The sequence below is a fragment of the Acidobacteriota bacterium genome, assembly GCA_004299485.1.
Classification (GTDB): domain Bacteria; phylum Acidobacteriota; class Terriglobia; order Terriglobales; family SCQP01; genus SCQP01.
The window spans coordinates 458,446-513,993 of sequence record SCQP01000001.1; the positions used below are offsets into that span (position 1 = coordinate 458,446).

The following is a 55,548-nucleotide window of genomic DNA, read 5'->3' on the forward strand; positions in this document are numbered from 1 at the left end:
CATGCGGCGCGAAGGCTACGAACTGATGGCGGGCAAGCCGGAAATCGTGATCAAGATCGAAAGCGGCCGGCGGCTGGAGCCGCAGGAGCTGGTGGTGGTGGACTGCCCGGAAGAATTCGTCGGGGTGGTGATCGAGAAGCTGGGCACGCGTAAGGGTGAAATGCAGCAAATGATCAACCACGGCAGCGGCCGGGTGCGGATGGAGTTTAAAATTCCCGCCCGCAGTCTGATCGGCCTGCGCAGCGCGCTGCTGACCGACACGCGCGGCACGGCGCTGCTGCACTCGCTGTTTGCCGGCTGGGTGCCCTGGCAGGGGGAAATGGCGGCGCGGCCCACCGGATCGCTGGTGGCCGACCGGGCGGGCGTGACCACCACGTATGCGCTGAATAATATTCAGGAACGGGGAACTTTGTTCCTGGGTCCGGGGACAGAAGTCTATGAAGGCATGATCGTGGGCGAAAACGCCCGCGAGGACGATATCGACGTGAACGCGACCAAAGAGAAGAAGCTGACGAATATGCGCGCCTCGGTGGCCGACGAGGCCATCCGGCTGGTGCCCTTCCGCGCGCCTACGCTGGAGCAGGCGCTGGAGTTCATCGCCGACGACGAGTGGGTGGAAGTTACGCCGAAATCGCTGCGGTTGCGGAAGAAGATTCTGGCGGCCAATCGCCGCCCCAAGCGCGTGCGCGAGGACGCGCCCGCGCACGTCTAGACCATGCCGGCAGGACGGAAGAAGCTGCGCGTAGGACTGATCTGCGGAGGCCGCAGCGGCGAACACGACGTTTCCCTGGTTTCGGCGCGCGCCGTGGCGGAAAACCTGGACCGGCACAAGTACCAGGTCACGCGCATGCGGATCACGCGCCAGGGCCAGTGGCGGCAGGACGGCAAGCCGCTGCGCGAAGTCTGGGCGACGCTCGGCCGCCTCGATGTAGTGCTGCCGATCCTGCACGGCCCGTACGGCGAAGATGGCACGATCCAGGGATTGCTGGAGATGGTGGGGGTGCCGTATGCGGGCGCAGGCGTATTGGGTTCAGCCGTCGCCATGGACAAGGAACTGACCAAGCGTGTCTGGCTGCAAGCCGGGCTTCCCGTGGGGCCTTATGTGCGCGTGGACAAAAGTGTGTGGCAGCACACCCCGCGGCACATCACCGCGGACATTGAGAAGCATCTGCGCTACCCGCTGTTCGTCAAGCCCGCGAATATGGGATCGTCCGTAGGCATCAGCAAGGTTAAACGCCGGAGCCAACTCAGCGCCGCGATTGATCTGGCTGCCGCGTACGATACCAAAATGGTCGTGGAACAGGGACTGGACGCACGTGAACTGGAGTGCTCGGTGCTGGGCAACCATGAGCCCACGGCGTCAGCGCCGGGAGAAGTGTTGCCGGGGCGGGAGTTTTACGACTATGCGGCCAAGTATGCCCAGGCCGGCTCGCGGACGCTCATCCCCGCGCCACTGCCGGCGAAGGTAACACGGCGGGTGAGCGACCTGGCGCTAGCCGCATTCCAGGCGGTGGAGTGCCAGGGACTGGCGCGGGTGGATTTCTTTCTGGAACGGCGCACCGGCCGCATTTATCTGAATGAAATCAATACGATGCCGGGGTTCACCTCGATCAGCATGTACCCCAAGCTGTGGGAAGCCGCAGGTTTGCCGTTCCCCAAGCTGCTCGACCGCATCATCGCGCTGGCGCTGGAGCGGGCGAACGAGCGCCGCGCACTGGGGCATCCTATAGGTGAAAAACGTGTTGCAATAAGCGTATGACGCTTCTCGACGCGCCCAAGTATAACGAGCGCCGCGCTCACCAACGGAAGACACTCGGCATTATTGTGGCCGTGATCGTCATTGTGGCGATTGTGGGCGTGCTCTATTGGCCGCGCTACCAGGCGCGCAAAACCGTGGATCAGTTCTTCCATGCCATCATGCAGAAGAACTTCCAGGAGGCTTACGCCATCTGGCAGCCTGATCCGCAGCACTATCCCATGGATGCGTTCATGAAAGACTGGGGGCCGAGCGGCCAATGGGGCGTCATCACCAGCTTCCACATCGATCAGCTTGGCCTGCCACCGGGCGGGCATGCCAACGGCTTAGTCGCCCTGGTGACGATCAATCACATCCAGTCCAATCAGGCGCGGATCTGGATTTCGGACAAGAACCACTCGCTGAGTTTTTATCAGTTCTGACGGTCTGTCGGTCTATCAGTCTAGCGGTCAGCCCGGGCAGGCGCCGTCGGCGGCCGCGTACGACCGACAGACCGAACGACCTGCTTTAGCGCTGACCGCCGGGATTGGTGGAACCCGAAGTGGCCGCCGTGGGGTTGGCCTTGTCGTAGATGCGGACGATGTCGCCGGTGATCACCGCGCCGGGATTGTAGTACAGCACCGGGCTCTGCGGCCACTGGAAGCTGACGTCGACAATCGCGGTATAGCCATGGGCCTTCGCGTAGGTTTCCACGATGGGCATCATCTTATTGCCCACCTCATTCAGGATTTGCGTCTGGGCGTCCTGGAAGTCGGATTGATCATTTTGCAGTAGCTGCTGATAGTCCCGTTGCTTTTGCTGGATCTGCTGATTGAGATCCTGCTTGGCGGTGGCGCTCATGGTGTTGCCGCCGTTTTTGAGCTGGTTCTCTAGCCTCTGAATGGCATCCTGCTGCGTTTTGAGATCGGTGCGGCGGGGAGCGAAACGGGCCTGCAGGTTGTCGATCAGCTTCTTGCCTTCGGCCGTATCCACGATCGCGGAACGCAGGTCGATGATGCCGATCTTACTGGGGCCGGTGACGGTGGGCGCGGGCGCGAGCTTCGGCGCGGCAGGCGCTTTGGCAGCAGGTTTCGGGGTCTGCGCGAGCCCCACCAGCGACACGGTAACGGCGCACAGGCATGTGGCAAGGAATTTGGACATGGGCTTCATGAATATTTCTCAGTGATTATAGTCAATGGCGGCGGTCGGGGCTAATGACCCGAACCGGTTGCGGGATGCTCCTGATCATAGAGCCGGACCACCACGCCGGTAATGTCGGTTCCCTGCTCCGCATAAACCACCGGCGACTGCGGCCAGCGCAGACCGCTATCCACCACCAGGGTATAGCCGTGCTGCCTGGCATAGCTGTCGATGATGGGCATGAGCTTGGTCCCCACCTGCTGCAGAACGCCTTCGACATCCTGCTGGTAATCGGATTGCGCGTCCTGAGCCGATTGCTGCAGATTACGCTGCTGATCCTGAATCTTCTGACTAAGCTGTCGCTTGGCGTCGGCGCTCATGGTGCTGGCGCCATCCGAGAGCTGCTTTTGCAGCGCCTGGATTTGGGCATTTTCCTGCGCAAACTGGGCCTGCTTGGGCTCGTATTTGGCCTTGAGCTGCCCGACCAGCTTGGCGCCCTCGTGGGTGTCAGAAATCGCCTGCTGAAAATTAATAAATGCCAGCTTACTGGGGCCGGTCACACTGGGCGCGGCTGGCAAGGCGGGAGGCGCCGCGTTTTTGTTGGGCGCCTGCGCCATAGCGGCCGCGCCTAACAGCTCCACGCTCAGGCATAGGCCGAGAACTGCTGCAAACAACCTGAATTTCATGATGTCCTCCGAAGTGGCCCGGTACAGCGCAACGTCTGCCCCATTGTATTAAAAAGTACGCCCAATGGTGAAGCGCAGAACATGCGGCGCTTCGCGGAAGGGCGTGCCCGGCCTATTCATCAACTGCCCCATAGTAAAGGCGATGGAGCGCTGGACATCAGCGTCGTTCAGGAAGGCGCCGGGGATGCCGCGCTCGAAATCGGCCTTGGTGAACAATTGTGGCGGCCGGATGAGGGTATCCACACGGCCGGGATTGACGGCGTAGTACAACCGCACCGGAGCATGAATAATGGGCAGGGTGACCTCAAGCTCGACGCCGGCAGACATGCGGATTTGGGAGTTGGTGCCCTTGGCGATGGGGATGGCGCGCGAGAAGGGCCGGCCGAAACTGGTCTGCAGCGTATTCAGCACCTGCGAGCTAACCTGGAGCTGCTGGTGCTGGGTGATCATGTCGACGCCCGCGTCGGTGAAGAAGGCAACGGATACCGGGATCTGGCCCTGGGTAATCGGAATGCGGTACTCCAGATTGCCAATCGCCATCGTGTCGCCGCCAGGGGTGGCGAATTGGTAGGTAGGAATCTTGACGGTGAAGGTTTCCGGAATGGTGCCGTTGGGATTACCGGGCGTGGGATTGGGAACGTTTTTGGTCAGCGGCTGTCCCGGATTGAAGGGGTCCTGCAGCGTCACCGCGGTCTCGGTGGGAATCAGCGCAATGGGCGTAACCGCCAGAATGTCGAAACCACGAACGGTGTCCTCACCGCCCGTGAAGAAGCGATCGAAGTTGGGCGGTTCCACGCCTCCGTAGCCGGTCACGAAGTTACCCAGGAAGCGCATGGCCAGAACGTTGTGCCAGCCGGCTGGGTGAAAATACTCCAATTGCAACTGCGGTTCGAGAATTTTGACGTTGCCGCCGAGACCGGAAACACCCAGCGAGAGAAAGATGTTCTTGCCGTGGGTGGGCCAGGTGGGATTATCCACGGTGTTGATGGTGAATGAGGGGATCACCTCGCTGGTGACAATGCCGTTAAGGCTGTTGGGGCCGGAAATGCCGTTGAAGGCAACCGAGTTGAAGAGCAGGCTGGCCGCTGGAGTGAAGGGCACCACGGTGGAGTTGTCCCAGCGGTAGGCAATGCCGTAGCGCGTGAACGAACGCGGCTTGGGATAGCTGGCGCTGAAGGTGAAGCCGTGCGAGTTCTGGGCATAGTTCAATAGGTTGCTGGCGCCGAGAGCGGCGAAATAGTTCGACAGGTTCTGCCCGGACAGAATCGAGGCCTCGCGCGCCTGGTCGTAATGGAAATCATTGATGTAGGCGCTGAAACCCAGCTGCAGCGGGCGATCTTTCACGTAGGGCTCGGTGAACGAGAAGGTGACGTTGCGCTGCAACGAGCCGTAGTCGGTCGTGACGCCGAGAGTCTCGCCCAACCCCAGGAAATTGTTGGTAGAGTAGCCCAGGCCCAGGAAGCTGCCGGCGATGCCGCTCACACCGCCGTTGAGGGAAATACTGTTTTTGCCCTTTTCCTTGACGTGCAGGTTGACATCGACCTCGCCGACCGGACCACTGGTGTCCTGGGTGATGGTGGCATCTTCGGGTTTGATGGCGTCGAAGTATCCCAACTGGTTCAACCGCAGGATGCTGTTCTGCCAGGCCACGCTATTGAAGCGGCTACCCTCATCAAGCAGCAACTCGCGCCGGATGACACGATCGCGCGTGGTGGTGTTGCCGCTGAATTCGATGTGGCGCACATAGAAGGGCTTGCCCTCCTGCATGTCCATCACGATGTTGACGCTGTGGCTCTTCTCATCGGGCGCAGGCTCGGGATTGGCCACAAAGTTGATGTAGCCGTACTGGCCGTACGCCTTGGTCAGGTTCTTCAGACCCTTGCGCAGCTTCGAGACGTCCATGACGTCGCCGGGCTTGAGACCCAGCAAGTTCATCAGGGTCGCATCATTGGTGATGAAGCGATTGTTGATGAAGCTGATCTTGCCCACCCGGTACTTGTTGCCCTCGACGACGGGGATGGTGAGGTCGACGCGGCGGCCTTCGGATGCGCCAAAAAACAGGAGCTTGTGGCCATGGGTGGTGCGCAGCTTGATGGTCGGATCTTCGACCAGGGCCTCGAAATAGCCGCGATCCTGATAGGCCTCGCGAATGCTCTCCATGTCGGCGGAGAGTTTGGCGGCATCGTAGGTGCGGCTGAACAGGTGCTCGAAGATCAGCGAGTGCGGAATTCCAATGGGATGCAGTTCCTTCATGGAACCGAGCAAGGTGCCGTGGCTTAGGACCTTATTGCCCTTGAAGGCAATCTTGCCGACCTTGACCTGGGGTCCTTCATCAATCTTGAAAATCAGATTCACGGAACTGGGCGGCAGGACGTTAAGCACCGGCGTAACGCTGGCAAACTGGCGGCCGTGTTCGGCCAGCAGTTCCTTGATCGCCACTACGGCATGCTTGACCGTGGTGGGATCGTAAGGAGCATCACGCTCCAGATGCACCCCCCGTGCCTGGTAGCGGTCGAGGATATCGGAGTCGGTGATCGACTTCAGACCTTCATACTTGATGTCGCGCACGAGCGGCTTCTCAGTCACGGTAACGTCGAGGATGATGCCCTTGGGTGTGCGCTGTATGGAGAAAGTGACATTGTCGAAGGCGCCCAGATTCCAAACCGAATTGAAGTCGCGGTTAATCTGGACGGGATCGTAAACCGAGCCCGGCTTGGTGCCCATGCGCGCCTGGATGGTTTGACAAGGGATGCGATGGTTGCCGTGGCATTCAATGGAAAAAATCGTATTCGGGTACTGCGCGGTGATCTGCACCTGGCTGGCGGCCGGAGCCGGAGCGCCGGCTTGGGCAGCAGCCCCCAGGCTGCCCATCCCCACGATCACCAGCAGAGCCGTAAGCACGCTTGGCCGCAGCCGCGCGGGGACAGGGCTGGAGCGAATGCGGGCGCGAAGCTGGGCCGAAAGTTTGAGCAGAGGGGTCTCGTCTCCCGCACCTGCGCGGGGCAGGCGAATTTGTTGAGGGACGACACCGTTGCCTGCGGGTGCGCCCGTTATTGTCTCCGCTATTATAGCTAGCCGCGCCCAAAATGGAGCCAGAAAACCGAATCGCCAGGCACAAGAGCGGACGGCGCAGGCCAGCCTGCGGCCCTCAAATGACATCCAATCCCAAGTATGGGTACGTTCCGACAGGCTCGCTATCACGTGAAATGCGGGCGCTGCGGCGTAGTGTTCGCCGTCCAGGACTGCTGGAAGCTGGAACATTTCAGCATCTACCGCGCCGTTTGTCCGCATTGCCACTGGCCTGGACGCTATTTAGCCTCGGAACTGCACGCGGGCGAATCCGCAAAAGACTCTAGCCGGACCCACCGCCCCGCCAACCCCGCCAAACTGAACACTTGAGGGCGTGGCCCTGGCCGCGGTGGACCGGCCGGACGCTGCCCTACGCCCGCTTGCGGTACTCTAGTTCCTGGACGTCGGGGCAGAGGCTCAGTCACGGTGCAACACATCATCCGGCAGTACAGTTTGGAATCCGGCAGTCTCGAAGTCGAGTACATGGAACAGTACTTCGAGGAATTCGCGGCCCGGAAAACCGCTCCCGAGCTGCAGCGCCGCCTGCAAGCGCGCGATCACCTGATCCTGATCTCCCTGGCGCCTTCCGAAGAAGACGAAAGCCACTGGGTTCCGGTTGCGTTTAAAGTGGGGCACGAATTGCGCGCCCCCGACCTGGAAACCGAACCCGACGTACAGGATTTGGCACAGCGATTGAGTGACTGCCTCCGCTTCGACCATCGGCGGGTGTTCTATAGCTGGCTGGGAGGCACACGCCGGCAGTGGCGGCACCAGGGCCACTACCGCGCCCTCACGGAGCAGCAGGAAGAGTGGGCGCACCGGCATGGGTATCGGCAGTTTGTTGTCAAGACCAAGAACCGGTTCTATGGCATGCGGGCGGCACTCGACCATCTGCAATTCGACGTGCTCACGTTTGAGGCCGATCCCGGCGACAGTGGCAACTCCAAGGTGTACCTGAGCAAGCAGCTATCCAGCGACCTGCTGCATAGCCACTCCACTTCGCGGCTGGTCACGCACGCACTCTAGCCGCGAAAGTTAAGGTTCGGGCAGGAAACGGTAGCCGACGCCGCGAACGGTGAGCAGATGGCGGGGCCGGGTGGGGTCGTCTTCGATGTATTTCCGCAGGCGGACCATAAAGTTATCGATGGCGCGGGTATCGGTGTCTTCGCTTAATCCCCAGACTTCCTCCAGCAGGGCCTTCCGTGAGACGGCGGCGCCCTGATGGCGGATCAGGAAGCGCAGCACATTGGCCTCCATTAAGGTCAAGGCCAGAACACGGCGGCCCACGCGCAGTTCCCGGCTGGAAAAATCCACGTGACGACCGGCAAAATCAAAGACATCGCTGGCGGCCGGGAGGGCGGCGTCCTGCCAGCCGCGGCGGCGGAGCAGGCCATGGAGGCGCGCCACCAGGATAGCCAACTCGAACGGCTTGGGGAGATAGTCATCGGCACCGGCAGCGAAACCTGCCAGCACATCCTCGGCCCGGCCACGCGCGGTCAGCATGAGAATCGGCAGATAGCGGTGCTCGCGCCGCAAGGCGCCGGCCACCGCAAAGCCATCCATGCCGGGTAGCATGACATCCAGCACCAGCAAGTCGATCGTGGGATCCGCGCGGCGGAGACGTTCCAAGCCGGCTTCCCCGCTGGACGCAAGTTCAACCGCGTACCCCTCCGCCTCGAGATTGAAGCGCAGACCCTGGGCCAGGTGGCTCTCGTCCTCGATGACGAGAATGCGGGTCATACGCGCGCGCGCCCGAAATCGCCCGCTTCCTGAGGCAGAGCGGCCGGAGCGGACGCCTGCGGCAGCGCCAGGACGAAGGTGCTGCCCCGGCCGGGACCGTCGCTTTCCGCATGCACCCGGCCGCCGTGCCGTCGCGCCACGGAGCGCACAATAAACAAACCGAGCCCGGTACCGCTGACTTGCGCCGCCGGATTGGATACGCGATAAAAGCGCTTGAAAATCGACTTCAGTTCCGCCCGCGGGATGCCGGCGCCGCGGTCGCTGACGCGCAAGGTCCAGAAGCCGGGGTCTTCCTGGCCCAGCGACCACGTCACCTGCGGCTTGCCGCCGGAGTATTTCACCGCGTTGTCAAACAGATTGGCGATGGCGGCGCGTAGCTCTTCCGCATCGCCCAGCGTAGTGGCAGTTTGGGAAGGAGGCCTTCCGCCCACCGCGCCTACCGGAAGGTCATAGCGGGCGCAGACCTGGGCAAGTGACTCCTGGACCAGCATGGCCAAATCGAGCTGCTGGCGTATAGGTTTGCGGAAGGTGTGGGTGGCGCGCCCGGCGCGCAGAATCTGTTCGACGGTGGCCAGCAGGCGATCGGTATCGGCCAGCATGGTGCGGTAGAACTCCTGGCGCTGCGCCGGCTCCACCTGGCGCGCCTGCAGCGTCTCCAGATAAAGCCGGATGGAGGCCACCGGCGTTTTCAGCTCGTGCGTGACGGCGTTGATGAAGGCGTTGTGCTGTTCGTTGCGGCGGATTTCGCGCACCAGAAAAATCGTGTTCAGAACCAGTCCGGCGACAATCAGCGGGAACAGCAGAATGCCGAGGATCAACAGCACACCTTCGCGGCTGTTGAGTACGATCCAGCCCACGTTGAAGGCGGCAGCCAGCGCTACCAGACACGTGCCCAGCACGATAAAACCGGCCACGCGGCGGCGGCGGCCATTGATCCGCATGCATTACAGTTTACAGGTTACAGGCTACTGGCGGCAGCTTGGAGGAGCCCTGAGCGCCAGCGGGCGGACCCTGCCGGGAATCGAAGCCCGCACTCCCAGCGACCAACGGGAGCGACCAGGGCAAATAGTGGCGAGCCACTGGCAGGCTCGGGTGCTTGCCGCGTCACGATTCCAGCGGGTTGGGAGGTTGAGAGACCTTGGCCAGCTTCACGTTACGGGCGACGTGGAGGCACTCGAGCAACCGGATCTGCCAGTAGGTCAAGTCGGCCTCGTACCAGGCAAGGCCATGGCGCGCCGAGGTGGGGTGGGCATGATGGTTGTTGTGCCAGCCTTCGCCAAACGTCAGCAGTGCGACCCACCAGTTGTTGCGGGAATCATCCCGCGTGGCAAAGCGGCGCGGGCCCCACATGTGCGTCGCCGAGTTGACGAGCCAGGTCGCGTGTAACCCCACCACCACCCGCACACACACCGCCCACAACACCATGCTCACGCCACCCCACCAGTACAGCAGGGGGACCGAAGCGGCCAGGAACACGTAATGGTAGCTGTTGAGCCAGAGGTAGAACTTATGCTTGCCGAGATCGGGGGCGTACTTGGCCATCTGGCGGGTGTCGTTATGGCAGCGGCGGCCAAGAATAATCCAGCCGACGTGCGCCCACCAGGCGCCATCGCGTGGCGAATGCGGATCGCCGTCCACGTCCGATTTCTGGTGATGCAGCCGGTGCGTGGCAACCCAGAAGATGGGCCCGCCCTGAAGCGTCAGCGCCCCGCACACCGCCAAGGCGTATTCGAGAAACAGAGGAACCTTGTAGGAACGATGCGTATGGAGACGGTGGTAGCCCATGCCAATGCCGCCCCCGATGGCGATCCAGTAGAAAACGCACGCCACCAGGAAAGCCTTCCAGGTAAAGAAAAACAGCGCGGCGACGGCGCCCACGTGGAGGACGACCAGGGCCAGAGCCGTGGGCCAATTCACTCCTTGCCGGCGGGCGACCCCGGCAAGATCGACTTCAAGTTCGGAAATAGCAGGCGAAGCAGCGGCAGCGGGCAATGATGGCATTCCTCCCATTCCCACCGTAACAGCCGCAGCCAGCCACCAATGTAAAAGTTTTGTAATCCTTTAGGCACGGCGCGGCTGGCGTTCCGCGCCGGTTCAGGGTACGTTATTACCAGAGCACCTTCGGAGGACGGCAGTTTATGCGGAGCCTTTTGATCCCAGCCATCGGGCTGGCCCTCACCCTTGGCACGATAGCGCAGGGACCACCTAAGAACGCGGTTGATATTACGAACTCGCCCGCAATTGGGACACAGGCTCAAGCCGCACCGCGGGCAACGGCCGACGCGTCCTCGGGAGTCATCCGCGTCTACATCGGGACACTGAACGGGGCCGATGCTACCGCGATTCAGGGGCTGCTGACGCAGGCACTGTTTGAATCGAAAAAGGTCGTCATCACCGAGAACCAGGGCAATGCCAGTGTGATCCTGCAAGGGCGGGTACTGCGGCGGGCAATCCCCGTCTCTCCCGTCGGCAAAGCCGGCAAGAAGCGGCGCTCGCACAAGGCCGCAGCGCCCGACACGACTGCCCCCTCCGTGATTCAGGATCTGCAGGCGCTCAATCAGGGCGGCAGCATTCGAAATTTAGATAACGGCACCCTGGGCGGCAGCAGCGCTCTGAATGCGCTCGGGATGCCCTCCCTCAACACGGATCTGAACGGTGGCGAAGAGGATCTGAGCCAGTATCAGTTCCGGCTCTATCTACAACTGGTCAATCCGGACGGCGATCTGGTATGGATGAGTGGCGAGGGTGGTCAGGCGCCGCCGTTCTCCTCGGCTGGCGAGGCGGTGAACGCGACCGTGCAGCCCATGCTCACGGCGATCGCCTCGCTGCCCAAGTCCAGCTTCAGCTCGCAGCCGTAGCCGGGCCGCCGCGCGGGCCGGGTCTCGCATAGAGCAGGTTGCACGCTGCTCATTTTATCCTGACCGAAGCGCTAGGCGGCTTGGGAGCCCGCTTGCGGGGCGGGAGCGGCGGCGACGGCGGCGAACTCGAGCGGCGCCGGGGCCGGGTCCAAGGCCCGTAGGACGTTCAGTATGGCGATGGGCAGCGAGCGCGAGGAGCTGATGCCCATTTTGCGGTAGGCGCTTTCGAGGTGACGCTTTACCGTGGAGATGCCGATGTGCAAGTCCTGCGCGATCTGGCGATTTTTCTTGCCCTGCAAACATTCGCCGACGATATCGATCTCGCGGGCGCTAAGGTGGAACTGGCGCGCCAAGGCCTGGCGGGTGTGCACATCAACCAGGTTCAGGCTATCGCCCACGGGCAGCTCGGTTTTCCGCTCCGAAGCCACCAGCAGCAGCAGGGGTGCCGACGGGGGTGGGGCAGTTTCGCTACGCTCCTCGGCGAGTGGCAACAGAATGCAGTTCACCAACGTGCTGGCGCCGCCGTTGCGATGAAACCGGACGGCATCAACATGCACGGCCAGACCTGAACTCAGGCACTGGCGGACCGCTTCCTGTAAGCCGCTGACGGCGATTTCCGGCAGACACTGCTCGAGCGGCGAGCCGAGCGTTTTCTTGGTCCGATACCGGCTATCCAACAAATCCAGAAAAGCGCCGTTGGCGTCCCGCAGCGTGCCCTGAGTGGGATCATAGACCGCCAAGCCCACCAACGTGCTTTTCCAAAGGGTTTCTAGAATGGCACTACGCAATTTGGAGTTCTCCCGCATGCTTCCTCCCGAAAGTTGCTCGGAGTGAGAAGGCCCCGGCACTTAGGATTGGACTCTGGGGGCGGGCAAAGTGCTGGAAGGCGATCGGATTCAAAATGCGATCGTCGGACCGAACTGGAACGAGCCCAGCCGGGCAGCGGCGACTCCGAAATGGGTTAAAGCAAAACCTGACCAGCGATGGTCCGGGAGCCCGGGTCGTGTGCAGCTTCGACATCAGGTGAAACTGCCTACACCAAGTCTGTTAGTGGCCGGCTTCAACCGCCTGCGCCAGCCAAAGTTCGAGCTGCTGCGGGGTTTTGGCTTCCGTTCCGTTGAACAGGATGGTCGGAGTGTGCTGCACGTTGTCGTGGCCGCCCCGGCGCTGATCGGCCTGCACCAAGGCGAACAGATCGGGGTTGGCGAAGGCATCCTCCAGTTGGGTGCGGGTGATGCCATAGGGGTGGGCAAAGCGCGCGGCGGTGTCCATCAGATTGGCGGGCGTGAGGTCGTTCTGGTGGGTGAAGCAGTAGTCGCGCCAGGCCATGCCGATCTTCAGGCTATGGATGTCAAAGAAACGCGCCAGCACGGAGGCATTGAAGGACCACTGATGCTGCGGCAGGGGGTAGTCACGAAACTCGAAGCCGACTTGCTTGCCAAAGCGGGGAATAATCTGGCTCTTGAAAATCTGGTGCCACTGCGCGCAGTCGGGGCATTCTAAATCCTGATAAATGATGACGCGCAGTTTGGAATGCGCATCGCCGAGGATGGGATCCGTGCTGGTGGTGGATTTTGGTGCGGCGGTGAACGCAGTGAGCGCCAGAAGCGCCGCGCCCAGGAGTATGGAAAGCAGCGCAGGTTTCATAGCTTCATTGTAGAGCAGGCGGCTCACGTGGAACTTTCGTGCGAAAATGACGGCTATGATCGAACCGCAGGACCGCGCTCCAAGTTCCCGCACGCAGGTAAGGCGGCTTGCGGAGCGCGGACGCTACCATCCGGCGGAGATACGCGCCATCCTGGACGAAGGATTTTTATGCCACGTCGGCTTCGTGGCGCCGGAAGGTCATCCGGTTGTGATCCCGACGGCCTATGGGCGGCGCGGGGATTTTCTTTACCTTCATGGCTCGGCCGCTAGCCACATGCTGCGCACGCTGCGCGAGGGCGTGGAGCTATGCTGCACTATTACGCACCTTGACGGGCTGGTACTGGCACGTTCAGTTTTCAATCACTCGATGAACTATCGCTCGGTAATGATATTTGGGCGGGGACGGGTCTTGACCAGTGGAGCCGAGAAGCTCGCGGCGCTGGAGGCCATCAGTAATCAGATTGCGCCGGGGCGCTGGGAAGCGGCGCGGCGGCCTTCCGGCCAGGAGTTGAAGGCGACGCTGGTGCTGGAGCTGCCGCTGGCCGAAGCCAGCGCCAAGGTTCGTAACGGCCCGCCGATTGATGACGCTGAGGATTACGCCTTGCCGGTTTGGGCAGGCGTTGTACCGATTACCCTGCAGTACGGCAAGCCCGAAGCCGATCCCAGGCTAGCCGAGGGCATCCGGCTGCCGGAGGAGATCCAGCGCGGCCGCGGGCGTTGTCCAGAAGACACTTGACGGGGGCCGCGAGGCCCGGCAAAATCAAGCCAAATGAGAACCGAAACGGCAGCCGCGGCTAAGGAAACGGTTCTCCTCGCGGAGGATGAAGAGATCGTGCGGCGGCTGGTGGTGGAGTTGCTGCTGCGCGCGGGCTTTCAAGTGCTCGCGGCGGCAAATGGCGAACTGGCGCTGGAAACGGCGCGCACCTATGCCGGCCCGATTCACTTGCTGATCAGCGATGTCGCCATGCCCGCCATGACCGGACTGGAGCTGGCGCGACGGATTGGAAATTTGTACCCCCAGATCAAGATTCTTCTGGTTTCCGGCTATAGCGATCCGGCTGCCATTGACGACCTGAAACAGCAGGCCGGCTTTGCCTATCTGCGCAAGCCGTTCACGCCGCAGATGTTGCTGGAGCAGGCGCGGGCTCTACTCGAAGTGAGCTAGTTCCAGCGGTTTAATACGCGGCCACGCGCGACCGCCAGGAAGGACGCGGTAAACCGTGGGCATGTCTTTGAGAAGGAAGGCGTTAAATTTGCGAACCGCAGAGCTCGCCTGCTGGCCGGCTTCGGCCAGCTCGGCGGACTGAACCGGGGTGGGTAGACCTTCGTAGTCGTCCATGCCGCGTTCAACGGACGAGGCTGCGGAAAAGGCGCGGTCCAGCGCGTCCTGCAACGGCTTCAACGCCACCTCCGCCTTTTGGACAGCCGGTAACGCTGCCTTTCTGTTGGCTCCCAGCGCGGTGGCATAGGCATGCATAGCCGCAAGCTGTTGGTTAAGATCATGCGCGGTATTTTCGGCATCGGCAAGTTGCAGTTGCAGTTGGTACGCACGCATAACGATGGTGGCGCGCCGTTGGCGCTCGGCTGAGGATAGGGGGCTTTGCGGATCGGCGGTGAGCGTAAACGTGCCGGCCAGCTTGGCAGTGCCAGCCGCGACCGCAACTGAATAGGGGCCGGGCTGGGCCCAAGGTCCGCTGGGGCGGAAAAAGCGGTTGCGGCTGGGCTCGGGAGTGGTGGGCGCGGCCCATTGCAGGTCCCAATCCGCATAGTTGAGGCCGGCGGTGGCCGACGCCTGGAACTGGCGGACCAATGCTCCTTTGGCATCGCGCACGGTGACGGTGGCGCCGGATTTATCGGCGGCGGGCAGCCAGTAGGTGATTACCGCACCCGCGGTGGGATTAGGGGCAAAGAACTCGCCCCAGCCAAACCAAGACTGGGGGTGGTAAATGGTCTCGCGGTGCGCGGGCGAAATAGCGAATAGATGTGGCGCGGCGGCAGCAACCGTAGTCGCCGCATGCAGCAGCGGCGTGGTGTGATCCAGAATCCAGATGCCGCGACCGTGGGTACCCAGCACAAGATTGTGGCCGCCATCGGCGTAAACCAGATCGTAGACGGGAACGGGCGGCAGATTGGTGTTCAGCGAAGTCCAGTGCGCGCCGCGGTCCCAGGAGGCGTAAGCGCCGGCCTCGGTACCGACGACCAGGAAATTGGGATCGACCGGGTTTTCGCGCAGGCGATGGACGGAGGTGGGCAGATCGGCATCAATTTCCTGCCAAGTTTGGCCGAAATTCTCGCTGACATAGACGTGGGACTTGTAGTCGTCGTTGAAGTGTCCGTCAAAAGTCGCATAGACGCGGCCTTTGACGTAGCGGGACGGCTCAATGCCGCTGACCTGCGTCATCGGTGGCAGGCCGGGGATGTTGGCGGTGAGGTTGGTCCAGTGGGCGCCACCATCGCGGGTGACTTCGAGCGTGCCGTCGTCGGCGCCGGTGTAGAGCAGCTTGCCGTCCCGCGGCGATTCGGCAATCACGGTGAGCGCGCTGAAGTTGCTCTGCCCGTCGTTGCGGGACATGGCATCGGCGGGAATGGGCCCGCCCATCATCGTCAGCTTGTGGCGATCGATGTGGGCGGTGAGGTCGGGGCTGACGACCTGCCAACTGCGGCCTTCATCGGTCGAGTGGAAGAGGCGATTGGCGCCAGTGTAGATGACCTTAGGGTTGAAATGCGAAACGATAAGCGGAGTGGTCCAGTTATAGCGGTACTTCTCCTTCGATCCCGGTAGAGGCCGGACCGGGCCGATGCTCTGGGCCTGCATGGTGCGCAGATCGACGCGGCGGGTGGAACCATTTTGCAAGCTGACCAGCAGGGTGTAGTTGTTGCCGTCAAACAGAGCTTGCATGCCGTCGCCACCGCCCACGTTAAAGGCGTCGCGGTTGGAAAGACCGTAACTCAGATTGGTGGCCGACGGCGTACACCAGTTGCCGTTGTCCTGCAGGCCGCCGCAGACCAGGTAGAGCGAAGCGTGATTGACGGAGATGTTGTAGAACTGGCCAATGGGCAGATTGTCGCGGAACAGCCAGGTGCGGCCGCCGGTGTAGGAAATGGAAATGCCGCCGTCGCCGCCGATGAGAAAGTGATCGGGATTGCGGGGATCGATCCATAGGACGTGATCCTCGCCATGGACGCGACTGAAAACATCGCGGAAATGACGGCCGCCGTCGTCCGAGATATAGAAACCGCGCTCCGATCCCATGATGTAGACCCGATTGTAATTGTACGGATCGATGTAGATGCGGCTGAAGTACATGGGACGAGGATCGAGGCCAGACATCTGCTCCCAGGACTGACCTTGATTCATGCTGCGGAAGACGCCGCCCTTGTGCGGCGCAGTGCGCGGCTGATTGGTGGGGTCGGCTTCGATGAGGGCGTAAACGATGCGGGGATCGGCGGGGAAAATGGTCAGGCCGATGCGGCCCATGACGCCAGTGGGCAGGCCCTTGCTTAGCCGGGTCCAGGTGGCGCCGCCGTCGCTGCTGCGATAAATGCCGCTACCGGGCCCGCCGCCGTTGAAACCCCAACCCCGGCGCTGGCGCTGATACATGGCGGCAAAGAGCAGATGGGGATCGGAAGGACTCATGGCCAGGTCTGTCGCGCCGGTGTTGTCATCGACGTACAGGACTTTCTTCCAGGTCTTGCCGCCATCTTCGGTTTTGTAGACGCCGCGCTCGGGGTTGGATCCCCAGAGGTGGCCGAGCGCCGCCACGAAGACGACGTCGGCGTTGTCGGGATCGACGATGATTTTGGCGATGTGGCGGGTTTGGCGCAGGCCCATGAACTGCCAGGTCGCACCGCCATCGAGTGACTTGTAGATGCCGTTGCCCCAGGACGAGCTTTGGCGGTTATCGACCTCGCCGGTGCCGACCCAGACGGCGGAGGGGTTGGACGGCGCTACCGCAACTGCGCCAATCGACATCATGCCGCCAGAATGGTCGAAGATGGGCGTCCAGGAGACACCGTCGTTGGTGCTCTTGAAGACGCCGCCCGACGCCGTGCCAACGTAGACGACCTCCGGGTCCCCGGGGACTTCGGCAACGGCGATGTCGGCGATGCGGCCGCCGGTTGTGGCCGGACCGATCGAGCGCCAGTCGAGGCCGTGCAGCGCCGAGGTGGGAACTTGCTGGGCAACGGCAAGGGCGGCGAACAGCATAGAAACAGCAAGGAAGGCAAGGTAGCGTTTCATCAGCGGGCGAGCTCCTGATTCAGGACCGCAGCCAGGCGCCAGCCGGCGCGGTCGAGTTGGACGGCAATGGCGGCCTCTGCGCCGCGGACATAGGCCGGACGCAAGCGCAGGGTACGGGCGTGACAGCCGGGCGCCAGATGCAGCGGACCGTAGGCGGTGCCGACGGCGACAGCATGGCTGGACCAAATCCAGTCGAGCGGGCGCAACGAACCGGCGGCGTAGCGGCGGCCGAAGCGCTGTTCGAGCCGGCGGGCATAGGCGGCCGGGCCCTGCGACCGCATCATACGGTTCAAAATTTGTGAGTCCCAATCGGCGTGCAGATCGCTGCGGCGGCGCACCCGCGGCAGACGGGTGCGGACGCAGTTGCCACCGCGGTCAGCGTTGTCGCTGACGTGCAGTGGCTGAAAAGCATCGCCAACCAGATGAATAACGTAGCGCAATGCAACGGCGCGCTGGCGTGGGCTGGTCGCGGGAGCGCGGAGCTGTGCCAGATAACGATTGAGGACGGCGGAGATGCAATCGGACTGGCAGATAGCGGCATAATCCACGTGGCCGCGGCGGGCATCCAGCGGCAGATTCACGAAATGAAAGGGATCGGTAGAGGCCGTGCGGACGGCATCGGCCCAGCCGGCGACACGCGCCAGGGGCGGCAAAGAGACCGAGCCGCGGCAAGGGCGCCGCGCCTCCGGGCTGGCCGGAATGGCCAGGATTTGGCGCACGCGCGCGGCCACGGCGGGTTGCAGGTGCGCGGCGGCGATCAGGGCGACGATCTGATGGCCGCGGCATCCCCAGGCCCAGGCGGGCGCACCGGTCAGCAGGAAAACCGTAACCGTGACGAGTTGGCTGGGTAAGCGACGCCGCACTGCTGGATAATAGAGCACAAATGCCCGCACTCCTCAAGGATTTACCGACACCGTGCCTGTTGCTGGAGCGTCCGCGCCTCGAACGCAACCTCGAGCGGCTGCGCACGCGCATGGCGAAGCTGGGCGTCGAATTGCGTCCGCACCTGAAAACCTGCAAGAGCTGGGATGTCGCGCGCCTCATGCTGCCCACGCCGGTGGGACCGGCCACCGTTTCGACGCTGCGCGAAGCGGAAGAATTCGCCACGCATGGCGTACGCGACATGACCTATGCGGTTGGCATCGCGCCCCAAAAACTGGCGCGCGTGGCGGCGCTGCGGCGGCAGGGCGTGGATCTGGCGGTGATTCTCGATAGCGTGGAGCAAGCGCGCGCGGTAGCCGAATGCGGCGAAGCGATCCCGGTGTTGATGGAAATTGATGCCGACGGGCATCGCGCCGGCATCCGCCCGGAGCGGCGCGAGCAGTTGCTGGCGGTGGCGGCCGTGCTGCCCAGGGCGGCGCTGCGCGGAGTGCTGACGCACGCCGGTGGCTCCTACCATGCGCACGGCGTAACCGCGCTGGAGCGCGCCGCGGAGGGCGAACGCGCGGCGGCGGTGGAAGCGGCCCGCCTGCTGCGCGAGGCCGGCTACGCCTGCCCGGTGATAAGCGTGGGCTCGACGCCGACGGCGCACTTGGCACGCGACCTGACCGGCGTGACGGAAGTGCGCGCGGGCGTGTACTGTTTTTTCGATCTGATGATGGCGGATCTGGGTGTGTGCAAGCTGGACGACATCGCCTGCAGCGTGCTGGCCACGGTCATCGGTCACCAATCAGGCAAAGGACCCTTGGGCGGCTGGACGCTGACCGACGCCGGCTGGATGGCGCTGTCGCGCGACACTGGATTTGGCCAGCACGGCTACGGCATGGTGTGCAATGAGGCGGGACGTCCGTATGAGCAATGGATCGTGGCGGAAACCAGCCAGGAACACGGCGTGCTGGCCATTCCACCGGGCAGCCTCAAAACACCGCCACAACTGGGTGTAGGAGCGCGCGTGCGCATTTTGCCCAACCACATTTGCGCCACCGCGGCGCAGTATGACCGCTACTACGTGTTGGACGGTGGCGTCGAAGTCGTAGCGGAATGGCCTAGATTCAGTGGCTGGTAGCTGCGGCTGGCGAGAGGTAGCGAGCTAAGGCGGAAGCGTCGAGATTACCGCCGCTAATGATGACGCCGATGCGGGGATATGGCTGGGGAAGTGCACCGGAGATGACGGCGGCAGCGGCAGCGGCGCCGGAGGGTTCGGCTACGATCTTCATGCGCATCAGCATTAAGGTCAGCGCATCGATGAGCTGAGAGTCGGTTACGGTTACGACACCGGCCAGGTGCTGGCGCATGATGGCAAAGGTCAACTCACCCGGCTGTACGGTGCGCAGGCCATCGGCGATGGTGGAGTTGTTGGGAATCGGGGTAATCTGGCCACGCTCCAGCGAGAGCTTCACATCGGCAGCGGTGGCGGGTTCGACACCGTAGACGGCGATTTTCGGGTTGAGGCCGTGAGCCGCGAGCGCGGAGCCGGAAACCAGGCCGCCGCCGCCGACCGGAACCACGAGCGCATCGAGATCAGGGACTTCTTCCAGCAGTTCCAAGGCGGCCGTGCCGGCGCCGGCGATGATGCGCGGATCGTCAAAGGGTGGCACCAGCACCCGGTTCTGCTTTTTGACCAGCTCGGCGGCAAAATCTTCGCGATTGACCTTGGCGCGATCGTAGAGATGGACCTCACCACCGAAGGCGCGGACAGCGGCCAATTTGGCTTCGGGAGCATCGGTGGGCATGACCAGAGCGGCACGGATGCCCAGGTCGCGGGCGGCGAGCGCCACCGCTTGCGCGTGATTGCCGCTCGAGAACGCGAGCACGCCGCGCTGGCGCTCTTCGGGTGTGAGTTGGAGCAGACAGTTGGTAGCGCCGCGGAACTTAAAGGCGCCGGCACGCTGGAAGTTTTCGCATTTAAAGAAAACCTCGGCGCCCGGAGCACGCTCGTCCAGCGAGTGGGAGTGCAGCACGGGGGTGCGGGCAATGCGGCCGGCAATACGCTCGCGGGCGGCGCGGACGTCGTCAAAAACGGGCAAGGCAGAGGACATGGTAGCGATTGTAGCTGTACTCTGGGGCCATGGGCGGGCCAATACGGTTGCTGGGACATCGAGGACACCGCTGCGCCGGCTGGGCGGAGCGGGAAAATTCGCTGGCAGCATTCGACCGTGCGCTGGCCAGCGGCTGCGATGGGCTGGAACTGGACCTGCGTCATACCGCCGACGGACGGGTTGCGATTGAGCACAATCCGGAACTGAACTTTAATGGCCACAGGTTGTCCGTGGCCGACAACACCCTGCGCAGCCTGCGGCGGCTGCAGCCGGAGCTGGCCACGCTGGAACAGGTACTGCGCCGCTACCGGACGCGCGCCTGGATGGATCTGGAATTGAAGACGATGGAAGCGGTGGCGCCGGCGGTCGAGTTGCTGCGGCGATACCCGCCACAGCGTGGATTCGTGGTGAGCTGTTTTGAGGCACCCGTGCTGCATCGGGTGGCGAGGCTGGCGCCGGAGCTGCCGCGTTGTTTGAATTTGAAGCGGCCGTGCAGCCTGCGCCGCATCCGGGAGGCCGAAGTGAGCTGGGTAGCGCCACATCAGGCATCCTGCACGGCCTGGTACGTACGCTGGCTGCAGCAACGTGGCTGGCGCGTGCTGGTGTGGACGGTGAACCATCCGGGGAAGATGCGTCTGCTGGCGCGCGCGGGGGCGGATGCTATCTGCTCCGATTTGCCCGAACTGCTAGTGGAGACTCTAAGGGATGGGGTGGGCAGAGCCACCGATGCTGCTATGCCCGCATCTTCCCTCAGGAATGAACAGCGCGATCACCGTCATCCGGCAGCAAGTGGAACAACTGGGCGAGTGGTTTCAGAACCTTGACCTGAAAGGCGTAGCGACCGCGCCAAACCATTATTTAGGCGACTATCCGCGCAGCAAATGGCGGCAGATCAGCCCGGCGTTGCCGGACTCAATGGAAGGGCTGAGCGTGCTCGACGTCGGCTGCAATGCCGGTTTTTACGCGCTCGAATGCAAGCGGCGGGGGGCGAGCTACGTGCTCGGCATTGATGCGGACGCGCGCTATTTGGCCCAGGCGCGGTTGGCCTCGGAGGTGCTGGGGTTGGGGGTCGAGTGGCGGCAAATGTCGGTGTACCGGGTGGGCGAACTGGCCCAGAAGTTCGACTACGTATTTTTCCTGGGTGTCTTCTACCACTTGCGCTATCCCATGTACGCGCTGGATTTGGTGGTGTCGCTGGTGCGGCAGCGGCTGGTGTTTCAGACGATGTTGCGCGGCGACCAAGCCGTCGCCGAAGTTCAGTCCAATTACGACTTTTGGGATCACTCGCCGTTCGCGCAGCCTGGATTTCCGGCGATGCACTTTGTCGAACACAGCTACGCGGGCGACTGGACCAACTGGTGGATCCCGAACCGCGCCGGTGCGGAAGCGATGTTGCGCTCGGCGCGGCTGGATATCGTCGCTCATCCGGAAGACGAAACCTGGATCTGCGCGCCGCACGCCGCCGATCCGCGCGGGCCGATTCACCAATTGGAGATGGAAGCCACGCTATGAAATACGCGCTGGTACAACCGGACTGGACGTTTGGCGGGTCGACGTATTTCGGCTGCGCGGAAACGCACTTGCCGCTGGAGCTGTTGTACGCCAGGCAGCAAGTCGAAGCTGCCGGGCATGAGGCGCTGCTGGTGGACGGGCACCTGGAAGGCTTGCGCTGCGAAGCCGCCGCGCAACGGGTACGGGACTTTGACGCCGACTTCGTCGTGCTGACGACGGCGCCGACCTATCTGTTCTGGCGCTGTCCACAGCCGGAGCTGCGGGTTCCGGCACTCTGGATGCAGGCGCTCAAACAGGCGGCGCCGCGCGCGGTGACTGTAGCTATCGGACCGCACGGCTCGGCGACGCCGGGCGCGGCGCGGACCAAGCTCGGCTGCGATGTGGTGATTCAGGGCGAGGCGGAACAAGTCCTGGCCGAGCTGGCCAGCGCCGGACGCATTGCGCCCGGCTATCACCAGGCGGACATGCGGCGGCTGTCCGCGCTCGATTACCGGGGCTACCCGCTGGAGCGGCGGCAACACCGGCATCATGTCTTCAGCGGCAGCGGACGCGGCGCCGAGGTGGAAGCCAGCCGCGGCTGCCCGTGGGCCTGTGTGTTCTGCAACAAGACGCTGTTCCGGAATCAATTTCGCGAACGGCCGGTGGCGGCGGTGCTGAGCGAAGTTGAAGCCCTGGCGCGGGCTGGATTCGACTACGTCTATTTCATTGACGAGACGTTCGGTTGCGGCAAGTCCACACCCTCACTGCTCGAGGGTTTGCGCAGTCTGCCGATGAGTTTCGGGATGCAGACACGGATTGATCTCTGGAATGAAGATGCGCTCGCTCAGTTGGGAGCGGCGGGCTGCGTGTCGCTCGAATGCGGGATTGAATCGATCACGCCGGAGGGGCGCAAGCGCTTTCATAAGGGCTGCAGGATCGGCACCGATCGCATGCAGCAACTGCTGCGCGCGGCACGACGGCATATTCCCTGGGTGCAGGCGAATCTGATAGCGAATGAGGACGATGATCTGGAGGCGATCGACGCCTGGCGCGAGGCGCTGATTACCGCAGGCGTTTGGGTGTCGAGGCCGGTGCCGATTTTTGCTTTCCCGGGATCGCCGTTGTACACGAAGTTGTTTGGCGCGCCGGATGATGAGGCCTGGGAACGGGCGCACCGGCATTATCTCGAACACAACCGCGCGCGGGGCTATTTCAGCGACGTGCAGGATCAGGCGCCGGAACCGCTGGAGGCGCTGGAAGCCTCAGGCCGCTAGCGCACGGCGGGTATGGGGCAGCAGTAACAACACGAGCTGGGCACAGAGGACCGGCGTGGCCAGACCGAGGCTCCAGGAGCTGACAACCACAAGAATCACCATGGCTTTCCAGGTGCTGAGGCGGTTCTGGAACAGGTAGAGATTCGGCACCAGCATCCAGAGGACGCCGAAGAGGAAAACCAGGCCGCTCATGGCGGGTGTCCAGCCGAACAGGTGAGCGGGAACGCGGACATAAGTACCGGTAATCCAGCAATGGACGCTGTCGACGAGCATCCAGGTGCCGAGCAGAAAGCCGAGAATGATGGCGGCTTGGGCGGGGGCCGGAGGAAGACCGGGAGACAGCAAAGGGCGCGGGGAGGTCACTCCGCGCCCTTGCACAGTTTCAGAGCGTGGCATCAATGACATAGTGGTGGCGCGCTCCGTCTGCCCGAACTTAAACGAAGTATAGGCCGCTCAGGAGGCACTGTCAATCCGTGGCGGCCAGGCCGATAGCCGAGAGCATGCGGCCGGAATCACCGCGGCGATGCGAGTAAAACAGATCGGGCCGGCATCGGGTGCAGTAGGGCAGGACTTCGATCGCGGCGGGGGCGAGGCCGGCTTCCTCGAGTTGCGCGCGCAGCGCGGCTTGTAGATTGAGCCGGGCCGGAGAGGACGGATTCCAGCGGGGATCGCGGGGATGGCCAGGAGGCGCGCCGGTCATGAACAGCATAGGGTAGCGGTCGCGCACGGGGTCGGGTTCGGCGGCCTGAAACCAGGCCTCGGAGGAAGCGAAGCGGGCGGCGAAGGCCTGCTGAATTTCCGGACCGACCTCGTAGCAGCAGCCGCGGATGCAGGGACCGACGGCGGCAAGAACATCTTCAGGCTGCGTGCCGAATGCGGCCCGCATTTCGCCCACCGCGACGGCAGCGATGCGCGCCAGCGTGCCGCGCCAGCCGGCATGAACGGCGGCGATAGCGCGGTGGCGCGCATCGGCGAGCAGCACCGGGCAGCAATCGGCGGAGCGGATGGTCAGCAGCACGCCCCGGCGGCGGCTGAACATGCCATCGCCCGCCTGGCCGGGCTGCGGATCCTGCCAGACCAGATTGCTGTGAATCTGGCGGAGCATCAGCAGGAGTGGATGGTTGGGAATGCGATGCGGCTGCGGGTGCGATAAACCGCAGGCGCGCGTGCCAAAGGCGTGGCGGAGCCAGGGAAGCGCGCTTAGATTGCCGGCTCGCAGCAGGACATTGATTGGCGCGGGGCCCCGCTCGGCTACGCCGAGCGACCCGCTTGCGCGGGGCGGGCTGGGGCCCCATAGCCCTAGCCCGCCCCGCGTGTCTTCGTTCATGCATCCATGGTAATCTGTGGCTATGAAGTTCCTACCCATGTGCCTCTGTTGTTGCCGGCAACGGCGCTGAGGTGCGTGGGAACAGGTTTCGATCCAAATTTCGATCCCAACTGCTATAGCCCACCGCCTGGTGGGCTTTTTCACTTTTGAAAGGAATGTATCGCATGAGCACTGAAGTCGTCGAACGCACGCTGCCGCGCATCAATGAGCCGGCGCCGGAGTTTGAAGCCAAATCCACGCAAGGCCCGATCAAGCTGAGCGACTACAAAGGCAAGTGGGTGATGCTGTTTTCGCACCCGGCCGATTTCACGCCGGTGTGCAGCACGGAATTCATGGCGTTCGCCAAGCGCTACGCCGATTTCGAGAAGCTGGGGGTGCAGCCGATTGGGGTGAGCATCGACAGCGTCTTCAGCCACATCGCCTGGGCGCGGAGCATGGAGCAGCTTGGGGGAACAAAGATCCCCTTCCCTATCCTGGCGGACCTGGACATGCGCGTGGCGCAAAGCTACGGGATGATTCATCCCGGCGCCAGCGACACGGCGCCCGTACGGGCGGTGTTTTTCATCGACCCGAAGCAGGTGATCCGCGCGATCCTGTACTACCCGCAATCGACCGGACGGAGCGTGGATGAACTTCTGCGCGTGTTCGAGGCGCTGCAGACCACCGACCGCTTCAGCGTCTCAACGCCGGCGGACTGGCATCCGGGCCAGCCGGTGGTGGTGGGCCCGCCGCAGAGTCAGGCGGAGGCGGAAAAGCGGGTCGCCGACAAATCGCTCCACGTGCGCGACTGGTACTTATCGGAAAAGCAGCTCGAGCCAGGGGCGAAAGCCCAAAGCCGCTAAGCGCGGCTGCGCCCCACGCGAGTGCCTCACACGCTGTTCCATCTTTACTGGAGCAGCGGTGGGTCTCGTGCGCGGTGCTCCCCTTTTTTGGTCCAGTTCAGGTGAAACATTCAGCCGGTTGGGGGTCCTCATCGGACCGGTGGATACGGGAAGCGTCGGGCGGGCGGAGAGCCGAAGGCTCGGAGCCTGCCCGATGCTTCTGCGCTGCCTGGCTTGGGGTTAGGCCGTCCAGACCGCTGTGGGGGCGGACCTGGTTGTAGTCAGCACGCCAGGCAGTGACGACCGCGCGCAGGTGCGGGACAGTGGCGAACTCGTGAAGATTGAGACACTCGTCCCGCATGCGCCCGTTGAAGCTCTCGATGAAACCGTTCTGCATCAGCCGGCCAGCGGCGCCAGACCCGCCTCGTGGCAGCCCGCCAGACCGCCTTGGCGCCCGTCGGGTGGCCCTCCCGCCGCAGTTGCCGCCACAGCCGGCGTAGCCGTAGCGCGGCCGTTCGCCCGCCAGCTCCCGCAGACCGAGCCCCCACGCCGGCGCCTGCCTCCGGCTCCGCCAGCGCACGCTGCTGCGGTTTGCTCCCAGCACTTGGCAGGCCCGACGCTCACTCACCTCGTACCGCTGCCGCAGATACTGCGCTGCCGCACGCTGTGCGCCGAGCCCTACCATTTTTTTGCCAACACCGCCCGCAACATCTTGTTGTCCAGCGTTGCTTCTCCCAGCATCTGCCGTAACTGCCGGTTCTCCAGCTCCAGCACCGCCACCCGCTGCTGCTCCTCCGGCTTCATCCCTCCATACCGCGCCAGCCACCGGTACAGCATCGACCGTCCTAGTCCCAGCCGGCGGCATAGCCCCACCACTTCCGCTCCGCCTTTCATCTCCCGCACGATGCAGATGCGCTGCTCCTCACTAAACTTTCTCTCCCTCACTCCTCGCTCCTATCGCCTCCTGTCTCATTATCCCTGGACTAGTTTTGGGGGAGCACGTCAGTGGCTGAACAAAATGGAACTGCGGGGTGCGTCAGGATTTTGTGATAGAGGCGTCTGTAGCGACCAGTCGCGACGGGGGACTCTCAATGGCCGGGTGAAAATGCAATCTGCGGGAGGCGGGGGCGGCTGGCGGCCAACTGCGACCGCCACGTGGTCATGGTCTGGGCGAGGACGCCGGCAGCAGCCTCCATGTCATGCTGACTGTAGGTAAGTGTCGCTACCACACTCAAAGCGATCCGCGCCGGCGGGCGGGGATGTCTGCCTTTGGGATCAAAGGTGCTCAGCACGCGGCGTTCCACCACGGATTGACGCTCGAAATAGCGAACCGCTGCGCCGCGATTGCCTCCCGAACCGCCGGCGATACTCTGCAGCCGGGCTATGGTGGAGGGGAGCTCGGCCAGGAACACGGCCCGCGCGCTCATGAAGTGGCCCACGAGGCTCAGATTTCCCGCAACGGCCCCATCCGCATAGATCACGCAGCGATCTGTAACTGCCGGCACTCGGCCGGAATGCCAAGGAACGGTCAGCGGAACTTGAGCCCGTGGGGCCAGCGGTGGCATGAGGTGAATGCCGGGAATGGCATCGAACCAGCGCGATCCCTGCGAGCTGAAGCCGAATGGCAGGCGGGTAACGTAACTCACGGCGTAGGCGGTCGCCGGAGCGTGATAACGGTTGGTGATAAGCACCTTCCAAAAATGGATCTGCCTGCCATTGGGTCCGCGGATCGTCGTCGCGACGGGCGTAGAAATCTGGAGCAGCGGGACCGGTGCCCCAGCCGGGCTGGCGACCTGAGCGGCACCCGCTCCCGCGAGGCTGCACACGACAGCGAGAGCGGTCAAGATTGACCGCGGCCTCACTGCAAAAGCCCTGACGGAGCGGAACAACTGTAGCTTTGGTATCCCTCGCGCCCGATGTACAACTGCTCATTCACATCCAGGTAGCAATTCTGCTTATCGGCGCCGCAGCCCTGGTCTGCCACCCCATGCTCGATGTCGTAGTTGTCCCAGTACACCTGGTCAGATGGCATGTCGACGCTGAATCGCGGCGGGGCCGCGTGGACCGTCTCTTGCGGGACATACTTGCAGGGGCCATTGCAGACCAGATGTCCTCCGCTGCAACCGGTCAGAATCATGTCGTTGGCGTCGACGATGTGATAGCCGGTGGCATCGGTAAACCCGACGACATAGACGTCATAGCCCCCACACCCGCCTTGAAAGCTGAGCGTTGTGCTGTTTCTCGGACATGCGGCGGAAGGATCAGCCTGCGTTCCCGCATGGCGCACGTTCACGCCGCCCGCTGCACCTGCCACGAGGACAAATGCAATGAGGGCGCTCAGAGGCAGAGACAGTACACGAAGCCTCCAGCTCATACAACCCCCCTTTCGGGAGTCATTCTTGCTCCGGACGGAAGCAGTTGTCAAGGGGTCACGTACATAGTCAGTACGCGTTCAATGCCCGCCTCCCCGGAGCACGGGACCTCGGCAGTTGGAGGCTTGGCTTGACAAGCGTGCATGCCGACGCGATAGACTGGCGCTGGATACGGAACCAGAATTTTTGTCCGGACGCGCGGAACCAAGCGTCAGCCGGGCGCGGGAGGTGCGATGGGCAGGGTACTGCAGGCGCTGGTTTTTGCCAGTCTTTTAGGAGTTTTTTACGTACCGGCGGTGCGGGCGCAGTCGAACTCCACAGGAGCCATTGCGGGCACGATCACGGACGCTTCCGGGGCAGCCGTACCGGCCGCGCAAGTGACCGTCATCAATCTGCTAAGCGGGGAGCCGCTCGTGGTTGCGACTGGACGCTGGGGCCAATACGAGCTGCCCTTTCTGGCGCCCGGACTCTATCGAGTCATCGTGACCAAGGTTGGTTTCGCACACGCCAACATCGCCCCGGTTACTGTCGCGGTGACTCAGACAGCCACCACGAATATCCAGTTGCAGATCGGCCCGAAGGTGCAAACGATCGATGTGACATCGCCGGGACCAATGCTGCAGACGCACTCGGCCGAGACCGGGTCGGTGACCGCGGGATCCACGATCACCCGGCTGCCGCTGGTCAGCCGCAACTACCTGCAGATCGTGGGCTTGAACCCCGGCATTGCAACCACCCCCACCAATGCCGCCGACATCGGGCGGGGAGGCAGCGCCGAAGCACGGAATCTCTCGGTGAACGGGGGAATCAGCAACGACAACAACTTCGAAATGAACGGCATTGGCGTCAACGACGTGTTTGGCGCAGGTGTCTTCACGGGCGGAGTCCCGACGCCCAGCCCGGACGCCATCGAGGAATTCAAGGTCGTGACCAGCCCCTACGACGCGTCGAACGGCCACAACGCCGCCGCCAGCGTGGACGTGATTACCAAAGCCGGCAGCAATCAAACTCACGGAACCGCGTTCGAGTTTTTACGCAACTCGGCGCTGAACGCCAATGATTTTTTTGCCAACCGCGTTCCAGCGCCGCCGGGGCAGAGAGCCCCGCGCGGCGTGCTCGATCAGAATCAGTTCGGGGCCGCAGTGGGCGGGCCAATCGTAAGAAACAAGTTGCAATATTTCGGCTCTTACCAGGGAACGCGACAGCGCAACGGGCTAACGACCAACTGCGCCAGCGAGGTGGCGTTACCTCCTCTGAGCAACGACCGATCCGCCGCAGCCATCGCCAAACTCTTCAACGGACAGCGCGGCTACATCCAGACCGAACTCGGGGGCGTCGGGCCTGCGATCGATGAGAACTCGCCGCAAACCGGCTATAACATCAATCCGATCGCACTCAAGCTGCTGCAGATGAAGGGACCGGATGGCGGCTATCTGATCCCCACGCCGCAAACCACCGACCCCACGGCCACAAGCTTCGACTCCCGAGGTCTGGCCGATTTCAGCCAGGCGTGCACCTTCACCGGCAATCAATACATTGCCAACTTCGATTGGTTGCGTACCGAGCACAGCCAATTGCGACTCCGTTTCTTTACCGCGACCGACCACACCACTTTCACCCTCCCTGGCTCTTCGTTAACCCGGACCGCCATACCTGGGTTTCCCTACCTGAACTCCAACAACTTCTACACGCTGTCGCTGACCCACACACACACCTTCAGCGCTAAAGTGGTCAACCGGCTCGAGGGCGGATTCAATCGCAGCTTCAGCACCCTGCTCCAAGGCGAAGCATTCGGGTGGAGCGATCTTGGTTCCACCGTTCCCTTCGGCAATGCTGAGCCGGCAATTGGCATCGCCGGCGTGGGGCTGGGCGGAGGAGGCCAGGACACGATTTTTGCGCAAAACACATTCGATCTGAAGGACGATCTCGCGTGGGTCGACGGGCGGAGCGTGCTGCACCTGGGCGCTGAGGCGAGCCGCAGCCAGATCAACTCGCCTTATCTGCGATACGCCAGCTCGGCCCTCTTCCCCACCTTTGCCGATTTTCTGCTGGGCCTGAACGCACAGCAGAACGGCACCGCAGCCGCGGGCGCGCCCTATAGCAACGAGCTGCTGGATGCAGGCCTGACGGGCGAGCTGGGCCGCTATTACCGCCTGAATGACGGGGACATCTACCTCGAAGATCAATGGCAGGCGAGCGCACAATTCACGGTTACGGCCGGCCTGCGCTGGGAGCACCTCGGCGACTTTTACGACACCCGGGGCCGGGCCGTCGAGCTGAATTTAGCGCGGGTCGATCCGCAACCGGGGGCAGGTTCGCTCGCCGGCTATGTCGTGCCCTCGAACTACCCCCTGGCCCTGCCCAGCGGGGTAGTTCGGAGCCCCAACCGCAGCGCCCTTAGGGGTGCCGGCACGAGCGTGCTGGAGCCGCGCATCGGCTTCGCCTGGCGCGTGCTGGGCAGCGAGCGCACCGTACTGCGCGGGGGTTACGGGACTTTTAGCAGCAGCACCGGCGGCCTGGGCCTTTACCAGGCGATCAGCTCGGCTCCTTTTGCCTACGTGTTGCTCAACGAGGGGCCGGCCAATGCAGCCGCGACGCTGGCTAACCCGCTGCCGCAGCCCGTGCCGCCACTTCCCCAATGGGTGCCCTATCAGGCGTCCAATCAACAGACCTTCCAGGGCATTGACGAGAACTGGCAACCAGCCACCTTCCAGCATTACGGCTTGGACATGCAGTGGCTGCTATCGCAGAACCTGATGCTGGAAGCCGGCTACGCCGGAAGCCGCGGCACTCATCTCGCTGCGGCCACCATGGTGGACCAGGCACAACTGGCAAGCCCCGCCCATCCGATTCGCGGGGTCACCGACAATACCGTCGCCAACGTCGCGGAACGCGAGCCCTACATGGGATTCTCGGTGCCCGGGCTCGTGCTGAGCGAACCCCGGGGGGCGTCTTGGTATAACGCGCTGGACCTGAGCCTGCAAAAGCGTTTCAGCAGCGGCCTGCAGTTTCTAGTCTCCTACACTTGGGCACGCGATTTGACGGACGTGCCCGGGGTGGTCACCGGCGCTGGCGAGGGCACGAGGATCTACGGCAACCAGTTGGATCTGCGGCAAAATTACGGTCCGGAAGGATTTATCCGGCCCCAGCGGCTGGTGGTCAGCTATCGGTACGACCTACCGGACCTGCCCAATTGGGCGCTGCTGCGCGGCTGGTCGGTCGCCGGAGTGACAACGATCCAATCCGGGGATTACCTCTCCGCCGCCCTGAGCAACGACACCAGCAACATCTTTGGCGTCCCGAACAATAAACCCAACTTTACGCCCGGCTGCGTGGTTGCGAAAAGCGGATCCGTGGAAAGCCGGCTCAGCAGCTATTTCAACACCCGTTGCTTCCGTGTGCCCGTTATTGCGGGCACGCACGACACGACCTTCGGCGACGCGCCCGTCGGCAACATAACCGGACCGCGCGAAGTCATGTTTGACGCTTCGATTCAGAAAGATCTCGGCCTGCACTGGCTGGGGGAAGCGAGCAGCGCCAGATTCCGCACGGATTTCTTCAACCTGTTCAATCATCCGGTGTTCGGCGACCCCAGCACCGATTTCAACCCGCAGTCCAGCACCGGGGTAATTCTGGGCCCGACGGTGGTGAACCCGCGCGTGATCCAGTTCGGCTTGAAGCTGGAGTTCTGATTCGCCGCGCCGGCACCGACGTGGTGATCACCTACTTCGCCCGCATCGCCGCCGCCAAGCTGTAAGGACGCGAAGCTACCCCGCCGGCAGCGCAAGATCTGCCAGGGGGTGCGCTAGTGGCTCGCCACTTTTTGCCCTGGTCGCTCCCGTTGGTCGCTGGGAGTGCGGGCTTCGATTCCCGGCAGGGTCCGCCCGCTGGCGCTCAGGGCTCCTCCAAGCTGCCGCCAGCGGGAGCTGGGAAGCTGGTTGGTTGGACGACGCCCCGAGGAATAGTCACGTTCGCGGGAGCGCGGCAGAGCACAGCGTCGCGCAGGCGATGGTAGACCTGCTGGACAAAAGGCGACGAGCCACCCACGTGCCCTCTCCACCACGCCCCGCCCCGACCCGGCGTTTATAAACGGCGATATTCTTTCCGGACAGGGGGGGCAGCAGGCCGCGAGCCGGGCAGGCGGACGACGATATGCCGGTCGTGGCCAATGCCTTCGCTTTCACTCGACAGCCCGGCTTCCTCGCGCAGCGCCAGATGCACGGTGCGGCGGTCGCGGGAGTTCATGGGCGCAAACGCGTAGGGCAGGCCGGTCTTGCGCACGCGCTCCGCGGCCATTTTGGCGAGCGCACGCAGTTCCTCGACGCGCATCTGGCGGCGGCCCTGACAGTCGAACAGCACGCGATGATGTTCGTCGGGCAGGAAGCGTAGCGTCTCAAAGGCCAGATATTCGATCGAGCGCAGCAGCTCGCCATCGTCGGCCAGCAGTAGGCCCGCGTCCTGGCCGGAAAAGTCGACGACGATCTCCGGACCTTCGCCGTCGGGCGCAGGCGGCGTCAGAAACTGAAATTGCAGCCGGAAGTGGCCTTCGCGCACCACCGTCTCCAGGAACTCACGCAGACGCTCTTGCTTTTCCGCTTCCATAGGCCTCCCGCCTTACCGCTTGGGGCTGACGACTTTGCCCTCGATCACTTTCTTTTTCCCCGTGCTTTTGCCGCTCGCAATCTGATCGCGCTCTTTCGCTTTATCGTGCGCGGCGACATCGGCTATCGCTTTGTCGTTATACGTCTTATTCGCCACCCATTGCTGGCCGGTGCTGATGACGTTATAGCCGAGATAGTAGAGGTTCACGCCGCTCGGCAGATAGAAGAAGAACCAGCCCACGAAAATCGGCATCGCCCACTTCATCAACTTCGCCTGGCGCGGATCCTGGCCCGGCGTCATGGGCATGAGAGCGGTCATGAAGAACTGCGAAATCACCAGCAGAATCGGCAGGATGTAGTACGGATCCTTGGCCGACAAATCGTGAATGTAGCCGATCCAGGGGGCATGGCGCAGCTCGAACGCCGTCTCCAGCATTTCCCAGAAGGCATAGATCAGCGGGAGCTGAATCAGCATCGGCAGACAACCGCCGAGCGGATTCACGCCATGCTCGCTGTAGACCTTCATGATCTCCTGCTGCACCTCCTGGCGGCGGGGATCACGCATGGGATAGCGCTTCATCTTGGCGTTGAGCGAGTTGATCTTGGGCTGCAGCGCCATCATCTTGGCCTGCGACTTCTGCGCCATCATCTTCAGCGGGAAGGTGGCCATGGTGATGATGAAGGTGATGAACAAAATCGCCCAGCCGTAATTGGGAACCCAATGCACGTAGGTCCAGTTCATCCACAGAAACAGCGGCTCGGCGACAAAGCTGAACCAGCCGAAATCGACCAGGCCACGCAGCGCCGGATCCGCCGCGCTCAGCAGCGAGAGTTTTTTGGGACCGACAAAGACGCGGGTGGAAATCGGCCCGCCGGTCGAGATCGCCAGCCCGACCGTATCCACCGGCTTATTCGTGGTGACGTTGCCGCTGGCATCGACCAGGCGCGGCTTGTACTGGTTCTTGAGCCGGGTGACGGTAAGCGAAGGCTGCTGGTTGGGCAGGAAGGCCATGGCGAAGTAATGGTCTTCCACGCCCACGAACTGGAACACGCCCTGCTCGGTGGTGCCGGTGTTGACGTCTTTGCCTTTGATGGTTGTGACACTGCTGCCGGACTGATGGAACAGCTTCTCGGTATCAAAATCTCCGGGCGCTGGCCGGTCGCCAAAGGCGCCTTGCCAGGCCAGCGATGCGCCTACAGGCTGGCCGTCGCGCGTCAGGCTGGCATCGACTTCGACTTCATAGCTGTTGCTGAAGGTAAACGTCTTTTTCGCGAGCAGCGAACCGTTCGACCAGGTGAAGGTCAGAATCTGATCGCCGTTCGCGGCGGTGCGTTCACGGAATTGATACAGCGCATTGTCAAGCTGCTGGCGCAGAGCTGCGTCCTTGCTCCAGAACGCCAGCGGGTAACCGAATTCTTTCGAAAAGCTCGGACCCACAACATCGAGCGGCTTGCCGGCGTCGTCTTTGTACTGCGTCAGAACCCAGGAATGTACGTCGGCGCCGCGGTTGCTGAAAACGACCTTGAACGCGGGCGTGTTGACGGTAATCGCTTGTTCGCCGTGCGCCGCAATCGGTGCGGCTTTGGGCGCGGCCTTGGCCGGCGCCGTCTTAGCCGCCTTGGCCCCTGCGGCCGGCGCCACGCTGACGCTCGGCGGCACGCCGCTTGGCTTCGCCGCCGGAGCCTGGGCGGTTATCGGCGCCTTCTTCTCCGCCTGTTGCGGCGTCGGCATCTTCGAGTCCTTGTTGAGGAACGGCATCACGACCAGAAACAGCGCAAACATCAGCCCCAGCGCCACAATGAGGCGGCGTTCAAAACCGGGATCGTCGTTGTTGTTTAAAGCCATGTTGAGCTACGCGTGTTTATGTCTCTGCGGAACCGGATCAAACCCGCCCGGGTGAAAGGGATGGCAGCGCAACAGCCGCCACACCGCCATGCCCGTCCCGCGGATCACCCCAAACCGCTCGACCGCCTGCACCGCGTACTCGCTGCAGGTGGGATAAAAGCGACAGGAAGGCGGCAGCGCGGGAGAAATCACGCGCTGGTAGCCGCGCAGGCAAAACCGAACTGCGGTTTTGGGCCAGTCCCTCATGATTGTTTCGCGCCCAGAGTGGCGCACAACTTCTCGATCTGCACGCTCAGCTCCCGGGCCAATTCCTCAAAACTTGCCTCGGCCACCGCGGGCCGGGGATTAATGACGAAGTCTCCCCGGCAGCCCGCCAGGTCGGGCAGACGGCGAAGCAGCTCGCGGGTGCGGCGGCGGATGCGATTGCGCAGCACCGCGTTCCCGAGTTTCTTCGAAGCCGTAATACCGAAGCGGGCGCCCGCGTGCGGGCGCGTCATCGCGAACACCGTGAAGTGGCGCGACGAGCGGCGCACGCCTTGCTCATACGTCGTCCGAAAATCGGCGCGACACAACAGCCGCCGCGATTTTCTCCAGCGGGCCGAGTCGTTAGTCGCGGTATCCGGCGCTGACGGCAACGCGTTTACGCCCTTTCGCCCGCCGGCGGGAGAGCACGGCGCGCCCGTTCTTCGTGGCCATGCGGGCGCGGAAGCCATGGACCTTACTGCGGCGCCGCCGATTGGGTTGAAAAGTTCGCTTGGGCATAATCTTGACGCCAGTGCGTTCTCATGCGCACGCTTCGAGAGAAAAATTCGCTGCATGCAAGGGGCGCACCCGCCACTCCCGCCTCGCCAAGGCCAACGGCAGGACACGAGCACACTGGACTTTAGGTAGTATAGCCGCCCTCCGAGATGGCGGCAAGCAGCAGCCAAACGCGGCCGCAAAACCTACGAAGAAAAAATTTTCCATTCTGGGTGCTCCGGAGTACCAAGTTCGTGAGATGCTATCCACCGCTGCCCCCTTTCGGGCAGTCGAGGCAGTCGGCGAGTTCGGAACGCATGGCGCAATCTTCGGCCAAAACACAAACCACTTGGGACAGCATCCTGGGCGAGATCCGCAAGAGCGTGAATCCGTACCGCTTCAATACCTGGCTGCGCCCCACCCGGCAGGAGGGACTAGCCGAGGGGACGCTGGTCATCTCGGTGCCCAACGCCGAGCTGCAGCAGGTGAATGAAAAATTCCGGCCGCAAATTGATCAGGCAATTCATCGTCTGCATCTGGACGGCACGGTGCAGCGGGTCGAGGTGGTGGTTGCCGCCGCCGCTGCGGCTATCGCCGCGGTAGCGGCGCCAGTAACTCCGGAGCGGCCGGAGCAGCGCAAGCTCGAGTTCGACACCGGTACCTTGAAGCCTGAGTACACGTTTGAGACCTTCGTGGTGGGAGGCTCGAATCAGTTTGCCCATGCGGCCGCGCAAGCCTGCGCCGAACGCCCGGGGCGCGCCTACAACCCGCTGTTTTTGTATGGGGGAGTAGGAATGGGCAAGACCCACCTGATGCACGCCATCGGCCACCGCACTAAGGAACTGGGGCGTCCGGTGCGCATCGAGTACGTGACCGCCGAGGATTTCACCAACGAAATGATCACCGCCCTGCGGCACGACAACATGGGCGGCTTCCGTGACCGCTACCGCTCGGTGGACGTGCTGCTGATCGACGATATCCAGTTCATCGCCAATAAGGAGCGCATTCAGGAAGAGTTCTTCCACACCTTCAATGCGCTGCATGGCGCCGGCAAACAGGTGGTGGTCTCCAGTGACCGGCCACCGCGCGAGCTGGTGCAACTGGAAGAGCGCATGCGCTCGCGCTTTGAATGGGGCTTGAGCGCTGATTTGCAGCCCCCCGATCTGGAGACGCGCACCGCCATCCTGATGGAGAAGGCGCAACTGGAACGGCGCAAGCACCCCGGCGCGCTCGAGCTGAGCGCGGACGTGGCCGGCTTTATCGCCTCCAAGATCAAGAGCAACGTGCGCGAGCTCGAAGGCGCGATGGTGCGGCTGCTGGCCTACTGCACCCTCAAGGGTCTGCCGGTGACCATCCCCACCGCGCAAGAAGCCCTGAAGAATTTGCTCGACCAGCAGCAGCGCAAGCTGGACATCGAGATCATCGCCAAGGCCGTGGCCGAAGCCTTCAACCTGCGCGTCCTCGACCTCAAGGCCCGCAACAACAGCCAGCAGATTGTGGTGCCCCGGCAGGTGGCGATGTACCTCACGCGGCAGTTGCTGGGCATCTCGCTCCCCGAAATTGCGCGCTACTTCGGCGGCAAGCACCACTCGACGGTGATTCACTCCATCCGCAAAATCGAGCAGGAGCGCCTGACCAACCAGGCCCTGGCGCGCACCCTGGCGCACCTCACCGAGCAGTTGCAGTAGGAGCACACCCACGATCTATCGCACCCGCTTCCGCCGCGAGATCGTGGCGGAGTTTGCCGTGCCGGCCGAGCGGCGCAGCGGCCGCATCATTATCCTGTTCGATGGCATGCCGTCGCTGCCGCGCAAGCAGCCGTTGCTGGTGTGGCTGGCGGCGCGCGGCTACTGGGTCATCTATCCGCGCTGGCGCGGAGCGTGGGAGAGCGACGGCCAATTTCTGCAACAGTCACCGGAACGGGATCTGCACGACATTCTCGATGAGTTGCCACGCGGGTTGCGCGACCCGGCGTTCGGGCAGGAGTTCCGGCTGAAGCCGAAGCACATTTACGTGATCGGCGGCAGCTTTGGCGGCACCGCGGCGCTGCTGGCGGCGCTCGATCCGCGCGTTGAAAAAGTGGTTGCTAGCTGCCCCGTCGTGGACTGGAGCATTCTCGGACAAGAGCCAAGGAAAGAGACCTCGAATCCGAGCTACCCCGCCTTCATTCACGACGCTTTCGGCAACGGCTATCGCTTGAGCGCGAAGAACTGGAACAAGCTGCGCGGCGGCAAGTTCTTCAATCCGGCGGCAAAGACGCGTGAACTGGACGGATCGAAAATCCTGATCTTCCACGCCAAGGACGATCCCTACATTCCCTGGCGCGGTGTCGAGCGCTTCGCGCATGCGACCGGCGCTCGGCTGCGCCTGCTCGACCGCGGCGGCCACGTCCGCACCGAACTCATCGTCCACCGCTACTGGCGCACCCTCGCCGCTTTTTTCGGATGACAGTGCTACCTTGTGTGCATGAAGAGAACCGCAACCAAGGCCGTTAGCGTGCGTCTGCGGCACGACATTCAGCAACGGCTGGAACGGCTCGCGCAGGCAAGCGGTCGCAGGACCAGTGTCGTTGTGGCTGACGCGGTCGAGAAATTCCTCGACGAACAGGAGGATCTGGCGGCGGATTTGGATGCCATTGAAGCGGGCATGAAAGCAGGCCACTATATTCCTGACGATGCGATGCGCGCCTGGCTCTTGTCATGGGGAACCGGCCACGAACTTCCCCCGCCACAATGTGCCTGCGGCCGTGACCATGGCTCCGCCAACTAACGGTGGCGAGGGTCGAGTGGTCACGCCGTGCGCTGTCCGATTTGCAAGCCATTCACGACTACGTGGCAGCGGATCGACCGGATGCGGCAGACCGCCTGAGCCTGCGAACCGCCTTTGTGTCGCTGTGGCTTCGCAGCTTTCCCTTCGCTGGCCGCGCCACCCGCAAAACACGAGTCCGGGAGATCATTGTCGACGGTACGCCCTATCGGCTGGTCTATCGGGCGTCGAGGCAGTCGGTGCGGATTCTGCGAGTGCGGCACGGTCGAAGGGCGGACTAGCCTGGAGGGCGCCGGCGCAAAACTCGACCACGCGGTGTTCGGCCCAGTAGACCCCTTCGCCCGAGCGGCGGGAGTTGATGAAGCCGCAGTGGCCGCCGTGCAGTGTGCACCGGAAGTCGATGGCGGGGTTGGCCGCAAGCAGTGCGCGCGACCCGGGCGTGATGACGATGAAGGGATCGTCTTCGGCGTTGAGCACCAGCGTAGGGACGCGGATCGCCTCCAGCACGCGCGCGGCGCTGGCATGCTCGTAATAGTCGACGGCGTCGCGGTAGCCGGTGAACGGGCCGGTAAAAACGTCGTCAAAGGCGCGCACGGTGTCCAGGCCGTCGAGCTTTTCGACCGGATAGCGGCCGGGAAAACGCGCGGCGTGGCGCCGGATACGCTGCTTCAGCTTCACCAGAAAACGCCGCTCATAGAAATAGTTCCTCTTGCGGTTCAGTGCCGTCGCACAGGCGTCGAGATCGAGACAGGGCGATACGGCAACGACGGCGCGCAGGCCATCGGGTGGGTGGTCCGCGCACTCGCCTGCATATTTGAGCACCAGGTTACCGCCCATCGAGTAACCGGCCAGAGCGACTTCGGTGACCAGCGGACGGCTCAGGAGCCACTCCAGCGCCAGCTTCACATCGCCGCTCATGCCCGAGTTGTAGAGCGAGGCGCAGCGCGTTTCGGCGTCGCCGCAGCCGCGCACGTTCATGCGGACGACGTGCAGGCCGCGCGCCAGCGCCAGCTCGGCCGTGGTGAGCATGTAGCCGGCCTCGCTCGATCCTTCGAGGCCATGGACGAGCAGCAGCGCCGGCGCGGCCTGCGGCTGCCAGTGACTCCGCAGCAGCAGGTCCACGCCTTGGGTGATGGGCAACCAGTCGGAATGCGCGGGGGGCAGATGGACGCGGCGCGGCCGCAGAAAGGAATAAACCGTGTTTGTGTGGCCGTTACGCAGCCACCAGGGCGGCCTGAAAACCGGAAAGTCGCTCACTCTCCAGTATCACCGAAGATCTTTTGTGCGACGCGGGCGGCCTGATGGCGCACCTGCGCGGGCGCGGTGCCGCCGGTGAAGCTGCGGCGCGCGACGGAGGCTTGCGGCGTAAGGGCGTGAATGGCGGCTACATCGAAACGAATCCCCGGCGCGATGGCGGCCAGCTCGGCTTCAGAAAAATCACGGAAGTCGCGCTCCTGCTCCTGCGCCGCAGCGATAATGCGGCCGACGGCCTGATGCGCGCGGTGAAACGGCGTTCCCGCTGCCACCAGCACATCCGCCAAATCCGTCGCCAGCAGCGCCGGATCCTGAACGGCGCTTTTGGCGGCGATCGGGTTGACCGTCGTGGTTTTCACCACGCCGGCAGCCATGGTGAGCACGGCCAGAGAAGTTTCGACGGCGTCGAAGACCGGCTCTTTGTCCTCCTGCAAATCGCGGTTGTAGGCCAGCGGCAGGGATTTCAGCAGCACCAGAAGCTGCTGCAGGTGCGCCAGCGAGCGGGCGCTTTTGCCGCGAATGAGCTCGAGCGCATCGGGATTTTTCTTTTGCGGCATGAGGCTGCTGCCCGTGCTGTAGGCGTCGCCCAGTCGCAGCCAGCCGAATTCGGCGCTGGAGTACAGAATCCAATCCTCCGCCCAGCGCGACAAATGCACCCCCAGCAAAGCCAGTGCGAAAACGATCTCGACCGCAAAGTCGCGGTCCGCGACCGCATCGAGGCTGTTCTGGCTGACGCCGGCGAAACCGAGTTCGCGCGCCTGCGCCTCGCGCTCGCAGGCATAGGGCGTGCCGGCCAGCGCGCCGCTGCCTAGCGGGCAGGCCGCATCCAGGCGGGTAAAGGCATCGGCAAGCCGCCCATGATCGCGCAGCAGCATTTCCGCGTAGGCGAGCGTGTGGTGCCCCAGCGAAACCGGCTGCGCCCGCTGGAGGTGGGTGTAACCGGGAATCACGATGTCGGCGTGCTCGCCGGCGAACCCGGCAAGCGCCGCCAGCAGCGACGCGAGCGCGTGAACGAGCGGGGCTCGCTGCGAGCGCAGCCACAACCGGAGATCCAGCGCCACCTGTTCATTGCGGCTGCGGCCGGTCTGGAGTTTGGCCGCCGCTTCGGGCGCCACCGCTGCCAGGCGCTGGGCAATGTAGGTGTGAACGTCTTCGATGTCGTCCTGGCAGGCCGGTGGCGCGCCGGCAAATTCGGCCGCAAGCTGCTCGCAGGCGGACGCCAGGGCTGCGGCTTCCTCCGCGCTCAGCACACCGGCCCGCGCCAGGCCCTGCACGTGCGCCCGCGTGCCCACCGCTTCCGCCCACGCCAGCCGGCGGTCAAAAGCGAACGACGCCGAGAGGCGCTCAAACTCGGGCGCAATGGGCTCGCGAAACCGCCCGCCCCATAATTTCATTTCTTCCCTGCCAGGAGTGCCGACATCTTGAGCGGCAGGCCGACCAGATTAATGAAGCCGGCGGCGTCTTTCTGGTCGTACAGATCGCCCATGGTGAACGAGGCCAGAGCATTCGAGTACAGCGAATGGGGCGAAGTGCGGCCCGCGACCAGAGCGTGACCTTTGTGCAGCTTGAGCCGGATTTCGCCAGTGGTCTGCGCCAGTGCGCGGTTCATAAAGGCGTCCAGCGCCTCGCGCAGCGGCGTGAACCAAAGGCCGTTGTAAACCAACCGCGCGTATTCGAGGCCAAGCTGGTGCTGGATGGTGGCCAGCGCGCGATCGAGCGTCAGCGCTTCCAGCTCCCGCAGGGCGGTGACCAGCAGCGTGCCACCCGGGGTTTCGTAAGCGCCGCGCGATTTCATGCCCACAAAACGATTTTCCACCAGATCAATGCGGCCGATGCCGTGCCTTCCGGCCAGTTCGTTGAGTTGGGTGAGCAGCGGCACGGCCGCGAGCGCTTCTCCGTTCACGCTCACCGGCACGCCGGCGGCGAATCCGATGGAGACGTACTCGGGCTGATCCGGTGCCTCGGCCAGCGAACGCGTCAGCAGCCAGACATCCTCCGGCGCTTCCTGTTCCGGATCTTCCAGTGCGCCGCCCTCATGGCTGATGTGCCAGATGTTCTGATCACGGCTGTAAATCTTCTTCTCGCTCTGCTCCACAGGTACGTTGTGGGCGCGGGCATACGCCAGCGCGTCTTCGCGCGACTGGATGTCCCACTCGCGCCAGGGAGCGATCACCTGCAACTGCGGCGCCAGCGCCTTGTAGGCCAGCTCGAAGCGCACCTGATCGTTGCCCTTGCCGGTGCAGCCGTGCGCAACGGCATCGCAGCCGCTGGCGAGCGCGACCTCGACCTGCTTTTTGGCAATCAGCGGACGCGCCATGGACGTGCCCAGCAGATACTTGTGGTCGTACACGCAGCCCGCCTTGAGCGTGGGCCATACGTAGTCGGTGAGGAATTCCTCCGCCACGTGCGCCACGACGACCTCATCGGCGCCCGTCTTCAGCGCCTTGGCGCGGAGCTTGTCGTAGTCGTCGCCCTGCCCAACGTCGGCGATGACGGCCACGACGGGTGCGGGGTAATGCTCTTTGAGCCAGGGAATGATGATGGAGGTGTCGAGACCTCCGGAATAAGCAAGCGCGATCTTCATGAAGCTTTGCGGTCCTTTACGTTGCCGAGAATGAGCGACGCGAGAATGGCTTTTTGCGCGTGCAGCCGGTTCTCGGCCTGTTGATACACGAGCGAATTGGGTGAATCAATCACCGAGGCAGTGACTTCGAGGCCGCGGTGCGCGGGAAGGCAGTGTAGGAATTTGGCGCCCGGCCGCGCCCGGGCCATCAGCGCATCATTGACCTGATAGCTAGCGAACTCGCGCGCGCGCTGGGTCTGCTCGGCCTCCTGGCCCATGCTGGCCCAGGTGTCGGTGTAGACCGCATGGGCCCCGCGCAGCGCCGCGCCAAGCTGATTGCCCACCGTGATTTTCGCGCCCGATTTGCGCGCCATCTGCTGCGCCCGCTCGACCACAGTTTTGTCGGGCTCGTAGCCGTGCGGTGTGGCCACCGCCATCTGCACGCCTGCGAGCGCGGCGGCTTCGAGCAGCGAATGGCAGGTGTTATTGCCGTCGCCGACGTACGCCAGTTTGATGGCGGGAAAATCGTCAAAGGTTTCGCGCAGCGTGAGAAAGTCGGCCATCGCCTGGCAGGGATGGCTGTGATCGCTCAGACCATTGATGACCGGTACCGCGCTGGCGCCGGCAAGCATCTCGATGGATTCATGGCCGAAGGTGCGGGCCACGATGGCGTCCATCCAGAGCTCGAGATTGCGCGCCACATCGAGGATGTCCTCGCGCTCGCCCAGCGGCGATTCGGTGAAGTCCAGAAACACCGCGTGGCCGCCCATTTCCTGCATGGCTACGTCGAAAGTGACGCGGGTGCGCAGCGACGGCTTCTCAAAGATCATCGCCAGGCCGCAGCCGGCAAGCAGATCACGGTAGCGGCCGGGGTGGACCTTGATATCGGCAGCGAGATCGAGCAGCGCCAGGAACTCTTTACGGCTCAGCGCCGACAGATCGATCAAGTCGCCGACAGCAAGCCGCGGCAGCCGGGGTGCGGGAATCGGGTACGGAGGCGGGCCGCCGTTGCCCATGCGCGGGTTCAACAGGTTGGTCTTCACAGATGGCTATTCCTTTGCAGAGGGATGGGCGCTGAGCAGTTCCTGCAGGCGCCGTTCGACGGTGAGGCGGAGACGGGGATTGGCAAAAACCAGCAGGACGGTGTCATCGCCGGCAAGCGTGCCCGCCAGCTCGTTCCAGCCGGCGCGGTCGACCGCGGCAGCGACGGTGGGAGCCGCGCCGGAGGCAGTTTTAATGACCAGGAGATTTTGCGCCGGCCGCAAGTCCCGGCCGAACTCATGAATGATGTGCTTGACGTCCGCCGCCGCGGGCGCGGTGGCGGCGGGGGCCTCGGCGCCGAGCTCGGCATAGCCGGTAGGTGTTTTGACCACACCCAGGGCCTTGAGGTCCCGCGAGAGCGTCACTTGCGTAGCGGCAATGCCGGCGCGCCGCAGGGCCGCCGCCAGCTCGGCCTGCGAATGCACCGCGCGCTCGCGCACCAGCTTGAGAATCTGTTCCTGACGATAGTTCCGCGCCACAGCCGCCCACCTGACGAATAATTATTCGTCAACTGAATAATTAAACACCTGGGCGGGCTTTGTCAAGCCGGCGGACGCACGGAAATCGGGAAACGCCGGATTTCGGTGTGGTCCTTCACCGTCATGGTGACCGTCGCGGTCCAGTCACCGGCGCCGGGCAACGTGCCGCGGCCTTCATAGACGCCATTGCCACGTGGATCCAGTCGAATCTGTACCGGCGGTCCGGTGCGCGCAGGCAGCGAGAGGGCGACCATCGCGGCGCCGCCGTCGACCGGCGCGCCCTGGCTGGTGAGCAGCAGCGAGCGGAACAGCGCCGGCGCACCCGCAACCGGCGGACTGGGATTGGTCATGAGCTCCAGCTTCCAGACAACCGCCTTGGGCGCCGAATGACAGCCCGCCAACACCAGTAGCAGCAAGAGCGGCGCGAAGCGAAAAAACCGGGACACGCTTTTTAGTATGCCCGCGCTTTGGCGCCCGCGGGCGAAAGTCCGCCAGCAATGATCTTCGCCTCGCGCATGACGATCAACGTCAGCAGTTGGGCAGTGTCCGTTTTGGCCTGATTGAATATAGCAGCAGCGGAGGGCGTGGGCATTTGGACGTTGCAATGCCCGGCGACTACGGATCCCCCCTCGAACTTAGACACCGCACGGTGAATTTTGGGCAATAAAAAAAGGGCGGGCCTTTCGGCCCGCCCTTCCGTGTGTTGCTTCCGCAGACTTACTTGGAAGCGGTGTGGTGCCGCCGCGTCCGAGACTTGTAGACGTGAACTTCGGTCACGGTGATGGTGCCGTTGTCGATCGTGCCAGTCAGACGGGCATTGTGACCAACCGCATCCGTAACCTTGTCCTGATTGGCGATCTGCAGGACTTCGCCGCTACGCTCGACCAGAACCGCCGGCGAGCCGCCCTTGACGCAGGTAACCGCACATTCGCTGGTCTTGGCACCGGGATGGGTCATGGCCTTGTTAGTGGAGCATTTGGCATCCATGACGTAGCCCGAAACGTGTGTGGGGGCTGCGAAACAGAGGGTGAAGAAACCGAAAGTGGCGACCAACGTCGCCAGAGTGAACAACTTTTTCATGCGACCTTTCTCCTTCAGCAAATCGATTTTGCAAAATCTACCGTGAAGTGACACACCCTAAAAGCCATATTAAACCATTCTGGCTTCTAGGTTGTTGGACTCGGCTCGCGGGCAGGGGTTACTTTATTACGCTCGCAGCGTCTGGAACGGTTTCCTCCGCCGGCCGGCTATACCCGCAGCCTTCGTTGGGACAGGCGATTACGGGGCCGGCTTTGAGGAATTTCTTCACCAGGTAGGGATGGCGGCAGTTGGGGCAAGGCTCCGGAACCGGACGCTGCCAGAGGCTGAAGTCACATTCCGGGTAACGGGTGCAGCTATAGAACGTTTTGCCGCGTTTCGACCGCTTTTCCGCTACGTCGCCAATCTTGCATTTCGGGCATTTGAAGCCCTCGACCAGATTCTGCTGGATGTACTTGCACTCGGGGTAGCCACTACAGGCGGTAAATTCCCCATAGCGGCCATGCTTGACCACCAGCGGCTTGCCGCACTGCGGGCAGGGAGTGTCGAGCTTGCGGTCGGGAACTTTCTGCTGAGCGTCGAGGCGGCGAGTGGTTTTGCAATCCGGATAGCCGGTGCAGGCCCAGAATTGGCCAAAACGGCCGCGCTTGAGCACCATGGGACGGCCGCAGTTCTCGCAGAACTCCTCTTTTTCCTGGCTGGCGTCGGCAGAATCGAGGTCAGGAGCGTCGAGTGCGATCTCGCGTGTGTTGGTGCACTCCGGGTAGCCGCTGCAAGCCAGGAAAGAGCCGTGCTTGCCCCAGCGGATGACCATGGGCTTGCCGCACTTCTCGCAGACGTGCTCGGTCGGCTTCTCCATCCGCTTGTAGTCGACCATGTGCTTGGAGGCGTAGTCGAGATTGGCGGAGAAGCGTTTGTAAAAGTCGGCGAGCGCGTCAGTCCACTTTTCGCGGCCTTCCTCGATTTCGTCCAGCGTCTCCTCCATCTTGGCGGTGTACTGGAGCTCGAAGATGTCCTTGAAATTCGTGGTCAGCAGCTCGGTGACCACCTGGCCCAGCTCGGTGGGATGAAACTTGCCGCCCACCTTGGTGACGTAGCCGCGATCCTGGATGGTCGACAGAATCGCCGCGTAGGTGGATGGCCGGCCAATTCCCTTCTCTTCCAGCTCCTTCACCAGCGAGGCTTCGGTGTAGCGCGGCGGCGGCTCGGTGAAGTGCTGCTCGCTCTTGAGACTCAGGAACTTGAGTTCCTGGCCTGCGGTGAGCGCAGGCAACTTGTGCTTCAGCGCCTCGTCGTCATCATCGGCCTTGTCTTTGCTCTCGTCGTAGACCTTCAGAAAACCGTCGAACTTCAGTACCGAGCCGGTGGTGCGGAGCTGATACTCCGCCGCGCCATCGACTTTGGCGCGTATATCCACGCCGGTCTGATCGAACACCGCCGGCGGCATCTGCGAGGCGACGAAACGCTGCCAGATGAGCTTGTAGACCTTGTACTCGTCTTCGCCCAGGTACTTCTTCACCGACTCAGGGTCGCGCAGCGCCGAGGCCGGGCGGATGGCTTCATGGGCGTCCTGCGCGCCTTTCTTTGTGGCGAAGCGGTTGGCCTGCGGGGGCAGATAATCACTGCCAAACTGCGCCTGAATAAACTGCCGCGCCTCGGTCAGGGCGTCTTCGGAAACGCGGGTCGAGTCGGTGCGCATGTAGGTGATGAGGCCGACGAGACCTTCCTTGCCGAGTTCCACGCCTTCGTAGAGGCGCTGCGCGATCATCATGGTGCGCTTGACGCTGAAGCGGAGCTTGCGGCTGGCATCCTGCTGCAGCTTGCTCGTGATGAAGGGCGGCAAGGGATTGCGCCGCCGCTCTTTGGTCTCCACCGTCTGCACGCGGTAGCGGGCCGCTTCCAGGTCCTTCTGCAGCTCGGCCGCGGCTTCGGCATTGCCAATTTCGATTTCCTGCTTGGGCAGGGTTCCGTCGGCTTCGACCCGGCGGGTCAGGCGGGCGTCGAAATAGGGCGCTTTGCCGCCAGAAAGGTGCGCATCAAGGGTCCAGTACTCCTGCTTGACGAAGGCCTTGATCTGGGCCTCACGCTCAACCACGAGGCGCAGGGCCGGCGTCTGCACACGGCCGGCAGAAATGCCGCGCCGCACGCGATCCCAAAGCAGCGGCGATATCTGATAACCCACGATGCGGTCCAGGGCACGGCGCGCCTGATAAGCGTCGACCAGGTTCTGATCGATCTCGCCGGGGTGGGCAAAGCCCTCCTGCACGCCGCGCTTAGTGATCTCGTTGAAGGCCACGCGCCGCATGGGCTTGTCGCCGTTGGCCGGGCCATGGAGCTCGTGGGCCAAGTGGAAACAAATGGCCTCGCCTTCGCGGTCCGGGTCGGCCGCCAGGTAGATGGCCTTGGCCTTTTTGGCCTCTTTTTTAAGCTGGGCGAGAACCTTTTCTTTACCGGGTATGACGACGTAGGTGGGCTCGAAATGATTGTCAATATCAACGCCCAGGTCGCGCTTGGGCAGATCCATGACATGACCGAGCGAAGCCAGCACTTCGTAGTCGGGACCCAGATATTTGGTGATGGTTTTGGCCTTGGCAGGCGACTCAACAATAACGATGGATTTGGCCATGACGATGCAGGGCCGCGAGGCGGACCCCGTTTTTAGCTTACCCGCAAATATTTCTTTCCGGGGAGCTGCCGGATTTTTCCCTCAAGCTCGAGATCAAACAGCAGAGCCAGAGTTTCCGGCGCGGAGAGCCTATTGTGCATCCGGTTCACGATTTCGTCAACATGGGCGCCCGCGTCAACGGGCAAAACCTTTAAAACTGCCAACTTGGAGTCGCTTGGCGGGGTAGCTTCGGCCGCCGCATCGGCCGCGATTTGCAGCGTGGCGGGGGGTTGCAGCCGGGCGCGGACCGAGCTGGGCAATTCCTCGATCACGTCGCCGGCTTCCGTAACCAGCTTGGCGCCCTGCTTGATGAGGGCATTGGGAAGCCAGGCCTGTTTCTGCGTCACCTGACCGGGCACGGCGAAGACTTCGCGGTTCTGTTCGAGCGCCATGCGTGCGGTGATGCGCGAGCCGCTGAATTCACCTCCCTCGACCACCAACACGCCGAGCGAGATGCCGCTGATGACGCGATTGCGGATGGGAAAGTTCTGCGGGTTGGGGGCGGTGCCCAAGGGGAACTCGGAAATCAACGCTCCGCCGCCCGCCAGGATGTCATCGGCGAGACGGCGGTGCTCGGTGGGGTAAATGATGTCGGCGCCAGTGCCGAGGACGGCGACGGTGGTGCCACCCGCCTCGAGGCACGCCTTTTGGCCAGTGCCATCAATGCCCCGCGCTAAGCCGCTGAAAATCGTCAGGCCCCATTGCGCCAGCTCGCGGCCCAGGCGCTCGGTGATGAGCTTGCCGTAGAGGGTGGGGCGGCGCGTGCCGACAACGGCGATGCCGAAGGTGTCGAGCGCGGTCACACGGCCACGAACATAAAGCAGTAGGGGGGGATCAAAAATTTCGCGCAGCAGCGCAGGATAGCTGCGGTCGCCCCAGGTCACCACGTCGATGCCCAACTGCTGTGCGGCCGCGGCTTCGTTCGCACCCAGCTCAGCCGCACGTCCACTGTGGATGCATTGGGCCACGGGCGCAGGTACCTGACAGGATTCCAGCGTGGTGAGCGAGGCGGCGTAGATGGCTTCCGGAACTTCGAACTCTTCGATCAGCTTCTGGGCGCCCCGCTGGCCCAAGCCGGGCGTGAGCAGCAGGCCGAGCCAGAGCGGCGCATTTTTCTCCACGCCTCAGGCTAGGGCGTACATCTGAGCGACGTCAATCCCTCTCATTCGGGTGGGAGACACGCAAGCCTGAAGCACCTCGATCGAAATCCAAGGTTAGTTCTTCCTAGCAATTAGCACCGCGGGGCTGCGCAGGCTTTCGTTGCCTGCGGTATCGATGGAGGTGACGGCGTAAGCGACTTGGGTAGCTTCCGAGGGGAATTCATCGTGGAAGACCGGAGTGGGCAGCGGGGACGGGTTGCGCTTTTGCCAGGCGCCCGTGGCGGAGATACGGCGATAGACGTTGTACCCGGCGAGGTCATGCGCGGAGACGGCATTCCAGGAAAGATCGACCGTATCGCCCGCGGGTGAAAGCACCACCTGCAGGCCGGAAGGCGCGGGCGGCGGGAACAGATCGGCGGTGCGAATGAGCAGTTGGCGGGAATCGGCGCTTTCGACGACGGCGCGGCCGGCGCCGGCGGCGCTGCGCAGCCAGTAGGTGTAGTCCTGATTCCAGGTAATGGAGCCGTCGAGGAAGCGGGTCGCGGAGCCGCTGACACGGGCGATTGTCTGCGGCTGTGCGGAGCCTAGCTGACGATAAATGGTAATCGCTTCGGGTGCAGGTTGGGGCAATTGCCAGCTCAGGAGCACACCGTCGGCGGTGAGCTGGATCTGGGTCAGCCGCGGCGGCGGGGCAACCGGCGTCATGGCAACGACAATCGGATTCGACCAGCCGGCCCATTCGCCGCCGCTATTTTCTGCAGCCAGCGCCAGCGTGACGAGCGTGGCTTTGGCCGCAACCGCATTCAGCGCGAGGGTGTAACCCGTGACGGCGATCAGTTCCGGACACGAAGGCATGAGAGCGCCACCCGGGATCGAAAATCGACCGTGAGCGCCGGGTTGCGGCGGATGGCGTGCAGGCACTTGTGGCGGTGCAGGAACGCCCGCGCCCGGCAGAGGCGGTGAGGGTGGAAGAGGGACGACGCCGGTTTCAATGCCCGGCCAGACGCAAACCTGATAGCGGATAGCGCCAAATTTCGCCGCAACATAGGCTATCCCGTCGCTCGTGGTGGCAGGCGCGGTGAAACGGAGATGGATGTTTGAGCCCAAACGCGCCGCTTGAAAATCGCGGACCGGAGCGGGCAGGCCGGTAGTGGGGGCGCGCACCGCGCCCACCTGCGCGCATCCGGCCAGCAGCAGCAGCGCGCTGAACGCAATCAGGCGCGAACCGATCCACCGACCGACAGACCGACAGACCGATAGACCGACCGACCGACAGACCATTAGAGAATATAGCGCGACAGATCCTGGTCTTTGACGATGCTCTCGAGCTGAGTGTTGACGTAGGCGGCATCGATAACGATATTCTTGTTCTCGGTCTCGCCCCCGGCAAAGGAAATTTCGTCGAGCACACGCTCCATGATGGTGTGCAGGCGGCGGGCGCCAATGTTTTCCGTGGCTTCGTTGACGCGGGCGGAGAGGCTGGCGATTTCGCGCAAGGCATCGTCGGTGAAACTGAGGTGAACGCCTTCGGTCTCCAGCAGCGCCGTGTACTGCTTGATCAGCGCGCTTTGCGGCTCTTTAAGGATGCGGACAAAATCCTCCTGCGACAGTGAATCCAGCTCCACGCGGATGGGAAAGCGGCCCTGCAATTCCGGGATAAGGTCGCTGGGCTTGGAGACGTGGAACGCGCCGGCGGCGATGAACAGGATGTGATCGGTGCGGATCATGCCATAGCGGGTGTTGACCGTAGTGCCTTCGACGATGGGCAGGATATCGCGCTGGACCCCTTCGCGGCTGACATCCGGGCCGTGGCCGCCTTCGCGGCCGGCGATCTTGTCGATTTCATCGAGGAAGATGATGCCGCCCTGCTCGGCGCGCTCGACGGCAAGACGGGTGACCTGGTCCATGTCCACCAGGCGCTGCTCCTCTTCCTGGCTGAGGTAATCCATGGCCTCGGAAACCTTCATCTTGCGTTTCTTGGTTTTCTGGCCAAACAGGTTGGGCAGGATGTCCTTGATGTTGATGTCCATTTCCTCGACGCCTTGATTGGTGATGAATTCAAAGCTGGGGAAATTGCGCTCGCGAACCTCGATTTCGACCATCTTGTCGTCCAGCTTGCCCTCGCGCAACTGCTGACGGAGCTTTTCGCGGGTCTTGGGATTAGGCGGCACAGGCGGCCTGGCCTCGGCAGCCGGGGCGGAGGAATTGCTGACCAGGGTGAAACCCAGGGGATGGGTACGGTTGGCGCCGTTGTCGGAGGGCAGCTCGGCGGCGGGGGCTTCGGGCGTGGGCGGCAGCAGCAGATCGAGGAGGCGTTCTTCGGCGTTTTGCTCGGCTTTTTCGCCAACCTCTTCCAGTTTTTCCTCGCGCACCATGTCGATGGCGATTTCGACCAGATCCCGGATCATGCTCTCGACATCGCGGCCGACATAGCCCACTTCGGTAAACTTCGAAGCTTCGACTTTAAGGAAGGCGGAATTAGCCAGCCGTGCCAGCCGGCGCGCGATCTCCGTTTTGCCGACTCCGGTGGGGCCAATCATGATGATGTTCTTGGGCATCACCTCTTCGGCCAACTCGGGCGCGAGCTTTTGCCGGCGCATGCGATTGCGCAAGGCAACCGCGACCGCGCGCTTGGCGGCGGGTTGACCGACGACATGTTTGTCGAGTTCGGCGACGATTTCGCGGGGCGTCAGCTCGTCCAGCGCCGGCGCTTCCTCTTCAGGAGCCTGCGGAAGGTAGAGGGCCATAATGCTATTTTGCTTGATGTTCGGGCTGGCCGTCGGGCTTGGTGCTGACCAGCTCCTCGAGGGTGAGCTCGCGGTTGGTGTAAATGCAAATGTCGGCGGCTATGCCGAGAGCCTGAGTGGCGATTTCACGGGCCGAAAGCTGGGTGTTGTTCAGCAAGGCGCGGGCGGCGGCCAGGGCATAGGGACCGCCGGACCCGATGGCGCAGACGCCGTCATCGGGCTCGATAACGTCGCCCTGACCGCTCAGCAGGAAGGTGTCGCTGGGATCGGAAACGATCAGCATGGCCTCCAGGTGGCGCAAGGAACGATCGGTACGCCAGTCCTTGGCCAGCTCGACCGCCGAACGGCTGAGATTGCCGTGAAACTGCTCCAGCTTGGTCTCGAAGCGACCGAAAAGCGAAAAGGCGTCGGCGGTCGAGCCGGCAAAGCCGGCCAGAACTTTTTCGTTGTAGAGGCGGCGGATTTTGCGGGCGTGATGCTTCATCACCCCTTCCCCCATGGTGACCTGGCCATCGCCCACCAGCACTACACTACCGCGGGTGCGAACGCTTAAGACTGTGGTGGAGCGGGTGCGGGGACGAGAGGCCATCGGAAGTTCAGTATAGCGCCCAGCTCCCGGGAAACTTCCGGCGGCTCGGGAACGTATTAGCGCATGACGGGTTCTATAGAAAATAGAAGGCCCTGCTTCGCCAAGGCTACGCAGGGCGCCCCAAGGGGGCGGAGGCTGCCATGACCATGCATGTAGATCGCGATGAACTGGAGACGCTGCGCACCCACTTGCTGCAGATGGGGCCGGACTACTGCGGCGCGAGCGAAGTCATTCGCGCCTTCCTGGGCCTGCACGGCTACGGCATTTCCCCTGCCGCCGCCCACGATGCCGCCGTCGAATTTGGCCGCCAAGGCTGCTCTCTCGACTCCATTACGCGCGCCCTCGACAGCGCCGCGGCGGTCAACTAATGCAGACGCCCGCGCCAATCCACGGCGCGGGCGTCTACCGACCACTGCTTGCTTTCCTATTCCGACCCTTCGCGGCGGGCCTTCTTGCGGTTGCGCTTGCGGGCGAGGGCTTGCTTGAGGCGCATTTTTCCCCCCGGCTTCAGGTAGAAGCTGTGGCGCTTGACGTCCTTGATGATGTCTTCCTGCTGCACCTTGCGCTTGAAACGGCGCAGGGCGTTTTCCAGCGATTCGCCTTCTTGTAGGCGGACTTCTGCCAATGCAATCACCTCCTAGTCCTTCTTAGTGTACCTTGCCTGCCAGCGCCGATACGCTTCCGAGCGCGACAAGCCCTGTTGCCGTGCCCAGGGTTTGAGCGTAGCCGGGTCGGCCGGGGGATCAGCAGCGACCGGCGCGGGCGTGGAGGCGGCGGCGCCCGCTATCAGGGTGAATTCGCCGCGCGGCGGGTGGGCGGTGAAGTGCGCGCGGGCGGCGGCCACGGAGCCGCGGAAAATCTCCTCGTGAATTTTCGTAAGCTCGCGCGCGATGACAAGCGGGCGGTCCGGGCCCCAGATTTCTTCCATGTCGCCCAGCGCAGCGAGGAGGCGATGCGGCGTCTCGAAAAACACCACCGGGCCGGTCCAGGCAACATATTTTCCCAGGCAATGGCGGCGGGCGGTCGCCCGGGCGGGCAAAAAACCGGGAAAGACGAGAGGCGAATCGGCCTCGGCGGCGAGGCCAGAGGCCATCAGCGCCGTGACCGGCGCCGAAGCGCCGGGAACGGGCACGACCCGCACCCCGGCCGCCGCGGCTTGCGCCACCAGCCGCGCGCCGGGATCGGACAGCAGCGGTGCGCCGGCATCGCTGATGAGGGCGATGGCTTCGCCGGCGGCGAGGCGGGCGAGAATCGCGGCGGCGCGCTCGGCCTCGCGTTCCCGGTAGTAGCTGAGGAGGGGTTTGTGGATGCCGTAGTGCTCCAGCAGCGCGCGGCTGTGGCGGGTATCTTCGCAGGCGATGGCGTCAACCTCGCCCAGAATGCGGGCGGCGCGATAGGTCAGGTCTTCCAGATTGCCGATGGGCGTGGCGACAACGTACAACGTGCCGCCCCCCTTCATTGCGCCTGATCCATGGCCAGGTTGGCGAGCCGGTCAGCTTCGCGATTTTTCTCGCGGTAGACGTGGGTCATGGCGAAGTCGGGAATCTGGCGCGCCAGGCTGCGGGCTTCCTCAAACAGCGGCTTCAGGTTGGGGCTTTTCACCGCGTAGCGGCCTTGCATCTGGCGCACCAGCAATTGCGAATCCGCGAGGATGCGGACGCGCGCCGCACTCTGCGCAACGGCGTAGCGAAGGGCGGCCAGCAGGCCACAGTACTCGGCGTAATTGTTGGTTTGCCGGCCCACGTAGGCGTGCAGCCGTTCCACGATCTGGCCTGCCTCATCACAGATGACGACGCCGTAACCGGCGGGACCGGGATTGCCGCGCGAACCTCCGTCGATGTGAATTTCGAGGGCGGAGGAGGCCATCGCGCCAGGGGCCTAGTTATGGACCACTTCGGCTTCGGTGTAGAGAATGCGGCCGCAGCTTTCGCAGACAAACAAGCGGTCGGGGTCAAGCGCCATTTCCTGCAGGAACTGGGGCCGCAGCCGGACGCGGCAGCCGCCGCACGCTTCGCCATCGACCACCGCCAGGGCGTGCTTGCGCATGCGCAGCACGCGGTCGAAGCGCTGCAGCCAGCGTTCCTCCGCCTGCGCGCGCAGAGCTTTGCGCTCGGCGTCAACGTGCTCGCGCTCGGTGTGGTGGGCAGCGGTCTGCGCTTCCGCGCCGGCGCGCTCGCGCGCCACCTCCTGCTCCTGCGTCTTGAGCTCGGCTTCGGCGGCCGCAGTGGCCTGCGCCAGGGCCTCCGCTTGTTCCATGATCTCGATCAGGTGCTCCTCGTGCTTGCCGATCTGAGATTCGGCAAAGGCGATTTCATCGAGCAGAGCCTTATATTCCTGATTGGTTTTTACTTCACTGGAGTGGCTGCGGACCTTGGTGATTTTGGCGCGCAAGTCTTCAACTTCGCCTTCGACCTGGCGGCGTTCACTCTGGCTGGTTTCTTGTGCGGCCTGGGCGCGATCCCGAGCCTGGCGGGCTCCGGTCAGTTTGGCGTCGATGGCGGCAATCCGTTTGGGCAGTGCTGCGATTTCGTTGTCCAACTCGCGCAGGCGCTGCTCCCGCTTTTCCACTTCCAGCAGGATCTCAAGATTCTTTTGCATTGGACGCTCTTAGAATACCACCTCACGCCCTGTTAGGATTAAACTTTCGCTGCCTATGGAACGGATGCGCGACATTTTGCCTGCACTGCCGCAAAGCCGGGAGGTAATGCCGGCAGCGCTGGCGACGGCGCTGGCGTGGAAGCTGGCGGCTGGGCCGGAACTGGCGGACCGGGCGGAGGTGCGCGCGTGCCGGGCCGGGGTTTTGCTGCTGCACGCTGCCGATACTGCGACGCGCGCGCAAATCGAAGCGGTGACGCCGGAACTGCTGCGCGCCCTCAACCGCATCCTGCCCTGCCGGCAGATACAATTTGTCCCATGAATCTCAATGTCAACGACATCGCCGCCCTCGCCTCCCTCGACCTCACGCCGCAGGAAAGCGAAGCCATGCAGAAGGATTTGGCCTCGATTCTGGACTATGTGGCGCAGCTCAGCCGCATCCCTACAGATGGGATTGAGCCCATGGCCCACATCGGCGCCCGCCTGCAGCCCGTAGAATCTCAAAACCCGGAGTTGACCTTACGCGCGGATGCCGCGCGCCCGAGTTTCCCGCAACCCGAGGCGCTGGCGAATGCGCCCGCACAAGCGGGCGGCATGTTCGAAGTCCCCAAAATCGTGGAGCGCGGCTAACCGCATGACGCCTGTCGCCACCATCTCCTCGATCCGCACGGCGATTGCCGGGCGCCACACTTCCGCCACGGCGCTGGCACAAGCGGCGTGTGACGCCATCGCCACCCGCGACGGCGCGATCAATTCCTTCCTGACCGTCTGCCAGGAGCGGGCGCTGGCGCAGGCGGCCGCGATCGACCGCTTGGCCGAGCGCGGCGATCCGCTGCCGCCGCTGGCGGGCGTGCCGGTGGCGATCAAGGATGTGCTGTCAACGCGCGGCGTGCGCACGACCTGCGCCTCGCGCATTCTGGAAAACTACATCCCGCCCTACGATGCCACCTCCGTCGAGCGTCTGGAAGCGGCCGGGGCGGTGGTGATTGGCAAGACCAACTGCGATGAGTTTGCCATGGGGTCGAGCACGGAAAACTCGGCCTTCGGGCCGACGCGCAATCCGCGCGACCCGGAGCGCGTGCCCGGCGGCAGCAGCGGCGGCAGCGCGGCGGCAGTGGCAGCGGATTTGGCGGTCGCGGCGCTGGGCACCGACACCGGCGGCAGCATCCGCCAGCCGGCCGCGTTTTGCGGCATCGTGGGCCTGCTGCCCACCTACGGGCGGGTATCACGCTATGGCTTGGCGGCGTTCGCCTCTTCGCTCGACCATGTGGGACCGCTGACGCACTCTGTACGCGACGCGGGCCTCGTGTTGTCGGCGATCGCGGGCCGCGACCCGCTCGACTCCACCAGCGCCGATGTACCCGTGCCGGACTACGAGGCAACGCTGGAGGATTCCATCCGCGGCCTGCGCATCGGCGTACCCCGCGAAGCCTTCGCGCAGCAGGGCCTGGATGCGGAATGCGCCGCGCGCGTGCAGGAGGGGATCGAGAAGCTGCGCGGTGCCGGCTGCCAGATCGTAGAGGTGAGCCTGCCGAACGTCGCGGCGGCGATTGCGGTGTACTACGTGCTGGCAACGGCGGAGGCCAGCAGCAATCTGGCCCGCTATGATGGCATCCGCTACGGCGTGCGAGTGGCGGCAGGGAGCCTGAACGAGCAGTACCGGAAGACGCGTAATCACGGATTTGGCGCCGAAGTGAAGCGCCGCATCCTGCTGGGCACCTACGTCCTCAGCGCCGGCTACTACGACGCTTACTACCGCAAGGCGCAGCAGGTACGCACGCTGATCGCCCAGGATTTCGAACGCGCCTTTGCGTCCTGCGACTTGCTCTGCACCCCGACGACGCCCACGCCCGCCTTCAAGATCGGTGAAAAGACCGCCAACCCGCTGGAGCTGTACCTGGCCGATATCTTCACCGTGCCCGCCGACCTCGCCGGCGTGCCGGCGATTTCGATTCCCTGCGGCCTCGCCCACGGCCTCCCCGCCGGCTTGCAGCTCATCGCCCCGGCCTTTGAAGAACCCCGCCTCCTGCGCGCCGCCCACCAACTGGAGCGCCTCCAGGCTCAGTGAGCCCCAACGGTCCGCGTACTGAAATACTGATTTACTGAAATACTGATCTACTGAAATACTGATCTACTGAAATACTGATT

Annotated in this window: 60 protein-coding genes (1 of these 60 only partly in view); 21 read left to right on the forward strand and 39 right to left on the reverse strand. The window is 63.4% G+C overall.

Features of this window, described 5'->3' with window-relative positions; genetic code table 11:
- The 3 genes in view from typA to EPN33_02110 are tightly spaced (at most 3 nt apart) and all read left to right on the forward strand, a layout consistent with a single transcriptional unit that may run on beyond the window.
- On the forward strand, positions 1-712 hold the 3' portion of the coding sequence (typA, locus tag EPN33_02100; protein TAN24577.1) for a translational GTPase TypA. The gene continues 1,112 nt to the left of window position 1, outside the view; only the last 712 of its 1,824 coding nucleotides appear in the window; its start codon lies beyond the left edge, outside the window; it ends in the stop codon at positions 710-712.
- Positions 713-715: 3 nt separating this feature from the next.
- The gene (locus EPN33_02105; protein ID TAN24578.1) at positions 716-1,759 is read left to right on the forward strand and encodes a D-alanine--D-alanine ligase; all 1,044 of its coding nucleotides are present in this window, start codon (positions 716-718) and stop codon (positions 1,757-1,759) included.
- A complete protein-coding gene (locus EPN33_02110) occupies positions 1,756-2,178 on the forward strand; it encodes a hypothetical protein (GenBank protein ID TAN24579.1) in 423 nt (140 codons plus the stop codon). Before EPN33_02105 ends, EPN33_02110 begins: the two co-directional genes overlap by 4 nt.
- Before the next feature lie 85 nt (positions 2,179-2,263).
- On the opposite strand, the gene EPN33_02115 is transcribed toward EPN33_02110, so the two are convergent.
- The 3 genes from EPN33_02115 to bamA are packed head-to-tail and all read right to left on the reverse strand — an operon-like array spanning position 2,264 to position 6,858.
- Positions 2,264-2,905, reverse strand: a complete 642-nt coding sequence (locus EPN33_02115; GenBank protein ID TAN24580.1) for an OmpH family outer membrane protein — start codon at positions 2,903-2,905, stop codon at positions 2,264-2,266.
- A 41-nt stretch (positions 2,906-2,946) separates the two neighbouring features.
- A complete protein-coding gene (locus EPN33_02120) occupies positions 2,947-3,561 on the reverse strand; it encodes an OmpH family outer membrane protein (protein ID TAN24581.1) in 615 nt (204 codons plus the stop codon).
- 48 nt (positions 3,562-3,609) lie between these two features.
- On the reverse strand, positions 3,610-6,858 hold the full coding sequence (gene bamA / locus EPN33_02125; protein ID TAN24582.1) for an outer membrane protein assembly factor BamA: 3,249 nt from the start codon (positions 6,856-6,858) through the stop codon (positions 3,610-3,612).
- Positions 6,859-7,056: 198 nt separating this feature from the next.
- On the opposite strand from bamA, the gene EPN33_02130 reads away from it, so the two are divergent.
- Complete coding sequence (locus EPN33_02130; protein TAN24583.1) at positions 7,057-7,656, forward strand: hypothetical protein; 600 nt, start codon at positions 7,057-7,059, stop codon at positions 7,654-7,656.
- Positions 7,657-7,665: 9 nt separating this feature from the next.
- On the opposite strand, the gene EPN33_02135 is transcribed toward EPN33_02130, so the two are convergent.
- The 3 genes from EPN33_02135 to EPN33_02145 all read right to left on the reverse strand — a co-directional run bounded on the left by EPN33_02135 (position 7,666) and on the right by EPN33_02145 (position 10,371).
- Positions 7,666-8,370 carry a response regulator transcription factor gene (locus EPN33_02135; protein ID TAN24584.1) on the reverse strand — a complete coding sequence of 235 codons (705 nt, stop codon included), beginning with the start codon at positions 8,368-8,370 and terminating at the stop codon, positions 7,666-7,668.
- Positions 8,367-9,311, reverse strand: a complete 945-nt coding sequence (locus EPN33_02140) for a HAMP domain-containing histidine kinase (protein ID TAN24585.1) — start codon at positions 9,309-9,311, stop codon at positions 8,367-8,369. The genes EPN33_02135 and EPN33_02140 overlap by 4 nt, the downstream gene beginning before the upstream one ends.
- Positions 9,312-9,474: 163 nt before the next feature.
- Complete coding sequence (locus EPN33_02145) at positions 9,475-10,371, reverse strand: acyl-CoA desaturase (protein ID TAN24586.1); 897 nt, start codon at positions 10,369-10,371, stop codon at positions 9,475-9,477.
- Positions 10,372-10,508: 137 nt separating this feature from the next.
- Here EPN33_02145 and EPN33_02150 point away from each other — a divergent pair, with 137 nt between their 5' ends.
- Positions 10,509-11,228, forward strand: a complete 720-nt coding sequence (locus EPN33_02150; protein ID TAN24587.1) for a hypothetical protein — start codon at positions 10,509-10,511, stop codon at positions 11,226-11,228.
- A 71-nt stretch (positions 11,229-11,299) separates the two neighbouring features.
- Here EPN33_02150 and EPN33_02155 read toward each other — a convergent pair whose 3' ends face one another.
- Entirely contained in the window at positions 11,300-12,034 is a 735-nt protein-coding gene (locus tag EPN33_02155) for a helix-turn-helix transcriptional regulator (GenBank protein TAN24588.1), read from the reverse strand.
- Positions 12,035-12,275: 241 nt separating this feature from the next.
- A complete protein-coding gene (locus EPN33_02160) occupies positions 12,276-12,875 on the reverse strand; it encodes a hypothetical protein (GenBank protein TAN24589.1) in 600 nt (199 codons plus the stop codon).
- A 55-nt stretch (positions 12,876-12,930) separates the two neighbouring features.
- Between EPN33_02160 and EPN33_02165 the strand changes: the two genes are divergently transcribed.
- Together EPN33_02165 and EPN33_02170 are read left to right on the forward strand one after the other, a co-directional pair.
- Positions 12,931-13,611 (forward strand): pyridoxamine 5'-phosphate oxidase family protein, encoded by a 681-nt coding sequence (locus tag EPN33_02165; protein TAN24590.1) that lies wholly within the window; start codon positions 12,931-12,933, stop codon positions 13,609-13,611.
- A 33-nt stretch (positions 13,612-13,644) separates the two neighbouring features.
- Entirely contained in the window at positions 13,645-14,040 is a 396-nt protein-coding gene (locus tag EPN33_02170; protein TAN24591.1) for a response regulator, read from the forward strand.
- Here EPN33_02170 and EPN33_02175 read toward each other — a convergent pair.
- On the reverse strand, positions 14,023-17,115 hold the full coding sequence (locus EPN33_02175; protein TAN24592.1) for a hypothetical protein: 3,093 nt from the start codon (positions 17,113-17,115) through the stop codon (positions 14,023-14,025). The two genes, EPN33_02170 and EPN33_02175, sit on opposite strands and share 18 nt — an antisense overlap.
- The gene (locus EPN33_02180; protein ID TAN24593.1) at positions 17,115-18,008 is read right to left on the reverse strand and encodes a hypothetical protein; all 894 of its coding nucleotides are present in this window, start codon (positions 18,006-18,008) and stop codon (positions 17,115-17,117) included. Before EPN33_02180 ends, EPN33_02175 begins: the two co-directional genes overlap by 1 nt.
- Here EPN33_02180 and EPN33_02185 point away from each other — a divergent pair.
- A complete protein-coding gene (locus EPN33_02185; GenBank protein TAN24594.1) occupies positions 17,999-19,120 on the forward strand; it encodes a DSD1 family PLP-dependent enzyme in 1,122 nt (373 codons plus the stop codon). The two genes, EPN33_02180 and EPN33_02185, sit on opposite strands and share 10 nt — an antisense overlap.
- Here EPN33_02185 and EPN33_02190 read toward each other — a convergent pair.
- On the reverse strand, positions 19,107-20,093 hold the full coding sequence (locus tag EPN33_02190; protein ID TAN24595.1) for a pyridoxal-phosphate dependent enzyme: 987 nt from the start codon (positions 20,091-20,093) through the stop codon (positions 19,107-19,109). The two genes, EPN33_02185 and EPN33_02190, sit on opposite strands and share 14 nt — an antisense overlap.
- A gap of 29 nt (positions 20,094-20,122) precedes the next feature.
- Between EPN33_02190 and EPN33_02195 the strand changes: the two genes are divergently transcribed.
- The 3 genes from EPN33_02195 to EPN33_02205 are packed head-to-tail and all read left to right on the forward strand — an operon-like array spanning position 20,123 to position 22,858.
- Positions 20,123-20,917, forward strand: coding sequence for a glycerophosphodiester phosphodiesterase (locus EPN33_02195; protein ID TAN24596.1), 795 nt, complete (start codon positions 20,123-20,125; stop codon positions 20,915-20,917).
- Positions 20,850-21,605, forward strand: a complete 756-nt coding sequence (locus EPN33_02200; protein TAN24597.1) for a TIGR04290 family methyltransferase — start codon at positions 20,850-20,852, stop codon at positions 21,603-21,605. Before EPN33_02195 ends, EPN33_02200 begins: the two co-directional genes overlap by 68 nt.
- Positions 21,602-22,858, forward strand: a complete 1,257-nt coding sequence (locus EPN33_02205) for a TIGR04295 family B12-binding domain-containing radical SAM protein (GenBank protein TAN24598.1) — start codon at positions 21,602-21,604, stop codon at positions 22,856-22,858. The genes EPN33_02200 and EPN33_02205 overlap by 4 nt, the downstream gene beginning before the upstream one ends.
- On the opposite strand, the gene EPN33_02210 is transcribed toward EPN33_02205, so the two are convergent.
- Positions 22,847-23,221 (reverse strand): hypothetical protein, encoded by a 375-nt coding sequence (locus EPN33_02210; GenBank protein TAN24599.1) that lies wholly within the window; start codon positions 23,219-23,221, stop codon positions 22,847-22,849. The genes EPN33_02205 and EPN33_02210 overlap by 12 nt on opposite strands.
- A gap of 103 nt (positions 23,222-23,324) precedes the next feature.
- Positions 23,325-24,224: a peptidoglycan editing factor PgeF gene (pgeF, locus tag EPN33_02215; protein TAN24600.1), complete on the reverse strand. Its 900-nt coding sequence runs from the start codon at positions 24,222-24,224 to the stop codon at positions 23,325-23,327.
- A gap of 125 nt (positions 24,225-24,349) precedes the next feature.
- On the opposite strand from pgeF, the gene EPN33_02220 reads away from it, so the two are divergent.
- A complete protein-coding gene (locus EPN33_02220; GenBank protein TAN24601.1) occupies positions 24,350-25,027 on the forward strand; it encodes a peroxiredoxin in 678 nt (225 codons plus the stop codon).
- A gap of 97 nt (positions 25,028-25,124) precedes the next feature.
- Here the strand turns inward: EPN33_02220 and EPN33_02225 are convergent, their stop codons facing one another.
- The 4 genes from EPN33_02225 to EPN33_02240 form a co-directional block, all read right to left on the reverse strand.
- Positions 25,125-25,586, reverse strand: coding sequence for a transposase (locus EPN33_02225; protein ID TAN24602.1), 462 nt, complete (start codon positions 25,584-25,586; stop codon positions 25,125-25,127).
- Between the two features lie 98 nt (positions 25,587-25,684).
- On the reverse strand, positions 25,685-25,951 hold the full coding sequence (locus EPN33_02230; GenBank protein ID TAN24603.1) for a hypothetical protein: 267 nt from the start codon (positions 25,949-25,951) through the stop codon (positions 25,685-25,687).
- Positions 25,952-26,094: 143 nt separating this feature from the next.
- On the reverse strand, positions 26,095-26,850 hold the full coding sequence (locus tag EPN33_02235; protein ID TAN24604.1) for a hypothetical protein: 756 nt from the start codon (positions 26,848-26,850) through the stop codon (positions 26,095-26,097).
- 14 nt (positions 26,851-26,864) lie between these two features.
- Positions 26,865-27,380, reverse strand: coding sequence for a hypothetical protein (locus EPN33_02240; protein ID TAN24605.1), 516 nt, complete (start codon positions 27,378-27,380; stop codon positions 26,865-26,867).
- Between the two features lie 231 nt (positions 27,381-27,611).
- Here EPN33_02240 and EPN33_02245 point away from each other — a divergent pair, with 231 nt between their 5' ends.
- Entirely contained in the window at positions 27,612-31,070 is a 3,459-nt protein-coding gene (locus tag EPN33_02245) for a carboxypeptidase regulatory-like domain-containing protein (GenBank protein TAN24606.1), read from the forward strand.
- Between the two features lie 391 nt (positions 31,071-31,461).
- Here the strand turns inward: EPN33_02245 and EPN33_02250 are convergent, their stop codons facing one another.
- The 5 genes from EPN33_02250 to EPN33_02270 are packed head-to-tail and all read right to left on the reverse strand — an operon-like array spanning position 31,462 to position 34,587.
- On the reverse strand, positions 31,462-31,980 hold the full coding sequence (locus EPN33_02250; protein TAN24607.1) for a single-stranded DNA-binding protein: 519 nt from the start codon (positions 31,978-31,980) through the stop codon (positions 31,462-31,464).
- 12 nt (positions 31,981-31,992) lie between these two features.
- Positions 31,993-33,825, reverse strand: coding sequence for a membrane protein insertase YidC (gene yidC, locus EPN33_02255; protein TAN24608.1), 1,833 nt, complete (start codon positions 33,823-33,825; stop codon positions 31,993-31,995).
- A 6-nt stretch (positions 33,826-33,831) separates the two neighbouring features.
- Complete coding sequence (gene yidD, locus EPN33_02260; protein ID TAN24609.1) at positions 33,832-34,071, reverse strand: membrane protein insertion efficiency factor YidD; 240 nt, start codon at positions 34,069-34,071, stop codon at positions 33,832-33,834.
- Entirely contained in the window at positions 34,068-34,538 is a 471-nt protein-coding gene (rnpA, locus tag EPN33_02265; GenBank protein ID TAN24610.1) for a ribonuclease P protein component, read from the reverse strand. Before rnpA ends, yidD begins: the two co-directional genes overlap by 4 nt.
- Positions 34,432-34,587 carry a 50S ribosomal protein L34 gene (locus tag EPN33_02270; protein TAN24611.1) on the reverse strand — a complete coding sequence of 52 codons (156 nt, stop codon included), beginning with the start codon at positions 34,585-34,587 and terminating at the stop codon, positions 34,432-34,434. Before EPN33_02270 ends, rnpA begins: the two co-directional genes overlap by 107 nt.
- 293 nt (positions 34,588-34,880) lie before the next feature.
- Here EPN33_02270 and dnaA point away from each other — a divergent pair, with 293 nt between their 5' ends.
- From dnaA to EPN33_02290, 4 genes are all read left to right on the forward strand, one after another.
- Positions 34,881-36,251, forward strand: coding sequence for a chromosomal replication initiator protein DnaA (gene dnaA / locus EPN33_02275; GenBank protein ID TAN24612.1), 1,371 nt, complete (start codon positions 34,881-34,883; stop codon positions 36,249-36,251).
- Positions 36,252-36,264: 13 nt separating this feature from the next.
- Positions 36,265-37,011 carry an alpha/beta fold hydrolase gene (locus tag EPN33_02280; GenBank protein ID TAN24613.1) on the forward strand — a complete coding sequence of 249 codons (747 nt, stop codon included), beginning with the start codon at positions 36,265-36,267 and terminating at the stop codon, positions 37,009-37,011.
- Positions 37,012-37,134: 123 nt separating this feature from the next.
- The gene (locus EPN33_02285; GenBank protein TAN24735.1) at positions 37,135-37,332 is read left to right on the forward strand and encodes a CopG family transcriptional regulator; all 198 of its coding nucleotides are present in this window, start codon (positions 37,135-37,137) and stop codon (positions 37,330-37,332) included.
- Positions 37,333-37,334: 2 nt separating this feature from the next.
- A complete protein-coding gene (locus EPN33_02290; protein TAN24614.1) occupies positions 37,335-37,610 on the forward strand; it encodes a type II toxin-antitoxin system RelE/ParE family toxin in 276 nt (91 codons plus the stop codon).
- Here EPN33_02290 and EPN33_02295 read toward each other — a convergent pair.
- From EPN33_02295 to hslV, 13 genes are all read right to left on the reverse strand, one after another.
- Positions 37,516-38,586 (reverse strand): alpha/beta fold hydrolase, encoded by a 1,071-nt coding sequence (locus EPN33_02295; GenBank protein TAN24615.1) that lies wholly within the window; start codon positions 38,584-38,586, stop codon positions 37,516-37,518. The two genes, EPN33_02290 and EPN33_02295, sit on opposite strands and share 95 nt — an antisense overlap.
- Positions 38,583-39,977, reverse strand: a complete 1,395-nt coding sequence (gene argH, locus EPN33_02300) for an argininosuccinate lyase (GenBank protein ID TAN24616.1) — start codon at positions 39,975-39,977, stop codon at positions 38,583-38,585. The genes EPN33_02295 and argH overlap by 4 nt, the downstream gene beginning before the upstream one ends.
- A complete protein-coding gene (locus EPN33_02305; protein TAN24617.1) occupies positions 39,974-41,167 on the reverse strand; it encodes an argininosuccinate synthase in 1,194 nt (397 codons plus the stop codon). The genes argH and EPN33_02305 overlap by 4 nt, the downstream gene beginning before the upstream one ends.
- Complete coding sequence (argF, locus tag EPN33_02310) at positions 41,164-42,162, reverse strand: ornithine carbamoyltransferase (protein ID TAN24736.1); 999 nt, start codon at positions 42,160-42,162, stop codon at positions 41,164-41,166. The genes EPN33_02305 and argF overlap by 4 nt, the downstream gene beginning before the upstream one ends.
- A 33-nt stretch (positions 42,163-42,195) precedes the next feature.
- The gene (locus tag EPN33_02315; GenBank protein ID TAN24618.1) at positions 42,196-42,666 is read right to left on the reverse strand and encodes an ArgR family transcriptional regulator; all 471 of its coding nucleotides are present in this window, start codon (positions 42,664-42,666) and stop codon (positions 42,196-42,198) included.
- A 62-nt stretch (positions 42,667-42,728) separates the two neighbouring features.
- A complete protein-coding gene (locus EPN33_02320) occupies positions 42,729-43,112 on the reverse strand; it encodes a hypothetical protein (protein TAN24619.1) in 384 nt (127 codons plus the stop codon).
- A 5-nt stretch (positions 43,113-43,117) separates the two neighbouring features.
- Positions 43,118-43,309 carry a hypothetical protein gene (locus EPN33_02325; protein ID TAN24620.1) on the reverse strand — a complete coding sequence of 64 codons (192 nt, stop codon included), beginning with the start codon at positions 43,307-43,309 and terminating at the stop codon, positions 43,118-43,120.
- A 74-nt stretch (positions 43,310-43,383) separates the two neighbouring features.
- The gene (locus tag EPN33_02330) at positions 43,384-43,746 is read right to left on the reverse strand and encodes a hypothetical protein (GenBank protein ID TAN24621.1); all 363 of its coding nucleotides are present in this window, start codon (positions 43,744-43,746) and stop codon (positions 43,384-43,386) included.
- A gap of 118 nt (positions 43,747-43,864) precedes the next feature.
- Positions 43,865-46,330: a type I DNA topoisomerase gene (gene topA / locus EPN33_02335; protein TAN24622.1), complete on the reverse strand. Its 2,466-nt coding sequence runs from the start codon at positions 46,328-46,330 to the stop codon at positions 43,865-43,867.
- 32 nt (positions 46,331-46,362) lie between these two features.
- The gene (dprA, locus tag EPN33_02340) at positions 46,363-47,490 is read right to left on the reverse strand and encodes a DNA-protecting protein DprA (protein TAN24623.1); all 1,128 of its coding nucleotides are present in this window, start codon (positions 47,488-47,490) and stop codon (positions 46,363-46,365) included.
- A 93-nt stretch (positions 47,491-47,583) separates the two neighbouring features.
- Positions 47,584-48,750 (reverse strand): hypothetical protein, encoded by a 1,167-nt coding sequence (locus EPN33_02345; GenBank protein ID TAN24624.1) that lies wholly within the window; start codon positions 48,748-48,750, stop codon positions 47,584-47,586.
- Positions 48,750-50,216: an ATP-dependent protease ATPase subunit HslU gene (hslU, locus tag EPN33_02350; protein ID TAN24625.1), complete on the reverse strand. Its 1,467-nt coding sequence runs from the start codon at positions 50,214-50,216 to the stop codon at positions 48,750-48,752. Before hslU ends, EPN33_02345 begins: the two co-directional genes overlap by 1 nt.
- A gap of 4 nt (positions 50,217-50,220) precedes the next feature.
- Positions 50,221-50,805 carry an ATP-dependent protease subunit HslV gene (gene hslV / locus EPN33_02355; GenBank protein TAN24626.1) on the reverse strand — a complete coding sequence of 195 codons (585 nt, stop codon included), beginning with the start codon at positions 50,803-50,805 and terminating at the stop codon, positions 50,221-50,223.
- 140 nt (positions 50,806-50,945) lie between these two features.
- Here hslV and EPN33_02360 point away from each other — a divergent pair, with 140 nt between their 5' ends.
- Complete coding sequence (locus tag EPN33_02360) at positions 50,946-51,173, forward strand: hypothetical protein (GenBank protein TAN24627.1); 228 nt, start codon at positions 50,946-50,948, stop codon at positions 51,171-51,173.
- A 56-nt stretch (positions 51,174-51,229) separates the two neighbouring features.
- Here EPN33_02360 and EPN33_02365 read toward each other — a convergent pair whose 3' ends face one another.
- The 4 genes from EPN33_02365 to EPN33_02380 are packed head-to-tail and all read right to left on the reverse strand — an operon-like array spanning position 51,230 to position 53,403.
- Positions 51,230-51,430, reverse strand: a complete 201-nt coding sequence (locus EPN33_02365; protein ID TAN24628.1) for a 30S ribosomal protein S21 — start codon at positions 51,428-51,430, stop codon at positions 51,230-51,232.
- A 12-nt stretch (positions 51,431-51,442) separates the two neighbouring features.
- Positions 51,443-52,264, reverse strand: a complete 822-nt coding sequence (gene rsmI, locus EPN33_02370) for a 16S rRNA (cytidine(1402)-2'-O)-methyltransferase (protein TAN24629.1) — start codon at positions 52,262-52,264, stop codon at positions 51,443-51,445.
- Positions 52,261-52,671: a ribonuclease HI family protein gene (locus tag EPN33_02375; GenBank protein ID TAN24630.1), complete on the reverse strand. Its 411-nt coding sequence runs from the start codon at positions 52,669-52,671 to the stop codon at positions 52,261-52,263. The genes rsmI and EPN33_02375 overlap by 4 nt, the downstream gene beginning before the upstream one ends.
- A 12-nt stretch (positions 52,672-52,683) precedes the next feature.
- Positions 52,684-53,403: a hypothetical protein gene (locus tag EPN33_02380; GenBank protein ID TAN24631.1), complete on the reverse strand. Its 720-nt coding sequence runs from the start codon at positions 53,401-53,403 to the stop codon at positions 52,684-52,686.
- 55 nt (positions 53,404-53,458) lie between these two features.
- Here EPN33_02380 and EPN33_02385 point away from each other — a divergent pair, with 55 nt between their 5' ends.
- Genes EPN33_02385 through gatA form a run of 3 tightly spaced genes read left to right on the forward strand, consistent with a single transcriptional unit; the run spans position 53,459 to position 55,468 of the window.
- The gene (locus EPN33_02385) at positions 53,459-53,722 is read left to right on the forward strand and encodes a DUF721 domain-containing protein (protein ID TAN24632.1); all 264 of its coding nucleotides are present in this window, start codon (positions 53,459-53,461) and stop codon (positions 53,720-53,722) included.
- Complete coding sequence (gene gatC, locus EPN33_02390; GenBank protein TAN24633.1) at positions 53,719-54,030, forward strand: Asp-tRNA(Asn)/Glu-tRNA(Gln) amidotransferase subunit GatC; 312 nt, start codon at positions 53,719-53,721, stop codon at positions 54,028-54,030. The genes EPN33_02385 and gatC overlap by 4 nt, the downstream gene beginning before the upstream one ends.
- 4 nt (positions 54,031-54,034) lie before the next feature.
- Entirely contained in the window at positions 54,035-55,468 is a 1,434-nt protein-coding gene (gatA, locus tag EPN33_02395; GenBank protein ID TAN24634.1) for an Asp-tRNA(Asn)/Glu-tRNA(Gln) amidotransferase subunit GatA, read from the forward strand.
- Positions 55,469-55,548 lie beyond the last annotated feature (80 nt).

Bases quoted from the DNA above. Each gene is read 5' to 3' on its own strand.
- EPN33_02105 (TAN24578.1), top strand. From the start codon at position 716: ATGCCGGCAGGACGGAAGAAGCTGCGCGTAGGACTGATCTGCGGAGGC.
- EPN33_02110 (TAN24579.1), top strand. From the start codon at position 1,756: ATGACGCTTCTCGACGCGCCCAAGTATAACGAGCGCCGCGCTCACCAA.
- EPN33_02115 (TAN24580.1), bottom strand. From the start codon at position 2,905: ATGAAGCCCATGTCCAAATTCCTTGCCACATGCCTGTGCGCCGTTACC.
- EPN33_02120 (TAN24581.1), bottom strand. From the start codon at position 3,561: ATGAAATTCAGGTTGTTTGCAGCAGTTCTCGGCCTATGCCTGAGCGTG.
- EPN33_02135 (TAN24584.1), bottom strand. From the start codon at position 8,370: ATGACCCGCATTCTCGTCATCGAGGACGAGAGCCACCTGGCCCAGGGT.
- EPN33_02140 (TAN24585.1), bottom strand. From the start codon at position 9,311: ATGCGGATCAATGGCCGCCGCCGCCGCGTGGCCGGTTTTATCGTGCTG.
- EPN33_02145 (TAN24586.1), bottom strand. From the start codon at position 10,371: ATGCCATCATTGCCCGCTGCCGCTGCTTCGCCTGCTATTTCCGAACTT.
- EPN33_02150 (TAN24587.1), top strand. From the start codon at position 10,509: ATGCGGAGCCTTTTGATCCCAGCCATCGGGCTGGCCCTCACCCTTGGC.
- EPN33_02155 (TAN24588.1), bottom strand. From the start codon at position 12,034: ATGCGGGAGAACTCCAAATTGCGTAGTGCCATTCTAGAAACCCTTTGG.
- EPN33_02160 (TAN24589.1), bottom strand. From the start codon at position 12,875: ATGAAACCTGCGCTGCTTTCCATACTCCTGGGCGCGGCGCTTCTGGCG.
- EPN33_02165 (TAN24590.1), top strand. From the start codon at position 12,931: ATGATCGAACCGCAGGACCGCGCTCCAAGTTCCCGCACGCAGGTAAGG.
- EPN33_02170 (TAN24591.1), top strand. From the start codon at position 13,645: ATGAGAACCGAAACGGCAGCCGCGGCTAAGGAAACGGTTCTCCTCGCG.
- EPN33_02175 (TAN24592.1), bottom strand. From the start codon at position 17,115: ATGAAACGCTACCTTGCCTTCCTTGCTGTTTCTATGCTGTTCGCCGCC.
- EPN33_02185 (TAN24594.1), top strand. From the start codon at position 17,999: ATGCCCGCACTCCTCAAGGATTTACCGACACCGTGCCTGTTGCTGGAG.
- EPN33_02190 (TAN24595.1), bottom strand. From the start codon at position 20,093: ATGTCCTCTGCCTTGCCCGTTTTTGACGACGTCCGCGCCGCCCGCGAG.
- EPN33_02195 (TAN24596.1), top strand. From the start codon at position 20,123: ATGGGCGGGCCAATACGGTTGCTGGGACATCGAGGACACCGCTGCGCC.
- EPN33_02200 (TAN24597.1), top strand. From the start codon at position 20,850: ATGAACAGCGCGATCACCGTCATCCGGCAGCAAGTGGAACAACTGGGC.
- EPN33_02205 (TAN24598.1), top strand. From the start codon at position 21,602: ATGAAATACGCGCTGGTACAACCGGACTGGACGTTTGGCGGGTCGACG.
- pgeF (TAN24600.1), bottom strand. From the start codon at position 24,224: ATGGGTAGGAACTTCATAGCCACAGATTACCATGGATGCATGAACGAA.
- EPN33_02220 (TAN24601.1), top strand. From the start codon at position 24,350: ATGAGCACTGAAGTCGTCGAACGCACGCTGCCGCGCATCAATGAGCCG.
- EPN33_02240 (TAN24605.1), bottom strand. From the start codon at position 27,380: ATGAGCTGGAGGCTTCGTGTACTGTCTCTGCCTCTGAGCGCCCTCATT.
- EPN33_02245 (TAN24606.1), top strand. From the start codon at position 27,612: ATGGGCAGGGTACTGCAGGCGCTGGTTTTTGCCAGTCTTTTAGGAGTT.
- EPN33_02250 (TAN24607.1), bottom strand. From the start codon at position 31,980: ATGGAAGCGGAAAAGCAAGAGCGTCTGCGTGAGTTCCTGGAGACGGTG.
- yidC (TAN24608.1), bottom strand. From the start codon at position 33,825: ATGGCTTTAAACAACAACGACGATCCCGGTTTTGAACGCCGCCTCATT.
- yidD (TAN24609.1), bottom strand. From the start codon at position 34,071: ATGAGGGACTGGCCCAAAACCGCAGTTCGGTTTTGCCTGCGCGGCTAC.
- rnpA (TAN24610.1), bottom strand. From the start codon at position 34,538: ATGGCTTCCGCGCCCGCATGGCCACGAAGAACGGGCGCGCCGTGCTCT.
- EPN33_02270 (TAN24611.1), bottom strand. From the start codon at position 34,587: ATGCCCAAGCGAACTTTTCAACCCAATCGGCGGCGCCGCAGTAAGGTC.
- dnaA (TAN24612.1), top strand. From the start codon at position 34,881: ATGGCGCAATCTTCGGCCAAAACACAAACCACTTGGGACAGCATCCTG.
- argH (TAN24616.1), bottom strand. From the start codon at position 39,977: ATGAAATTATGGGGCGGGCGGTTTCGCGAGCCCATTGCGCCCGAGTTT.
- EPN33_02305 (TAN24617.1), bottom strand. From the start codon at position 41,167: ATGAAGATCGCGCTTGCTTATTCCGGAGGTCTCGACACCTCCATCATC.
- argF (TAN24736.1), bottom strand. From the start codon at position 42,162: ATGGGCAACGGCGGCCCGCCTCCGTACCCGATTCCCGCACCCCGGCTG.
- EPN33_02330 (TAN24621.1), bottom strand. From the start codon at position 43,746: ATGAAAAAGTTGTTCACTCTGGCGACGTTGGTCGCCACTTTCGGTTTC.
- topA (TAN24622.1), bottom strand. From the start codon at position 46,330: ATGGCCAAATCCATCGTTATTGTTGAGTCGCCTGCCAAGGCCAAAACC.
- EPN33_02345 (TAN24624.1), bottom strand. From the start codon at position 48,750: ATGGTCTGTCGGTCGGTCGGTCTATCGGTCTGTCGGTCTGTCGGTCGG.
- hslU (TAN24625.1), bottom strand. From the start codon at position 50,216: ATGGCCCTCTACCTTCCGCAGGCTCCTGAAGAGGAAGCGCCGGCGCTG.
- hslV (TAN24626.1), bottom strand. From the start codon at position 50,805: ATGGCCTCTCGTCCCCGCACCCGCTCCACCACAGTCTTAAGCGTTCGC.
- EPN33_02360 (TAN24627.1), top strand. From the start codon at position 50,946: ATGACCATGCATGTAGATCGCGATGAACTGGAGACGCTGCGCACCCAC.
- rsmI (TAN24629.1), bottom strand. From the start codon at position 52,264: ATGAAGGGGGGCGGCACGTTGTACGTTGTCGCCACGCCCATCGGCAAT.
- EPN33_02375 (TAN24630.1), bottom strand. From the start codon at position 52,671: ATGGCCTCCTCCGCCCTCGAAATTCACATCGACGGAGGTTCGCGCGGC.
- EPN33_02380 (TAN24631.1), bottom strand. From the start codon at position 53,403: ATGCAAAAGAATCTTGAGATCCTGCTGGAAGTGGAAAAGCGGGAGCAG.
- EPN33_02385 (TAN24632.1), top strand. From the start codon at position 53,459: ATGGAACGGATGCGCGACATTTTGCCTGCACTGCCGCAAAGCCGGGAG.
- gatC (TAN24633.1), top strand. From the start codon at position 53,719: ATGAATCTCAATGTCAACGACATCGCCGCCCTCGCCTCCCTCGACCTC.
- gatA (TAN24634.1), top strand. From the start codon at position 54,035: ATGACGCCTGTCGCCACCATCTCCTCGATCCGCACGGCGATTGCCGGG.